The organism is Microbacterium hatanonis, from assembly GCF_008017415.1.
GTDB lineage: Bacteria > Actinomycetota > Actinomycetes > Actinomycetales > Microbacteriaceae > Microbacterium > Microbacterium hatanonis.
Window position 1 is genome coordinate 852370 of the sequence record NZ_VRSV01000001.1, and the last position, 55188, is coordinate 907557.

Consider the following 55188-nt stretch of genomic DNA (forward strand, 5'->3'; position numbering starts at 1 on the left):
GAGCTGCCGCGCATCGCGCCGCTGCTCGACGACGGTTCGGCAGGATTCGACGCGGAGGTCGTGAGATGACGGAGATGGACACCGAGGGCGTTCGCTTGCAGAAGGTGCTGGCCAATGCGGGAGTCGCCTCGCGGCGGGTGAGCGAAGACCTGATCGTGGCGGGACGGGTGCGCGTGAACGGCGTCGTCGTCACCGAGCTCGGCAGTCGTATCGACCCCGAAACCGACCTCGTCGACGTCGACGGGGTGGCCGTGCAGCTCGACATGTCGAAGAGGTACGTCATCCTCAACAAGCCCACCGGGGTGGTGAGCTCGATGCGCGACGACCGCGGTCGCCCCGATCTGCGCCAGTACACCGACGAATGGCCCGAGCGGCTCTACAACGTCGGTCGACTCGACGCCGACACGAGCGGTCTGCTGATCCTGACGAACGACGGCGACCTCGCTCACGTGCTCGCCCACCCCTCGTTCGGGGTCACCAAGATGTACATCGCGAAGGTCGAGGGGCGCGTCTCGCCGCAGACGATCGCCACCCTCACCAAGGGCGTCGAGCTCGAGGACGGGCCGATCGCCGCCGACAAGGCGCGTCTGCTGGATGCCTCGGAGGACTTCAGCATCGTCGAGCTGACGCTGCACTCGGGGCGCAATCGGATCGTGCGCCGCATGATGGCCGAGGTGGGTCACCCCGTCGTCGACCTGGTCCGGCGGCGTTTCGGTCCGCTCTCCCTGGGTCCGCTCCCGGTCGGACGCGCGCGCGAATTGACTACGATAGAGCGCGGCGCACTGCTCACTCTGTCGCGTCGTGACGGTGGCACCGAACCCGCCGCCGACGACGCCCCTCCCCGCACGGACGATCCGTCGGCCGAAGAGTGAGCATTCCACCCGCGCCGTGCCCCGCCCCGAAGGCGGGTGACCAGGAGAGACCGTGAGCGATTCGACCGCGTCGTCCGTACGCCCGCCGGTGGCGTTGGCCCCGCGTGTGCGCGGCACCGTTCGCGTCGTCGGCGCCGGCCTCCTCGGCGCGAGCGTCGGTCACGCCCTCACCGCTCTCGGTGTCGACGTCGCCCTCGACGACACGTCTCCCGCGCAGCTGCGCCTCGCCGTCGACTACGGCGCGGGCCGACTTCCTCGTCCCGATGACGCGCCGTCGCTGGTGGTCGTCGCGGTGCCCCCCGACGTGACGGCCGACGTGATCGAGCGCGAGCTCGCCGCCCACCCCGGCGCCGTCGTGACCGACGTCGCGAGCGTGAAGCTCGAGCCGCTCCGCGCACTCCAGGCGCGCGGTGTCGACCTGTCCCGCTACATCGGGTCGCATCCCCTCGCCGGTCGCGAACGAGGCGGCGCCATCTCGGCGCGGGCCGACATCTTCATCGGGCGGCCGTGGGTGGTCTGCCGCGACGGTGAGACGACGGCGGCCGACCTCGCGCTGGTCGAGGCCCTGGCGCTCGACCTCGGCGCGACCCCGATCGAGATGACGCCCGAGGAGCACGACCGCTCGGTGGCCGTCGTCTCGCACGTGCCCCAGTTGGTCGCGAGCCTGCTCGCCGGACGCTTCGTCGACGCTCCCGACGGGTCGCTGCGTCTCGCCGGTCAGGGCGTGCGCGACACGACCCGTATCGCCGCCTCGGCGCCTGAGCTGTGGGTGCAGATCCTCGGAGCCAACGCGGCCCTCGTCGTGGATGTGCTCGACGATCTCGCCGGCGACCTCTCCCGCGTCGCCGAGGCGCTGCGCCACCCCGACGCACCGGGTGCGCGTCGCGCCGTCGCCGACACCATCCGTCGCGGCAACGACGGCGTCGAGCGTCTGCCCGGCAAGCACGGCCAGAACCGCCGCTTCGAAAACATCGTCGTCATGGTCGACGACACCCCCGGTCAGCTCGGTCGTCTCTTCGGCGAGCTCGGCGAGCTCTCCGTCAACGTCGAAGACCTCCGACTCGAGCACTCTCCGGGCGCGCCGTTCGGCCTCGCCGAGATCAGCGTCGTCCCCGATGCCGTCCACCGCGCCTCGGAGGGACTCCAGGCGCGCGGGTGGCGGATTGCGAACAACACCCATGACTGATTCCCGCCCGTTCGACGAGAGCGTCGTCGTCGCCATCGACGGTCCGGCCGGCAGTGGCAAATCGAGCGTCTCGAAGGGCGTCGCGGCACGACTCGGGTACGGCTACCTTGACACCGGCGCCGTCTATCGCGCGCTGGCGTGGTCGATGGTCGAGGCCGGCCGCGACACCGACGACGCCGCTTCGGCGCTCGAGGCCTTCGAGTCGCTCGACGTGCACATCTCGCTCGAGCCCCACGACTTCGCGATCACCGTGGGCGGCACCGACGTCGCCGCCGCGATCCGCGAGCCCCGCGTGACCGCCGCCGTCAGCGGCGTGGCCCGCGTCGCGGGTGTGCGCGAAGGCCTCAACGGCCTGTTCCGCTCGCTCGTCGCGCAGTCGGCCCGGCCCGGCGTGGTCGTCGAGGGTCGCGACATCACCACCGTCGTCGCGCCCGACGCGCCCGTCCGCATCCTCCTCACCGCCGACCCGGAGGTGCGTGCCGCGAGGCGCAGCGCCGAGCTGGAGGGCCAGGATGCGGCGACCGTGGCCGACGCGATCCGGCGGCGCGACGCATCCGACTCCGCGGTCGTCGATTTCCAGACGGCCGCCGACGGCGTGACCGTCGTCGATTCCACACACTTGGACTTCGAGCAGACGGTCTCGGCCGTGCTCGAGGTCGTCGATCAGAAGATGGGAGCCCACCATGGGCGATGAAGAAGAGTACGAGGGCGGTCCCGACCAGCTCGAAGAGAAGCTCGCCGACCTCGACGAGGAACTCGCCGAACAGCGCGCGGCGGCCCTGCGCGCGACGCTGGACGATTTCGATCTCGACGCGGAGGATGCCGAGCTGCTCGCCGGCATCACGGCCAGCGGCGATGCGATCGAGTACCTGCCGGCGCTGCCGGTCGTCGCGATCGTCGGTCGCCCGAACGTCGGCAAGTCGGCGCTCGTGAACCGCATCATCGGGCGTCGTGAGGCGGTCGTCGAAGACACCCCCGGCGTGACGCGCGACCGCGTCACGTACAAGGCCGAGTGGGCCGACCGCCGCTACTCGCTGGTCGACACCGGCGGGTGGGAGCCCGACGCCCGCGGCATCGACAAGTCGGTCGCCCTGCAGGCCGAGGTCGCCATCGAGCTGTGCGACGTCGTGCTGTTCGTCGTCGACGCCATGGTGGGCGCCACGTCCACCGACGAGCAGGTCGTGCGCCTCCTCCGTCGCAGCGGCAAGCCCGTCTTCCTCGTCGCCAACAAGGTCGACGACGCGCGCCACGAGTCGGAGGCCGCCGCGCTCTGGAGCCTGGGTCTCGGCGAGCCGTACCCCGTCTCGGCGATCCACGGTCGCGGTGTCGCCGACCTGCTCGATGCGGTCATGAAGGTGCTGCCCGAGGTCTCGGCCGTCGCCGGCCACGAGATCGGCGGACCCCGTCGCGTCGCGATCCTCGGTCGCCCGAACGTCGGCAAGTCGTCGCTGCTGAACAAGGCCGCCGGTGAGGAGCGGGTCGTCGTCAACGAGCTCGCGGGCACGACTCGCGACCCGGTCGACGAGATCGTCGAGCTCGGCGGTAAGGTCTGGCGCCTGGTCGACACCGCCGGCATCCGTCGTCGGGTGCACCTGCAGCAGGGTGCCGACTTCTACGCATCGCTTCGCACCTCGGCCGCGCTCGAGAAAGCGGAGGTGGCCGTCGTCGTGCTCGACGTCTCGCAGACGCTGAGCGAGCAGGACGTGCGCATCATCGATCTCGTTCTCGAGTCGGGTCGTGCTCTGGTTCTCGCTTTCAACAAGTGGGACCTCATGAACACCCCGGAGATGGAGAACCAGGATCGTCGCCGCTACCTGGAGCGCGAGATCGAGCAGGACCTTGCGCACGTCGCCTGGGCGCCGCGCGTGAACATCTCGGCGCGCACCGGGCGTCACCTCGACAAGCTCGTTCCGGCGCTCGAGACGGCGCTGGAGTCGTGGGATCTGCGTATCCCGACCGGCAAGTTCAACGCGTTCCTCGCCGAGCTGGTCGCCGAGCACCCGCATCCGCTCCGCGGCGGCAAGCAGCCCCGCATTCTGTTCGGCACCCAGGCGTCGACGCGTCCGCCGACCTTCGTGCTGTTCACGACGGGCTTCCTCGACCCGGGCTACCGTCGCTTCATCCAGCGTCGCCTGCGCGAGATCTACGGCTTCGAGGGAAGCCCGATCGTGCTCAACATGCGCGTGCGCGAGCGTCGCCAGCGCTGAGTCGCGTCTCGAGACGGCATCGCCTCGCTGAGATCGCCCCGAATTCGGGGCGGTTTCGCCGAGACGGTGCCGTTTCGTCGTGCGGGTGTTGTGACAGGCTGGTGCGATGACGATCGTGCCGCCCGCTCCCGGTGAGCCGCGTCGCCCGCACGGGCCGCGCGATCCCGGAGATGCGTGGGTCGAGACGCCCGAGGGCGAGCGCTACTGGGGGCGGTTCGGTGCCGCGGGGCTGCTCGCCCTCGACCCGGATCGCGGGGTGCTGCTGCAGCATCGCGTCTCGTGGAGTCACCACGGCGACACCTGGGCACTCCCGGGCGGGGCACGGCATCAGGGCGAGTCGGCTCACGATGCGGCCCTGCGCGAATCGGCGGAGGAGGCCGGGGTTCCGGCCGGGTCGGTCGCACCGCGGTTCGTGAACGTCTTCGATCTGGGCGTCTGGAGCTACACGACCCTCGTCGGCGATGTCGTCGAACCCTTCGAGCCGGTGATCAGTGATCCCGAGAGTCGCGCGCTCGCGTGGGTGCCGGTCGGTGAGGTCGATCAGAGGCCCCTTCACCCGTCGTTCGCCGACGCGTGGGCGATCTTGCGTCCCCTGCTGGAGGTGCGCCCGACGGTCGTCGTCGACGTCGCGAACGTCATGGGTTCGGTGCCCGACGGCTGGTGGCGCGATCGGGCCGGCGCCGCCGACCGGCTCATCCAGCGGATGGGTGCGCTCGCCGCGTCGGGCGTACCCGCGTCCGCGCTGGGTCTCGGGGCGACCGGGTGGTTCGCCCCGATCGTCGCGGTCGTCGAGGGTCAGGCGAAGGCGGTGGATGCTGCGCCCGAGGGTGTCGTGATCGTTCGAGCCGAAGCATCCGGCGACGACGAGATCGTCGCGCAGACCGCGGCGCTCGCCGACCCCACGGCCGCGGTCGTCGTCACGAGCGACCGCGAGCTCGCCGATCGCGTGCGCGCCCTCGGCGCCACGGTGCACGGCGCGGGATGGCTGCTCGACCTGCTGGCCTAGTTCGTCGGCACTGCCGCCCCCGGTGGCTTACGGAACCGGGGAAGCGGCGGGGAGACGTCGGCCCACGCGAAGGCGAGCGCGAGCCGTGGGGCGAGCGTGACGGGTGCGCCTTTTCCGGCGGGCGGGTGCAGGACGAATTCCTCCCCATCTTCCCGGGTGATGCGCCATCGGTGGTGGTGGAGCTGCATGTGGTGGAACCGGCAGAGGAGGACGCCGCGGTCGACGTCGGTTCGGCCGCCCTCGGAGTAGGGGTCGATGTGATGGGCCTCGCACATCGAGGCGGGGCGGTCGCAGCTGGGCCAGCGGCATCCACCGTCGCGGATGGCGAGGGTGACGCGCTGCCCGGAGCTGTAGAGGCGCTGCTCGCGTCCGAGGTGGAGCGGTTCGCCGGTGCCGTCGATCCAGATGGTGCGGGTGCCGCCGTCGCACGCGCGTTGCGCGGCGGCCCAGGCGGGGAGGGCTGTGAGCCCGTCCTCAAGGTGTGCGATCGCCGGGACTCCGGCGTGACTCTTCTCCCACGCGTTATCGGTGACGACGATGCGCACCCCGGCTTGGCGGGCGCCGTGCACGGCTTTGGCGTCGGCGAGGACGCCGGCGCGCAGGATGTCGAGGAGCAGATCGAACTCGAGTTGGGTGTTGGTGCGCGGGTCGTCCTGCAGCTCGGCGGCGGCGGCCTTCTCGTCGTCGGCGACGAAGCGGGGTCCGCCGCGGCGAGGACGCAGGGCGGAGTCGAACACGCTCTGCAGGAACACCGCCGACTCGTCGTCGAAGGTGAGGTGCCCGTGCGCGACGCCGTGCGCGTCTTTCCACATGCGGAACGACCGGCCGTCGAACCGTGCAGCGAACCGCTCCTCCGCCCCGACAGGGTCGAGCCGGTCGCGGATGGTCCGCGCCGCGGCCGCGAGCTCCTCGACCGTACGGTGGGCGGCCTCCGCCGACAGCTGGGACGCCGCCAGCGACCACGCTTCGGCGAACTCGGCGTCGACGGCGGGGTCGCCCGGCGCGGGCGGGTCGCCGAGACCATGGAGGATCGCGTGGTGCTGCGCCGCACTCAGCGTTCCGGCCAACTGCGCGCGCCCGAGCGGAGCATGCCACGGCTCGCGCACGGCACTCGCCGGGCCTGCGCCGCCTCCGGCGTCCGCAGCATCCGGCTCGCCCTCGGCCGACCGCGCCCGTGTCGTACCGAGCAGTTTCGCGCCGTCGAGCAGCGACTCGCCCAGCCTCACCTGTTTCGCGGCTTCGGTGCGGGTCGTGCCGGTGATCTCCTGCACCAGACTCACTGCGCTTCGATGACCCTCGCCGGCGGCCACGCCGCCGTGGCCCTGCTCGCGCCGGGACCGCGCGGCGAGCACTCCTGAGGCAGCGATGCGCAGCGCAGCGAGTGCCTCGATGACCGTCGTCGATTCGCGAATCACCCGCAGCACGTCGGCATCGCGCGACCCGGCGACCGTCGACGGCAGCGCGCCGGCATCGACCTCGCCGACGACGTCACGCAGCACGTCGAGGTGCTGGTCGATGTCGTCGAAGAAGCTCATGCATACATTATCGAACATACATACGACATTCGACGTGCGAGCGCCACGAATGGTGGATAACTTCCGCGGCGGTCGTCCCGGGGAGGAGAGGCGTCAGTGCTCGAGGTCGCGCCCGCGGAGCTTCTCGATGTCTCGTCGATCGCGTTTGGTGGGGCGACCGGCTCCCCGGTCGCGCACCGGCACGAAGGGCGTGCTCTCGCGCGGGGGCGGCGGGGGAGTGCGGTCTTCCGCGGCGGCCGCGGCCTGCACGGCGCCGACCCGCTTCACGATCGTATCGCGCACGACGAGGATGCGGTCGAACCCGGCGATGCGCACGCGCAGCTCGTCGCCGGGCCGCACCTGCTGGGCGGCCTTCGCCTTCTCGCCGTTGACGCGCACGTGGCCGGCGCGGCAGGCGGCCGTCGCCAGTGACCGGGTCTTGTAGACACGCACGGCCCACAGCCAGGCGTCGACGCGCGCGGATGCCCCCGTCATCGGGCGGTCGTCCGTTCCCGCAGCCGCACGGCGATCACGACGCCCGCCGCGATCAGGCCCTGACCGACGGTATACGTCAGCATGACGAGCGGGCTGGTCACCGGCGGCATCGCCTCGGGGGTGAAGAGGCGGAACGCGAGCAACGTGTCGGAGGCGAGGAAGAACGCCGCCCCGATCGTGATGATCCGGTTGGTGCTAGCGGCGGTGGCGGCCGTTCCCGCGAGCACCACTCCGTAGATCGCGACGGCGACCGTCAGCGCTCCCAGGCGCGGCCACAGCACCGCGAGCAGGATGCCCCACCACAGCGCGTACACCACGGTCCAGGCGGGGAGCGAGCGTGTGGGGAGCACGCGCGCGAAGAGCCAGATGTATGCCAGGTGGGCGAGCCCGAAGCATCCGAGCATCACCGGCAGCTCGGGCGCGAACGGGAAGAACGTCGCCGCGCCGTCACCGAGCCACGACAGCGCGATCGCGACGAAGAGCAGCGAGAACGGCGAGCCCCAGGCCGTACCTCGACCGGCCCACAGCACCGCGATCGCCAGCGCCGGCATCAGGAGGAGCTTGGTCGGACCGGCCAAGGAATCGGCGCCGAGTCCGAGAGCGACGACGTGGACGACCGACAGCACCACGTAGGGCGCGAAGCCCCACGTCCACGTCGGCAGCGTCGCCGTTCGTTGCTCGTGCATGGTGTCCTCCGGGTTCGCTCCATCGTAGGCGGGCGGCACGCCCCATACTCATGAGGTGAACGGAGTGCTGTCTCGGATGGGCCTGCGGCGGATGAGTGCGCGCGATGCCGATGCGCCGGGTCGCGTGGCGAGTCCGCTCGAGCTGCTGTTCGACCTCGTCTTCGTCGTCGCGATCTCGCAGGCCTCCAGCAATCTGCACCACCTCATCAGCGCTGGCGAGGTCGGCCAGGGCGTGTTGTCGTACCTGATGGTGTTCTTCGCCGTGTGGTGGGCGTGGATGAACTTCACCTGGTTCGCGTCCGCCTTCGACACCGACGACTGGCTCTATCGCGTGATGACGATCGTGCAGATGGGCGGTGTGCTCGTGCTCGCCGCCGGCGTGCACGACGCGATGGTCGAGTTCGACTACACGGTGGTGACCTTCGGCTACGTGATCATGCGGCTGGCGATGGTCGGCCAGTGGGCGCGGCTCGCCGCATCCGATCCCGCGTCGCGGGGCACCGCGGTGCGCTTCGCCGTCGGCATCGCCGGCGTGCAGGTGCTCTGGGTCGCGCGCCTCGCCCTCCCCGAGACCTGGCAGCTCTGGACTTTCTTCCTGCTGATGGCGCTCGAGATCTGCGTGCCGATCGTCGCCGAGGCTCGGGGGCGCACGCCCTGGCACCCCCATCACATCGCCGAGCGGTTCGGTCTGTTCACGCTGCTGCTGCTCGGCGAGAGTCTGCTGGCGTCGTCGAACGCTCTGATCGATGCGCTCGCCGCGGGTGAGCATCTGGCAGATCTGCTGTGGCTCGCCGCATCCGGCCTCGTCATCACCGCGGCCATCTGGTGGATCTACTACGCCCGCGAGCAGCACGAGGCCCTGTCGAATGCCCGCCGCGGTTTCGCGTTCGGGTATCCGCACTACGCGATCTTCGCCGCGGTGGGCGCCGTCTCGGCCGGGGTGGAGGTCGAGATCGACAAGGTCACGGGGCAGACGGAGGTGTCGGATGCTGTCGCCGGACTCGCCCTGACGTTGCCGGTCGCCGTGTTTCTTCTGGTCGTCTGGGCGGTGCTGCTGCGTCGGCAGATCGCGAGGTCGGTGTCGGCGGTGGTGGTCGCCGCGGTGCTCGTCGCCGTGGCCGCGGGCCTTCTTCCGGCGGGCGAGTACGTCGTCGCTGCGCTCGTCTTGACGGCTGTCGTCGTGGCTCTCGAGGTCGATGGGGCGAGACGCGTTCGCGGCGGGGTTGGGGACCGGGTAGGATAGTGGAGTTGTCCGCGTGCGGGCAGTTCCGGGATGTGGCGCAGCTTGGTAGCGCACTTGACTGGGGGTCAAGGGGTCGCAGGTTCAAATCCTGTCATCCCGACGGAACACGAAAAGGGTCGGCCGAAAGGCCGGCCCTTTCGCATTTCGCCACGGGGCGCAGCGGGCCCTCTCGGATGGTCCGCTGAGGCGGGAGAACGCGGAAGGCCCCTGCTGGTCGCAGGGGCCTTGCCTCCGTCGGGTGAATCGAAGTCGGGCCGGTGGCGAGACCTCGACCGGAGACCTACTGGTACATGAGCCGCCATCGAACGGGGGTGCCGTTCACGTACGCATCGGCCGTGCAGCCCTGGATGATCGTGTATCCCTGCTGGGCGAGGCGGTCCATCCGGAGCGAGCAGGTGTTCCAGCTGCTGTAGTACGAAACCTGTTGCGCGGCCTGCGCCGGCGCGGGGGCTGCGAACGCGAGAATTCCGATCGCAAGGGCAGTCGCCGGGATGCCGGCAAGGACTCGACGTCGAATTTTCATCATCACGGCACCCTAGGCGCGTTCGCGTGCGAATGCACGGGGTCGCAAGAGTGGGCACGCTCAGTGGTGCGTCCCGCCATGAGCCGGCCCGGCCGCGTGTTCGCCGTCGGTGAGAACGTATTGGGCCATCATTCCCTGGTCTTCGTGCCAGAGCAGGTGGCAGTGGTACATGTACGGGGTGGCGGGGTCGACGAACGATCCGAACGGGACGATCAGCTCGACGGTCTCTCCCCGCGGGATGAAGACGGTGTCTTTCGGCCCACGCAGGGGGCCGGTCGGACCGGCGCCGTTCGCGGTATGGACGGCGAACTGCGTGCCGTGGATGTGGAAGTTGTGCGCACGGTTCGAGGAGTTCTCGATCGTCCACATCTCCGTACTGCCCGCGGCGACCACGGTGTCGATGCGGGCCATGTCCATCTTCTCGCCGTTGATCGTGGTGTCGCCCAGCGTGAAACGCCTCTCGATCAGGGCGTCTGCTCGCTGAGGGAGGGCAGCGGACGGCAGCGCGATCGGCACATTCCGCGCCGGGGCGGTGCGTGGCCCGGTGATGCGCAGGATGCCCAGCGTGTCTTCGGCGCCGGAGGCGATGTTGTCTCCACGGCTCATCCCGAGTTCGTGGGGGACCGAGCGGAGCACCAGATCGGCGTCCGGGCCGAGCTTCACGACGATCTCAGCGCGCTCTGCGGGGGACAGTAGGAGCCGGGTGAGCGGCTCCGGCGAAGGAAGGAGACCGCCATCGGTGCCGACGAGGTGGAAAGCATCCTTCGTCGACAGCTCGAGGTTGTAGCACCGGGCTGCGGAGGCGTTCAGGATGCGGAGGCGCACGAGGTTCGTCGAGGCCTCGAAGCGAGGCTCGTAGGTGCCGTTGACGATCACGGTGTTGCCGATCCGGCCGATCGGACTGGTGACGGGTGTGCCGGGGGAGCCCCCGCCGGAAGAGACCGCGACGTCCTGGATGATCAGAGGGATGTCGTCGACGCCGTAGTGGGAGGGAAGATCGGGCTGCGAGTCGTCGTCGACGAGGAACAGGCCCACCATGCCCCGGCTGACCTGCAGCTCGGTCTGTCCATGGGGGGTGCGGGTGGTACCAGAGCGTCGCTGCCGGTTGGTCGATCTGCCAGGCGGCGGTCCAGGTGTCCGAGGGGATGATGCTCTGGTGGGGTGTGCCGTCCTGTGTCGCTGGAAGCACCATGCCGTGCCAGTGCGCGGTGGTCGGCATCTTGAGGTCGTTCGTCACGTGGATGCGTACGCGTTCGCCCCGCCTGCCCCGGATCGTCGGACCCAGGTAGGTGCCGTTGAACCCCATGGTCGCGAACCTCGTGCCCGGCACGAGCTCGGTATCACCGGCTTGCGCCAGGAGGCGGAACACCCTCTCGCCGTCGATCATCTCCGACTCCAGGAGCGGCGGAATCCGCAGGGGCGTCGCGAAGGAAGCGCCCGGGTTCCGGGGCTGTCCCTCGGTGAGCCAGTAGCTCGTCGCCCCGATCGCGGTGAGGGCGCCGGCGCCGAGAAGGAGCGTCCGGCGGCTGATGCGGATCGCGGGCGGGCCCTGTCGTGGCGGGAGAGGGGCGTCGCCGCTGTCGGTGCTCATCCTCTCGCCGCGGTTCGGCTGATATGGGATCGGGCGTGAGCGATCGCAGCATCCACTTCGACGAAGAGATGGCGAGGGTGCCGAAGGGAGCTGATGACACCCAGTCGCTCGAGCACGCTCAGGTGTTCGGGTCTGATTCCCTTGATGAGCACCGTGATGCCGCGCCGCTCCAGCGCGGTCACGAGCTGCGTGAGGGTGCGTGCGCCCGTGGCGTCGATGAGCTGCAGTTGGGACAGACGAAGGATGACGACCTCGATGCCCGCGTGGGCGCTGATGCGGTCGAGGATCCGCTCGGCCGCTCCGAAGAACAGCGAACCATCGATGCGGAAGAGGGCGATGCGCTCGTCCCCGACGACGGGCGGCCCCGGCAGTTCCTCCCGGTGCACACCGCTCGCCGCGCTGAGCGCGCGCAGCGCGAAGAACCCGGCGACGGCGATGCCGATACCGACCGCGACGATCAGGTCGAAGCTCAGGGTGACGAGCGCCGTGACGACGAAGACGATCGCGTCGGAACGGGTGGACCGCAGCACCTGCCTGACGACGGTGGGGGAGATCATCCTGGCCGCCGTCACCATGAGCACCCCGGAGAGCGCGGCCAGAGGAATCACCGCGACGACGTGAGCGGCCAGATAGACCACCGCGAGAAGCGCCAGGGAGTGCACGATCGCGGATGCTCGTGTTCGGGCGCCGGACCGTACGTTGACGGCAGTTCGAGCGATCGCGCCGGTGGCGGGCATCCCCCCGAAGAAGCCCGACGCGATAGACGCGAGTCCTTGACCGAACAGTTCGCGGTCGGCGTCGACCGGATCGGTGTCCGACATCGATGCGGCGACCCTGGCCGAGAGCAGCGACTCGATCGCCGCCAGCGCGGCCACGGCGAATGCCGGCGCGAGCAGGCTCGGTAGGGTGCCGACATCGACGACGGGCAGCGATGGCGCGGGGAGGGACTGCGGCAACTCGCCGATCGCATCGATCGGAAGGCTGAGAAGAGACGCACCCATCGTGACGACGGCGATGGCGATGAAGGATGCGGGGAGCCGCCCGCTGATCCGCCCCAGCGCCAGCATCAGGACGGCGACCGATGCGACGACGCCGAGCGGGAGGAGTGCGGCGGGCCAGCTCGCGCTCATCACCGACTGCACGGCGGCGACGAGCGCGTTGGTGCTGTGTGCGGCCCCGCTGACCCCCACAGCGCCGGGCACCTGCTGGAGGAAGATGATCACACCGATGCCGACCGTGAATCCCTCGATCACGGGCCAGGGGATGTAGCTCACCGTGCGCCCGAGGCGCATCACCCCGGCGAGCAGCACGATGACGCCGGCCAGGATGCTGATGACCACCACGGAGCCGACACCGTGGGCGACCACGATGGGGCCGAGGATCACTACCATCGCGCCGGTCGGTCCCGACACCTGCACGGGGGAGCCGCCGAAGACGGCGGCGACGAGACCGGCGACGATCGCCGTGACGAGACCGGCTTCCGCCCCCATGCCGGAGCTGACCCCGAACGCCAATGCCAGGGGAAGGGCGACGATGGCGACGGTGACGCCGGCGACCAGATCTCGCCGCCAGCTGCGACGGAACGCGGTGTAGTCCTGTCGGCGAGGCAGCAACGATCGAAGCGACCCCGACGGGACGTTCATCGACGGGATGCGATGGCCGGCAGAGTCAGAGCGGAGGCCTGGTGTCGCTGCGAGTCCTGCAGCAGTTCGCCCAGGAGCAGGCGGGCAACCCGCAACAGGTCGGCCACCTGTGGGAACGCCAAGCGGTAGTACACGACGTTCGCCCGACGCTCGGACACGACCAGTCCGTAGCGCCGCAGAACGGAGAGGTGCTGCGAGAGATGCGACGCCTCGAGCCCCGTCTCGATGATGAGATCCGACACCGGTGCTTCCTCCACGCCCGCGAGGATCTCGAGCACCCGGATGCGGTAGGGATGGGCTAGTCCTTTGAACAGGTTCGCCTTGATCTCGTAGAGGGGGCGCTCGCCGCTGTCCAGACCCATGGGGACTCTCCTCGAGATGCATGATCGCCGTTGTATAACGACTTGATGAATTCATCATACGGTGTCGAGGCTCATGGAAGGGCGAGAGCAGCGGGACGGGCGTCAGGCCACGTGTCGTTGACTTCGGAGTGGTGGCGACTGCCGCGCATGGCCCAGATGGATCCCGATGTGCCCGACTCCGAGGATGAGAGCGGCGACGATGAGCGCCGGGGCGGGTCCGTAGATCCCGAGGAGCACGAACGCCGCGATCGGCAGCACCGCGAGAGGTACGGGGACGCCGAGAAGGGGTCGAGTGAAGTCCTGCATGGATCGGTCGCTGACGAAGTACCGCACCCAGGTCAGCTCGTAGGCGACCATGAGCCCGGTGGCGGCGATCAGCCACCACGACCACGGCGTCCACGGTCTCGTGTTGGTGTCGGCGAAAAGAAGCGCGGCCGCCGTGGTCGCGACCTGTCCGACACGTTCCAGTACTCCGAGCGTGCGATTCTCCGTCGCGGGGTCGTAGCCCGTCGGCCTCGCCGTGCGCGCCTAGATCAGATTCGGCACGAACAGCGCGAGAAGGAAGGCCAAGCCCACCCAGGAGAACCCGAACTCACCCACACGCACCTCTTCCCATCCGATCATTGCTCCCCGCGGTCGATCGCCGCCCGGGTGGGAGCGACCTATCCGTGTCAGCCTGTCGCGGCGATAGCGAAATTGTCGCGGAACACGTTCTCCGGGTCGACTCGCGACTTGATCGCGCGGAGGCGTTCGAGGGTGGCCGGCGGGAAGGCTTCGGCGATGCGCTCGGGGCGCAGCGACGTCTCGAAGCTCAGATAGAGGCCGCGCGAGTGGGCGGCGATCTCCCGCCAGGCCGCTTCCAGCCGCGCTTCGTTCGCCCCGAATGTCGCGACCGAGAAAGCCGCAGACCGATGCGCGTATGCGGTGGCGTCTTCGGGGACGTCGGCGACCGCGCCGCCTACGGCGCGCAGGGAGAAGAAGTGCGTCGCACCGCTGTCGAGCAGTCGTGCCATCGACGCCGAGAGCTCGGGCGTGAGGGCGTCGACCAGGGCCGAGCGGGTGATGGGTTCTCCCGCACCCTGCTGCGGACCGAGGTCGGCGTTCGCCATCACCTGTGCGTAGGTCGTCACCTGCACCGATTGCTGGAGAAGGGGGCCGAGCTGTGCGAAGGGCTGCAGGCGCTCGATGATGGTGTCGGGGTCGGCGGAGTCGATCATCGCCATCACGAAAGCCGTCTGCGGTTGCCCCTGCCGGGCGGCCTGCATGATGAGGAAGCTCGTGAGATCTCGCGGCGAAGCCTGCACCGCAGCGCCCCAGCCCTCGAGGAATCCGGCCGCGTCGCTCGCCTCGAACACGAGTTGCGCCCAGCCGACCTCGCCGACCTCGTCGACCTCGAAGTCGAACGAGGTCGCGATGCCCATGTTGGCGCCCGCTCCCCGCATCCCCCAGAACAGATCGGGATCGTTCTCCGTGTCCGCGCGCACGATCGAGCCGTCGGCCAGCACCACCTCTACGGCTCGCACATGGTCGATCGTGAGCCCGTGCTCGCGCACGAGCCACCCGATGCCGCCCGCCGTCGCGAGCCCGCCCACCCCGACGCCGCCGTAGTCGCCCGAGCTCAGGGCCCAGCCGTGCTCGCCCAGTGCGGCGGCGACCTCGGCCCAGCGCGCGCCGGCCCCGATGCGCACCAGGCGCCGCTCGGCATCGAGCACCTCGATGGTGTTCATCCGTCGCAGATCGATGACGATGCCGCCGTCGTTCGTGCTGCGTCCCGAGATGCCGTGACCGCCGCTTCGCACCGAGAGGGCGATGTCCGGATGCTGCCGGGCGAAGGTGACAGCGCGTGACACCTGCGCCGCGTCGGAGGGCTGGAGCACGATGCCCGGCCGACCTCCGCGCATGTAGGTGTTGGCGACGTCGGGGTAGTCGAAGTCGCCCGGCTCGACGGTGTGGACGCCCGCAGGGGCGGCGTCGTAGTCGATGCCGGCCCGGCGCCGCGAGAGCGCTGCGACCGATCGGGTCGGCGCGGGAGCGACCCCGCGCACGGCGCGCTCGCGAGCCACGAGCTCGCGCACCGCCGGGGCGACCTCTTCTCCGAAACGCTGCAGAGCGCGCGGATCATCGGCCATCGCGATGAAGGTCGATACGCCATCGGCGAGCGTGTATCCCGCGAGTTCCTCGGCCCAGGCTCGCGGGTCGGCGCCCGATGGTCCGACGTTCAGCAGGCGCCGGATCGCCCGCGGATCCCGACCCGCCGCGCGTGCGGCCTCGTCGATCCGGGTGTTGCCGCGGGCGTAGTCGCCGGGCTCGAGCCACGGGAGCGATGGCAGCCACCCGTCAGCGGCGCGGCCGACGAGTGCCAGCATCCGTGGCTTTCTCGCCCCGAGCCAGATCGGGATGTCGTGGGCCGGACGGGGGCCGCGTTTGGCCCCGTGCACCGCATGCGTCGTGCCGTGGGTGAACAGTCCGCCGCGTTGCGAGGTGTCCCAGCGGCCTCTGATGATCTCGATCGCCTCCTCGAGGGCGTCGACAGCCTGCCCCGGGGTGAGCTTCGGTGTTCCCATCGCCTCGATGGCGTCCCAGAACCCTCCCGCGCCGAGGCCCAGGTCGAGACGCCCGCCGGAGAGGAGGTCGAGACTGGCCGCGGCTCCCGCCAGGACCGCCGGCGGTCGCAGCGGCACGTTGAGCACGTTGGGGGCGATGCGGATGCGTTCGGTGGCGGCTGCGACGTAGGACATGAGGGTCCAGGTATCGAGGAACGACGGTTGGTAGGGATGGTCTTGGAAGGTGACGAGGTCGAGCTCCGACGCCTCGGCGAGCTGGGCGAGCGCGACCGGCGCCTGCGGGTCGCCGGCCGTCGGAGTGAGGAAGGCTCCGAAGAGCAGGTCGTGTCCGTAGTCCATGGGCAGTCCTTTCAGGCGCGAATGCCGGCGATGAGAATGTCGAGGAGCAGCTGCTGATCGGCCGGCGACCCGAGCCTTACGGCGTGCTCCACACCGCACACGAGCCGCTGCAACTGCGCGGCGGAGAGATCGGCGCGCACGGCGCCCGTCGCCTGGGCGCGGACGAGGACGGCGCCGAAGCCGGCGGAGACCTGCGCTCGTGCGGCGGTGCACTCGCTGTGCACGATCGGGTCGGAGCGCTCGAGGTCGACGAGCACCGCCTGCAGGCCGGAGTCGGACAGCTGCAGGGCGAGAGCGTCGGCGAGAAACCGGCGGAGCGCCACGACGGCATCTGCTTCGCGCGTCGCAGCCTCCGCCGCCTCGTTGAGTCGGCGGAGCGACTCGACGCTCAACGCTTCGACCAGGGCTCGAACGTTCGGGAAGTGGCGGTAGACCGTGCCGACTCCGACGCCCGCATCGCGCGCGATGTCGTTGAGCCGCAGCTCCGCCGCATCCCGCCCCTTCGCGACCGCCAGGATGCGCTCGCGGCTACGCGCGGCGTCGGCACGAACGGTGCTGCTCATTCCTCCACTCTACGCCCGAAACGGATACTTCATCCGTTTTGGGCGAATACCCCGCGGGGGACGCCCGCAGGCGGCGGGTGGGGGAGCGGTCAGAGCCCCTACCCGAGGCGGATGCTGCCCGTCGCCGGGTGCTCTCGCGGCATCCGATCGCGGTCGTAGGTGATCTCGCGGTAGCCGTGCGGCTTCGGCTGACCGTCCTCGTCGACGCTCACGAAGACGAGCCGCTCGATGGTGAGGATGCGCTTGCGCGTGATCATGTTGCGCACGACCGCGCGCATCGTGAGCGACGTGCGCCCGAATCGCGTGGCCGTCAGCCCCATCTCGATCAGGTCGCCCTGCAACGCAGACGCTTCGAAGTTGATCTCCGAGATCAGCTTCGTGACCACCCGGTAGTTGCCGAGCTGGATGATCGCGTAGATCGCCGCTTCCTCGTCTATCCAGCGCAGCAGACTGCCGCCGAACAGCGTGCCGTTCGCGTTGAGGTCTTCGGGCTTGACCCATTTGCGGGTGTGGAAATTGATGCCGTCTTCGGAGGGGTGCCACTGCGATTCCGTCATCCCGACAACGCTACTCGCGCGATCGATCGGCGGCGGGCTCGGTGGGATCCTGCGGGACTTTGGTCCCGTGGATCCAGTGCGCACCGAGGCACCATGACCGCGAGGCAAGTTTTGGGACTCGTCTCCTTCCGCCACACCTGCGTGGTGACGAGGGGCGATCGCGGTTTCTCGATCGGGCATCGATCGCGATCGCCCCTCGAGTTCGGCCTACACGATGTACATCGACGATGCGGTCGACCCGCCCGAGCTCGTCTGCCAGGTAGGCGCGACCACGCTCCGCTACCGTGCGCGTGCGATAGACGATCTCCACACGTGGCTTCTCGACCGCGACGAGTGGGTGCCGCTGGGGGCGGCGGACGAGAAGAAGGTCGCTCAGCGGGGAACGGTCGAGCATTTCGGGCGGGCGGACGACAACCCCATCGGCGGGTGGTACGGGCTCCGCAGCGGGTACCGAGGCCGGTTCGGGATGTACCTCCCGCCTCTTCTCGAAGCCCTGGGCATGGCCGAAATCTCGCACGAGCCTCGGAACAACAGCATCCGGGCACCTCCTCGGCAGTAAACCGACGTTTCCTTCCGTCGTGGGGGTATCCGGCGCTGCGGGTCACTTCTCCGGATGACGTGAGTGGGAGGCCGCAGTGAGGCAGAGTCGATGAGAAGAGCTGCTCCGCGGGCGCGGGACGTCAGGGTGACCGGCGGGTTTGTCCGGGGTGTCCGCGAGGGCGACTCGATCGCGTGGCGCGGCATCCCCTACGCAGACGCTCCGATCGGTCCGCTCAGATTCCGTTCCCCTCGACCGGTGCGGCCATGGGCGGGGATGCGCGACGCGTCGACGTTCGGACCGGTCGCCACCCAGCTGCAGAACGGGCAGTTCGCCGGTGTCGCTCCGGGAATCCCCCAGGGCGAGGACTGCCTGACGATCAACGTCGTCTCTCCCGCCGAACCGACCGTGCGGCGGATGCCCGTGATGGTGTTCATCCACGGCGGGGGCTACAGTGCCGGGTCATCGCGCGACTTCAGCGGGGAGGGGCGGAGCTTCGTGCGCACCGGAGAGGTGCTCTACGTCAGCTTCAGCTATCGACTCGGCGCCCTCGGCTACCTCGACTTCAGCCGTTACTCGAGTCGATATCGGCGTATCGACTCCAATCTCGGGCTCCGCGACCAGGTCGCCGCGCTGCGATGGGTCCATCGCAACATCGCCGCATTCGGTGGGGATCCCGGAAACGTCACGGTCTTCGGGGAGTCAGCCGGCGGCAACGCGATCACGACTCTGATGACGATCCCTTCCGCGGGCGGTTTGTTCGCCCGGGCGATCGCTCAGAGCTCGCCGGCGAACGCGGCGTACGACCGCGCACTCGCCGCGGCATGGGCGGCAGACTTCGTCGACGCTCTCCGTCGAAGCGAGCACGACGAGCGGCCTCGGCCCTTGACCACCGAAGAGACCGTCGCGCTTCTGACCACGACGACGGCGACCGCTCTGGTGACCGCTGCCCTGGCCGTGCAGGCCTGCACTCCGCAGTCCTATCCGGGCACGTTCTGCTTCGCCCCCGTCATCGATGGGCGGCTGCTCCCGCAGCATCCTCTGCACGCCTTCCGAACCGGCCACGCGCATCGTGTTCCACTCATCATCGGGACCAACGACCGCGAGGGCAGCGTCTTCCGGGGGCGGATCGATATCCTGCCGCGTTCGACGAGCCGCGTGGAGGCGCTCTTCGCGGCGGCGCCATCCGCTGCGCGTGCCGGAATGGGCGACGCGTACCCGGGGCTGCGATCGGGGAGGAGCACCGCCGATTTCGCGGGTGACTACGCGTTCTGGTACCCGAGCGTCAAGGTCGCCGACTATCACTCGCGATTCGCTCGGGTGCACAGCTACCGATTCGACGTCGCTCCACGATTGCTGAGGTGGGCGGGACTCGACGCCACGCACGGTCTGGAGATGTACGCCCTGTTCGACCAGGCGGATGCACCCTTCGCGCGGATGATCACCGCGTTCGGCGGGCGGAAGCCCTTCACGGACGCGGGAGATCGCATGCGCGATGCATGGCTGCACTTCGCCACGAGAGGCACCGCTCCCGATGTGTGGCCGCCGTACGACGAGGTCACCCGCTTCACGAGGATCTTCGCTGAATCAGACCGTGTCGAAGGCGATCCGCGCTCGAACCGCCGCGCCGCCTGGGAGGCCTTCCTTCCCCTGATCTGAGAAGTCGGCGCGGCGGCCGGATCGTGATCGAGGGGACCTTCGTCCCTCTGCTCGGCCGGGGTTGTGACCACAGTCGGATGAACGTGGGGGTCGCCGGCTCCCATCGTCGAGCGGGGCATTCCCGCGATTGTCCGAAGGAGCAGCTGTGAAAGCCGCCGTCGTCACCTCGTTCACCGAGCCCCTGCAGATTCAGCAGCGTGCGATCCCCGAGCCGGGACCGGGTCAGGTCCTGGTGCGATTGGAGACGTGCGGTCTCTGCCACACCGACATCCACGCCGCCCGCGGCGACTGGCCGGTCAAGCCCAGCCCGCCGTTCGTTCCCGGACATGAGGGCGTCGGAATCGTCGAGGCGCTCGGCGACGGGGTGACCGGCCGGGTCGTCGGGGAGCGGGTCGCGCTGCCCTGGCTCGGGTACGCGTGCGGCGAGTGCAGGTACTGCATCGACGGTCGGGAGACGCTGTGCGAGTCGCAGCAGAACACGGGGTACTCCATGGACGGCGCCTTCGCCGAATATGCGATCGCCAGTGCGCGCTTCGCCGTTCCCGTCCCGGACGGGATCTCGTCGGTGGATGCCGCTCCGCTGACGTGCGCGGGTGTCACCACCTACAAGGCGCTCAAAGTCGCGCACATCGTGCCCACGGAGAAGGTCGCGGTGTTCGGCGTGGGCGGGCTCGGACACCTCGCCGTGCAGTACGGGCGCATCATGGGCGGATCGGTCGTCGCCATCGATGTCGATGACGGCAAGCTGGATCTCGCCCACGAACTCGGTGCCGAGCACGTCGTGAACGCGGCGAGAGTCGACCCCGTCGCCGCCCTTCAGCAGCTCGGCGGCGCCGATGTGGCGGTCGTTCTCGCAGCGTCCCCGAGGGTGTTCGAGCAGGCGTTCGCCTCGCTCAGTCGTGGCGGGCGTCTGATCTGCGTGGCGCTTCCCGCCGATCAGGAGATGACGGTGTCGATCTTCGAGACCGTGCTGAAGGGTATCTCGATCATCGGGTCGATCGTGGGTACCCGGCAGGACCTCGCCGAGGTGTTCGCCCTGCACGCGGCGGGACACACCAGGATCATCGCGGAGCCCCGCAGCCTCGACCAGGTCAACGACGCGATCTCGGAAGTCCTCTCCGGCAAGGTGCTCGCTCGACTCGTCTTCGAGTACTGACCTCTCCAGGGCGCGGCTCCACCCCACGATCGATGAGGAAGTTCCCACCATGCATGCACGCCTGCGATCCGTCGGTCTGTGGACATTGATCGCCCTCGCTCTGTTCCAAGCGCTGACGGCGATCGTCGGCGGAATCGTCATCCTCGCGACGGACGGAATGGGCATGCCCGGTTCGTTCCTCGTCGACGGCCCTTTCCGCTCCTTCGTGTGGCCGGGGCTCATCCTGTTGGTCGTCGTCGGTGGAACCCAGGCTGTCGCGGCCACGCTGCTGCTGATGCGTCGGGAGTCGGGATTGTTGTGGTCGGCGGTAGCCGGCTTCGGGATGCTCATCTGGATCTTCGTGGAGACAGGGGTGATCCGTGGCACGTCCTGGTTGCAGTTCCTTTATTTCACGACCGGCACGGTGCAGCTGGTGCTGGTTCTCGCGCTGCTCGGCGTCGTCGGCTGGCTTCCGCGGCGAGATCTGGTCGATGCGGGGCGGGCACGCGACGGAGCGATGCATGACGCCGATCGCTGAGATGGCCATGCGGTTCCGGCAGGACCAACGACTCTACGAAGGGCGTGTGGCGCGCACGAGGGTGGGGAGAGCACGTCGCGCGTCGACATCGCGGTTCTTCACTGATTCATCGAAGGAGCAATCATGTTCAACTGGAACGACCTGTGGAGCGCGATGTGGAGTTTCTTCTGGATCTTCGCCTTCGTTGCCTACCTGTTCGCGCTCTTCGCGGTGGTCGCCGACCTGTTCCGCGACCACAAGCTCAGCGGGTGGTGGAAGGCGGTCTGGGTCTTCTTCCTCGTGTTCGTGCCTTTCCTCACCGTGCTCGTCTACCTCATCGCGAGAGGCCCGGGCATGCAGGAACGCACCGAACGCGACTCCCGGCGGGCTCAGCAGGCCGCTGAGGAGTACATCCGCGGAGTTGCGGATACGGCCAGTCCCGCCGACGAGATCACGAAGGCGAAATCCCTGATGGACAGCGGGGCGATCTCGGCGCAGGAGTTCGAACACCTGAAGGCCCGCGCCCTCAGCCATGGCGCGTAGCCCCTCGCGGACTCGCCGAGCTGGAGAGCGATGATGACTCGCGACATCGATGAACCGGGTGCGACACGCCCTCTCTCGGAGGAGGAGTGCTGGCGGGTCCTCGCCGCAGCACCATATGGGCGCATTGCCGCGAGTGTTGCGCAAGAGATCGACATCTATCCGATCAACCACTTCGTCGTGGAGCGAGCCATCGTCTTCCGCACGTCGCCGGGCACGAAACTGCTGGAGCTGACGATCCACCGGTCGGTGGCTTTCGAGGTGGACGGCTTCGACCGCGACGAGGCGTTCAGCGTGGTCGTGAAGGGAGACGCCACCGAGGTCGAGAGGTCCGCGGAGATCGAGGCGTTCGAGCGACGTGGGCTGGAGTCGTGGGCGCCCGAGGCCAAGGACCGGTGGGTGCGCATCACGCCCCGCACGGTGTCGGGTCGGGTGTTCTCACTGGCGCACGCGCCGTGACCAGGCCTGGACGCTTCCTCCTCCTGACGCTGGCGGCCACCGCCGTGGTACTCGGCGGTGTCATCGTCCTGTCGGTGATGGGAAGCGAAGACACCGCGCGTTGGTCGGCCACGGTGTGGGTGGCAGCGTTCATCACCTGGACGCTCGTGGGCATGGTCGGAGATGTCCTCGCCGGTCATGTGGGCCTCGACGTGCTCGCCGTCGTCGCGATGGTGGCGACGCTCGCCGTGGGGGAGTACATCGCGTCGTTGATCGTGGTGCTCATGCTCTCGGGCGGGGAGGCTCTCGAGCAGTACGCCACACGCCGGGCGAAACGGGACCTTACGACGCTGCTCGACCGCTCCCCGCGGCTCGCTCACGTGTTGACACGACCGGATGATGCGGGCTCGGCCGAGACCCGCGATGTGGCGGTCGCCGACGTGCGGGTGGGCGACATCCTGCTCATCCGCCCGTCGGAGATCATCCCGGTCGACGGTGTTCTCGTGAGCTCCGCGGGAACGTTCGACGAATCCTCGCTGACCGGTGAGAGCCTTCCGGTTTCCCGGGTGAGCGGGGACCACGTGCTGTCGGGCGTCGTCAATGGAACCGGGGCGGTGCGTGTGCGAGCGGAGCGGACGAGCGACCGGAGCCAATACCAGCAGATCGTCGCTCTCGTGGAGAGCGCGCAAGCCTCTCGGGCGCCGGTCGTGCGCCTTGCGGACCGGTTCGCCGTTCCGTTCACGGCGGTGGCGCTCGTCTTGGCTGGTGGAGCGTGGATCGTCTCCGGACTACCGGAGCGGTTCGCCGAGGTTCTCGTTCTCGCAACGCCGTGCCCGCTGCTGATCGCCGCTCCGGTGGCGTTCCTCGGTGGGCTGTCCCGATCGGCCAAGGCGGGCGTCATCTTGAAAGGAGGCGGAGTCATCGAGCAGCTGGCCCGGGTGCGGTCGGCCGCTTTCGACAAGACCGGCACATTGACCCAGGGCCGTCCCCGGTTGACGGAGGTGCGGCCCGCGTCGCCGTTCGACGCCGATGAGTTCCTCCGTCTCGCCGCCTCAGCGGAGCAGTACTCCACGCACGTCTTCGCAGACACGATCCGCCGCGCGGCCACGGAGCGGGGGTTGACGCTGAGGGCGGCCGAACATGCCGACGAAGTGGCCACCCTGGGCGTGTCTGCGGTGATCGATGGACGGGAGGTGGTCGTCGGCAAGCCCGGCTATGTGGCGGAAGTCGCGCCGGAGACGATGCCGATCACCCTCCACGGCGGGGAGGCAGCCGCGTACGTCGCCGTCGACGGGCGCTTCGCCGGCGCGCTCGTGCTCGCCGATCCGGCCCGCCTGGAATCGGCGCAGGTGGTTCGGTGGTTGCGCGACCACGGGGTGGAGAACATCGTCATGCTCACGGGCGACGGGCCATCGACGGCCGCGGCGATCGCCGATCAGGTGGGAATCGATGTCGTGCGCTCCGACCTTCTCCCGGCCCAGAAGGTGGAGTACGCCGCACGAATGGTTCCACGCCCGCTGATGATGGTGGGGGACGGGATCAACGATGCGCCGGTGCTGGCCGCCGCGGACATCGGGGTCGCGATGGGAGCGCGCGGGGCGACAGCCGCCGGTGACGCTGCCGACGTCGTGGTGCTGGTGGACTCCTTGACGAAGGTCGTCGAGGCCGTCGCGATCGGGCGGCACACCCTGCGGGTCGCCATGACGGCGATCTGGATAGGGATCGGGCTCAGCACCGCGCTGATGATCATCGCGACATCCGGCGCCATCCCCGCGGTGGCAGGGGCGCTCATCCAGGAACTCGTCGACGTCGCCACCATCCTCTACTCCCTCCGCGCATTGGGCGGCCCGGGGGCACGGACCGTGGGACTTTCGACCCGAGAACGCGTCGCCGCCGGCGAGACGATCGATGCGGGGGATCCCTCCCGCACGACGAGATGACAGGAGAAACGACGTGGATCGACGCAGCTTCACGATTCCGGCACCTATCGGCCCGGCGGATCTCGCCCTCCCTCCGACCCAACCCGTCAACATCACCGGTGCTCTCACCGCCGCCATCTCTCCCGTTCCCCCGGATGCCCGATCGCGCGCGTCCGAGATCACGGAGCCGCTCGGGCGTGTGACGTCGTGAACGAGACGATCGTCGTCGGCGTCGCCGACCGCGTTGCCGACAGCGACGCGGGGCGGCGAGCTGTCACCTGGGCGATCGACCGCGCCGTGAGAAGCGGGAGCGCGCTTCGTCTCGTGACCGTGGTGGGTGGCACTCTCGGCGTCATCGGGGAGGGGGAGGTTCTCGAAAGAGCCATGGAGCAGGCGGGCGCGCGGTTGGAGCGGTACGCGAACGAAGCCCACGCGCAGGGGGCGGCGGCGAGCGCGCTCGTCTACCAGGGGAGGCCGGTCGAGCGTCTGGTCGAAGCATCCGTCTCCGCCCGCCTTCTCGTCATCGCCAGCGACTACCGGGGTCCGACGAGCAGCGTTCGGCGAGGACCCCACGGCGTGCGCATCGCGGCCGGGGCCCACTGCCCGGTCGTCGTCGTTCCCGACATCGATCTTTCGGAACGGGAGGGCGTCGTTGTCGGGGCCGATGGCTCCGACCTCTCGGAAGCTGCCATCGCGTTCGCCGCGGCCGAGGCGGACCGCGACGGCCACACGCTCACCGCGGTCACGACGTGGACACCGGTGCCGCTGAGCGTGGAGTTCGACGGGTACCCCGACGGATACTTCGACAATCTTCAGGCGCTGGCCGAAGAGGCTCAAGCCATCTCTCTCGCCGGAATCCCCGAGGACTACCCCGACCTTCGCGTCGTGCGTGTGGTTGAACGCGGAGATGCCGCCGACGTCCTCAACCGTTTCGCTCTCCACGCGCGACTCGTGGTGGTCGGAACGCACGGGCGCGGGGCGATCGCTCGCTTTCTCCTCGGATCCACGAGCCACGAGATGCTCGCGGCCCCTGCGACCGTCACAGCGGTGATCAGGTGACGGTCACCGAGGGAACGGTGGCAGGTGCGGAATGGGTTGGGGTCGTACGGGCTCCGGTCGGCGGGGGCGAGAATCCCGCAGGGCGGGCGCGCCGCGGGTCAGACGACCCGGTTCGCGAAATCTCCGGCCAGCGACGGCCGTAGGTTCGACACGGATGACGTAGCGCTTGAGTGTCGGCGTCGAGGTCTGCAATGAGGCGGCGCCGCTCTCGCGGAGCTCTTCGTCCGTCGTCACCTGCTGGGCGATGCCGCGGAGGAGGACGCTCCAGTGAAGCGTGCCGTCGGCTCCGTCGATCTCGAGGGCGACAGCGGGATGGGAGCGGATGTGACGCAGCTTGCTGTCGTTCGCGGTGCGGATGTAGACGATGCGCTTGCGGCTGAGATAGTTCACCGGGAACACTTCGGGGTCGCCCGTGGGGTCGACCAGAGCGATCCGACCCATGTCGCCCTGCTCGATCAATGCCCAGCATTCGGCTGCAGACAGCGTTGTGACGAGCGGTGGGGTGGACTCGGGGGTCGATGGTGGAGGGGAAGGCATGGTGGGCATGGGTACTCCTCTGTGTGGGTTCCATCGCACTGGAGACCGCGTGCAGACGTAAGGGCCGAAGGTCCCCTCGGTCGTGCAACGTCGTCCCCCCTAGCGGTGGGCGGCGACGGACCTTAGATTGAGCGCAGACCAGGGGGTGAGATGCACAGCGATCCACCGCTTTCGTTCCCCGACGAACCCCGTGAGGAGTTGGACCGAGCGATCGCCGTGCTGATGACGACGGCGGAGCGGGTCATGACCACGCAGAGTCGCCTGCGCGCGCTGCTTCACGCCGTACAGACGGTCGTTGGCGACATCGATCTCCCCACGGTGCTCACCAGGGTCGTCGAGGCAGCCGTGCAACTGGTCGACGCCGAGTACGGAGCGATCGGCGTCGTCTCACCGGACGGGAAGTCGCTGGACGAGTTCATCCACGTCGGCGTGGATGAGGGTGCCGCGGTGCTCATCGGACATCTGCCGAGGGGACGCGGTGTGCTGGGGGCTCTGCTCGCCGATCCGCGGCCTATCAGGATGCCGCACATCGCCGACGACGTCCGCGCGGTCGGCTTTCCTGTTCACCACCCGCCGATGGACTCCTTCCTGGGCGTGCCCGTGCGGGTCCGCGAGGAGGTGTTCGGAAACCTCTACCTCACGAATCGGCGCGGCGGCGTCTTCTCCGCGGAGGACGAGGAGCTGTTGGACGCCATGGCGACCACCGCGGGTTTCGCGATCCAGAACGCCCGGCTCTTCGAGGAAGCCCGACTGCGGGAGCGGTGGATGTCGGCCGCCTCTCAGCTCTCGTCGGCGCTGCTGAGCACGCCCCCGCAAGGTGCCCTGGACCTCATCGCGGGGCGAGTCAGTGATGTCTCGCGCGCGGCGGCGGTCGCCGTCGTGACGGCGGCCGACTCGGAACCAGTGGTACGAGTGGCCGCCTGGCGGGGCCCGGAAGAGATCACCATCCATCCCCGGATACAGACGGCGCAGACGTTCGCGGCCCCCGCTCTGGTCGACGGCGATCGGGTGACGGTGCGTGCGGCTGAGGGCACGACCGACGATCCGCTCCGGGTGAACGGGGCCGACGGCGCCGGACCGTCCATGGCCGTTCCGCTTCGCTCTCGTCTTCGATCGTGGGGAGCGATCATTGTCTCCCGATCTCCCGGGGAGAAAGCATTCTCGGAGGTGGATGCGGAGGTCCTCGCGAATCTCGCCTCGCAGGCGAGCATCGCGCTGGAGCTTGCGGACGCCCGCGCCGAACAGCAGCGCACCATTCTCGCGGAAGACCGTGCGCGGATCGCTCGCGACCTCCACGACCACGTCATCCAACAGCTCTTCGGTGCGGAGATGACCCTGTTGTCTGTCGCCGCCGGCCTGCCGGACGGCTCTCGCCGTCATCAGCTGCAGCAGGCGACGGACCACGTCGATCTCGCGATCTCGCAGATCCGCACCATCGTCTTCGCGCTGTCGTCGAAAGACGCCACGTCGGTTCGCCACCGCATCATCGACAGTGTCGCCGCAGCCTCCGGCACTCTCCTGCGCACCCCCTCCATTCGGTTCGGCGGGCCGGTCGATCACATCGTCGGAGGGCAGCTCGCCGATGATCTCGTCGCCGCTGTCAGCGAGTTGCTCTCCAACAGCATCCGGCATGCGGATGCCGACAACATCTCCCTGGAGGTGACCGCCCGCGACGACGCCCTCTCGCTCGTCGTGGTCGATGACGGCAAGGGGATGGGTGCGGCCCGTCGTCGCAGCGGGCTCAAGAATCTCGAGGATCGCGCGGTCGCCCACGGCGGGGTGCTCGAGATCCTCAGTGGACCGACCGGCACGCGCGCGCACTGGTCGGCGATCATCCGCTCCGAGGGCGAGGGAGTTCCATGATCCGCGTCTTCGTCGTGGACGATCATGAGATCGTGCGGCGCGGTGTGGTGGACCTGGTGGAGACCGCTCGCGACATGGAAGTGGTGGGAGAGGCGGGAACGCTTCGACAGGCGGCCGCCCGGATCCCTGCCGCCGCTCCCGATGTCGCCGTTCTTGACGTCCGGTTACCCGATGGCAGTGGCGTCGACCTGTGCCGGGATCTGCGATCGATGATGCCGGGGCTCGCCTGCCTGATGCTCACCGCCCACGATGACGACGATGCCACCTTCGACGCGGTGCTGGCCGGCGCCGCGGGGTACCTCCTGAAGAGCGTCGGAGCGAAGACTCTTCTCGACGACATCCGAGCCGTGGCCGGCGGCAAGATCCTGTTGAGCGCGGCGGCTTCGCAACGAGCTTCCGCGCAGATGCGCGAGCAGCCTCGGGACGACCCCCGCATGGGGTCGCTCGGGTTGCGCGAGCGACAGGTGCTCGCGCTCATTGCGGACGGCTTGACGAACCGGCAGATCGGCGAACGGCTCGGCCTGGCGGAGAAGACGGTGAAGAACTACGTGTCGTCACTTCTTAGCAAGCTGGGTGTGGGCTCGCGCACCCAGGCGGCCCTCCTTCGGGTCGAGTACGACGACACCCGCTAGCCCGGCGGGGGACCTTCGACCCGCTCCGCATCCCGCGCACGGCCTACCGTCGCAGTGATAGGCGGGGAGTCAGAGCATGGGGCACATCGTTCTCGGTTACGACGGCAGTACCGCAGCCGATTCGGCGCTCGATTGGGTGGCCGAACGGATATCGACGCGCCCAGCGGGCGTCGTGCTGGTCGTCGTGGCGAACATGTTCAACGCAGAGCGACCGGTGATCTCACGCTTCGCGCACGAGGCGTCGGAGCGATTGCGGGCGATGGTGCCGGATGCCGCGGTCGACATCGACATCGTCGATGGGCGGATGCCGGGCACGCTGTCCCAGTCGGCGCAGGGCGCGGATCTGCTCGTGGTGGGCATGCACACGAACACGCGTTCGCGCTCGTTGCTCGCCGGTGCGGTTCCGTTGCGGTTGACCGCTCTCGCCTCGGTCCCGGTCGTCCTCGTGCCTGCGGGATGGGCGCCGCGCATGGCACCGGTGACGGTGGGGCTCGCGGCGGACGGTTCCTCCGATGCCGCAGTGCGGTTCGCAGCCGTCGAGGCGCTCGAACAGGGGCAACCCCTGCGGATCGCCCATTCCTGGCTGATGGACTCCCCCCTACCGTCGGGGCCGGCCGGAGGAGCACGTGCTGCGAGAGAAGCGCGCGTCCGCCACCGGGCGATCCTCGACGGCGCCGTCATGGCTATGACGCAGGAGCATCCCGGGCTCGCGATCGAATCCACGCTTGTGCGGGACAACCCGGCAGCAGCCCTCACATCGCAGGCCTCCCGCAGCTCGCTCGTCGTGATCGGCACTCATCGACGGGGGCTGCTCTCGGGGTGGCTCCTGGGATCGGTCGCATGGGATCTGGTGGGGGAGTTGCGCGACCCTATCTGCGTCGTACCCCCGCGGCTCTCATAGACGATCAGGGCGAGAGCTGATCCGTGGTCGACGTCTTCTCGGGAACGATGAGCACGGCACAGCGCGCACGCCACAGCAGATCTTGAGCAACGGCACCCGTCAGTCCTCCGGCGAGAACTCCCTGGTGGTGCGTGCCGATGACGATCAGGGCAGCATGCTCCGCATAACCGAGCAGCGCGTTGACGGGCGAGGAGCGAACGACGTCGCTCTCGATGTCGACCTCGCCGAATCGTCGACGCAGGGAGCGGACCGCAGCATCCAGAAGCGCTCGGTGCTCCTCGACGATGCGGTCTGGTCTCTCCTCCATCGCCGAGGACTCCACCACCACGCCCGGAAGCCCCCAGGCATGCACGACGTGCAACTTCCTCTTCATCGCGGACGCCTCATGCGCGGCGAGGTCGAGGGCCGCGGCAGAGGAGGTGTCGTCTGCCAGACCGACCACGATGTCTCCGTCGGTCTCTGTCCATCCGGCCGGTATGACGCAGACGGGAACGGTCGCATGCGCGGTGATCCGCACCGGAATCCACCCTCCGATGGCTGCCCGCAGGGGATGATCGGGGTCGACGCCGATCACCAGCAGGTCGGCACCGGAACTCACCCTCGCGAGCGCGCGAGAGACAGCACCGTCAGCTCGGTGCAACTCGACGGCCTGACCGGGAACCCGGTCGCGCAGCACACGTTCGACGTTCTCGAGCAGCTCCAGCGAGGCATGACGATCGGCGGTCAGGTTGCTGACGACATTCACGACCCGCACTCGAGACGGCTCGCGCGCGCATCGCTCGGCGACCCAGTGCGTGGCTGATGCGGAGGCCGGTGTGCCGTCCACTCCCAGAACGATGTCTTCCATCGGACTCACCCTCCAGGCTGTGTGTCGGTAGGTGAAGGCTATGGACCGGTCGACCCCGGCCAGAGGACGAAAGTCCCGCCGGCGGTCCCCATCGAGCCGCCCGCGGGTAATCGCCACGGGCCACCACGAGGAAGCGGCACGATGGGGCGGTTGCCGCGCGTGCGCAGCGCTGACAGGCTCGAAGCATGTTCAGCGGACTCACCGGGTGGCACCTGATGATCCTCGCGGTCGTCTTCCTGATCCCCTTCGTGCTGGCTGCGGTCAGCATCGCGCGCAATCGAGCGTCGTCGGGGCTGGAGAAGGCCGTATGGGTTCTCGTGATCCTCGCGTTCCCGTTGCTGGGACCCATCCTCTGGTTCGTGATCGGACGCCGAGGAGGCCGCGAAAGTCCTCGCCCGTCCCCGTGACGCGAGAGGTGCACGGGAAGCCGTCATCCGGTTCCCGCGCCGAACATGACGCTGCGAGGTGGGCCCCGCATCCGGGGCATTCATGTCGCCCGCGTCGAGCGATACCGTCGACCCGTGAGCGAGCGCGCATACGACATCGACGAGATGAGCGGGTTGGATCCGGCGGCGTGGTCGGCGTACCTCGCCCGGCGATCCGGTCTTCCCGGCCCCCGGGCGAACCTGGCGCTCGTCCTCGCGGCTGCGAGAACAGCCGGACCCGACGCGATCCGCTCCCTCCTCGACGACGGCGGCGAGTACCAGGTGATGTGCGCGGCCGCGGCGGCAGCGCGACGTGCCGGCGACCCGTCGTTCGAGGCGGAGGCGCGCGCGTTGGCTGCAGACCAACGGTGGCGTGTGCGGGAGGGCGTCGCCATGGGGCTGCAGCTCTGGGGCGATGACGACCCCGCCGCGATGATCGAGAAGGTCCGCGCATGGGCGGACGATCCGGATCCCCTGGTGGTGCGCGCCGCGCTCGCCGCGATCTGCGAGCCCCGGTTGCTCCGCACGCGGGACGCGGCGGCCGTGGCCCTCGAGATATGCGACCGCGCCACGGACCATGTCGCCGCACTGCCCGCCGCCGAGCGCCGCCGGCCCGAGGTGCGCACGCTGCGGCAGGCCCTGGGGTACTGCTGGAGCGTCGCCGTGGCGGCCGACCCTCCATCGGGCGTGGAGGCGTTCACCCGCATCGACACCGGCGATCCCGATCTCGCGTGGATCGCGAACGAGAACCGGAAGAAGAAGCGCTTGTCGTCTCTTCTGTGATGCGGACGCGGCGCAGCGCCCGTGACGACCGCTCTGTTCTCGGAAAGAACTGTCAGCGCAGACATAGCTGCAGCGGGCTAACGTCGGTCGTGCAAGGGGAGTACTCCCATCACGATGGATTCGTCAATACGGATGTGCCGCAGCATCCCGGGTCCATCGGCCCCGTTCGCGGGGTGGAGGAGACCTTGAATGCCCGACCGGTCACGGCCGGGGCGTTCGAGGTGACTCGGAGCTCCGACGCACCGGTCCGACCCCCTCAGGAGGACCCCGTGAGCAAGCTCTCCCGTCTCATCGGCATGGCGTCGAAGGCGCTGGACAAGAACGGATCGTCGCAGACCGCGAATCCCGGTACGGGATCCGACTGGCGATCGATCGTTCGATCGGCCGCCGATTCGCTGACCGGTGAGGCGCGTCAGGCACCGCCCGCCGGCCGCGATCCGTACGCGGCGCCGGCGAACCGGTACACCCCGCCGCCCTCCGGCGGATACGCGCCGCCGGCCGCGAACGGTGGTGCGGCGATGAGCGCCGCCGACCGGCAGGCGATCGCCCGCTACGACTACCTGCTCCAGACCGCCGATCCGCACCAGATCGAGCAGATCCACCGCGATGCGTTCGCGCGGCTGAGTCCCGAGCAGCGTGCCCACGTCGAGACCCGGATGCGGGCGGAGCTGCCGCCGCACGAGGCCCCGCGTTCGTCGGATCCGTCCGACCTCGCGCGCACCGCGGCGCGAGCCGAGGCATCGCGACCGGGGATGCTGCGCGGCCTCCTGGCTCGCGCCGGTGGCGGATCCCGCGGCGGCGGTCGCGGTGGTGCGCTCGCCGGTGCCGGCCTCGGAATGGCCGGGGGTGTGCTCGCCGGTGTCGCAGGCGGCGCGATCCTCAGCGGCATCGCCGGTCCGCTGCTCGCTCAGGCCGCCGGGTTCGGCGTCGACTTCGACGCCCTCGCCGGGTCGCTCGACGTGGAGGGTCTCGCGGGCGGGGTCGAGGGTCTCGCCGGAGGGGTCGAGGGGATCGCGGGGGATGCGACCTCGGCCCTCGGCGAGCAGGTCAGCGGCTTCGGCGATCAGCTGGGCGGGTTCGATCTCGGCGGCTTCTTCGACCGCTGAGCCCGGCGTCAGTCGATCGGTCGCCGGCGCAGCTGTTTCACGTCCGTCCGCCGCTGTTTGGCTTTGAGCCGCCTCTCCCTCGCACCGCGGCTCGGTTTCGTCGCACGCCGGGCCGGCGCCGGAGGGCGGAGGGCGTCGGCGACCACTCCGGCCAGGCGTTCGCGCGCAGCATCCCGGTTGCGAAGCTGCGCGCGATGCTCGGACGCGGCGATCGTGAGCACTCCGTCGACAAGGCGACCGGTCAGCCGCTCGAGCAGTCGATCGCGCTGAACGGTCGAGAGAGCGCTCGAACCGGCGGCGTCCCAGGAGAGTTCGACCCGGGAGTCGGCCGTGTTGACGCCCTGTCCGCCCGGACCCGACGATCGCGAGAATCGCCACGACAGCTCGGCTTCGGGGATCGTGACGCCCTCCGTGACCCGGAGGCCCGAACGGTGGGGGACAGGCATACGTCCATCCTCGTACAGCGGGGGCATCGACCCGGTGTCGTGTCTGTGACAATGTCGACGTGCCCGAAGCGAACGCCCGAACGAGTCCGCCCCGTCCTGTCCTCCTCGTCGTCGACGTCGGTGACGGGGGGCGCGTCGACCCGGCATTCGAAGGCCGGCTGCAGAAGCTCACCGCGGGCGTGATCGCCGCAGCCGACCTGGTCGGCTTCACGGTCGACCGCGTGCCGGCTGCCCAGACCTCGGTCGACGAGATGGTCCGGCGCCTGGATGCGGCGGCCGCCGTGATCGTCACGGGTGGGGAGGATGTCGATCCGTCGTTCTACGGCGGTCGTGCGGATCACCCGCACCTCGGTCAGACCTTCCCCGATGCCGACCGGTCGCAGATCGCCGTCGTACGACGAGCAGTCGAGACCCGGGTGCCGCTCGTCGGCATCTGCCGAGGCATGCAGTTGGTGAACGTCGCGCTGGGGGGAGACCTCGTGCAGCACCTGCACGACGGCGGGCACTCGAACGCTGCCGACCCGGCCGACAGCATGATCGACCACCGTGTCGAACTCGACGCCGACAGCGGCTTGGCGCGCCTGCTGGGTGCGACCGAGCTCGAGGTCCGCAGCTCGCATCACCAGTCCGTGAACCGGCCGGGCGAGGGTCTGCGGGTGGTCGCCCATGCCGATGACGGCACGATCGAGGCGATCGAGCACGAAGATGCTCCCCTCTGGTGCGTCCAGTGGCATCCGGAGGAGGCCGGCTCGCGCGGCACCGTGCTCGCCGACCTGCTGGAGGCCGCGATGGCTGCCCGCCGTCGGCACTGACCCGGCGCCCCGGATGCTGCGCACGTACTCGTCGACCGAACTCAGGATGGATGCGGGAGGCGACGGGCAAGCTGCGGAAATGCGCGGGTGATCGAGCCCCGCTCAACGTTCATCCCGAGTACGGGCTCACGGGTGCGGGGCACACGGGAGGAGATGGTGGGGCGGCGCCCGCTCCGCGCTAGGGTGCGGATGACGCCGACACCCGTGGCGCCGCGGAGAAGAGAGGTGCCGCGTGAGCGATCAGACCCGAGACTTCGATGACCCCTGGCATCGGGCCTGGGTGCGCGTCGGTGTGCTGTTCCTCATCCTGATCGCGGTCACCGTCGCCGTCGGCGCAGCGGGATCGTGGGCGTACGCTCCCGCGGTGGGGTGGATCGCCGCATCCGCCACCTTCATCTCGTGGGAGTGGGGCACCGTCCTCCGCCTCGGGCCCGCCGACACGGCCAGCCACGCGACCCGTGAAGACCCCACGAGAGCGACGGCCCAAGGGCTTCTGCTGCTGGCGAGCCTCGCCAGCTTCGGGGCGATCGCACTCGTGCTCTACGAGTCGGGCTCAGTGACCGGGCCGGAGAAGTTCGCGCTCGTGGCCATCGCGCTGTTCACCGTCGCCGCCTCGTGGTGTCTGGTGCACGTGCTCTTCACGCTGCGCTACGCCGCGATCTACTACCGCGACGGCGGGACCGGTGTGGACTTCAACCAGACCGAGCCCCCGCAGTACCGCGACTTCGCCTACCTCGCCTTCACGCTGGGCATGACCTACCAGGTGTCGGATACGAATCTGACGAGCAGCACCATCCGACGTGAGGCACTGCGCCACGCCCTCATCTCGTTCGTGCTCGGAGTGGTCGTGCTCGCCGCGACCATCAACCTCGTGGCGACGCTGATCGCCTGAGCGCCTCGGCGCCTGATCAGCCGCTGCGCTCGACGCCCGTCGCGTCGGGCAGCATGTCGAAGAACACCGATGTGTACTCGTCGCGGGCCGAGAACACGACCCGCAGGGCGCCGGCCTGCTGGCCGAACGACTCGCTGTCGATGTCGGAGTCGACGCCGCGGCGCACCGACAGGGTCATATCCTCGGTGTTCGCGTAGCCGGCGTCGGTCGCCGCGCCCTCGGCCACGGGCCACAGGGCTCCCCACGACACCTCGTCGGCTCCGAACTCCTCCGCGACGGAGCGGGGCTGGCTGGATGCTGCGCCGGCGTGATCCACCTGGCCGGCCCGGTACATCCACGAGTCCGACGCCAGCTCGCCGGGTCGCACGGGTGCGGTGACGCTGACGAAGTCGGCGGCGACCGTGACCGAGATCAGACGCCGGTGACCGACCTCGGCGGAGATCGCGTCCACAGCCGTGGCCAGATGTTCGGGCGATCGCAGGTCGGCGTGCAGGCGTCCCTCCTGCAGGGCGCTGATGCTCTGACCGACCGCGACGTGGTACGGGGCGACCACTGCGGCGGCTGCGATCAGGGCGGTCGCGACGAACAGCACGAAGCGCGCCGGCCGACCCCGTCGCCCGACGCCGAGGAACGGGCGCCGTCGTCGTCCGCCCATCGGGATGGTGCCCGGTTCGGGTCGCAGGATCGGCCCCGCCTGCGCAGCGTGCGGAATCCTCGACGCGTCGGCGGGGGGATTGCCCTCTGGCTCGTCGACGAGCGCGATCTCAGGACCGTCGGGCACGAGCAGGACGGCCGAGTGCACGCTTCCCGCCTGAAAGCGCGGCACGTCGACGATCTGCACGATCCGACGAACCGTGGTGCGGAACGCCGCGCCGGTTCGCGGAAGCACCGTGACGTCGAGCTCGCAGAGAGGCTGGTCGTTGATCAGCGTGCCCGTCTGCCGGATCGCATCCACTCGCGCCACCGCCGAGCGACCGGCGGCGCGGGCAGCGGCGATGTCGGCGTCGGAGGCCAGCGAGATTCCTCGCGCCGTTCGCAGGACGGCCATGAGGATGCCCGTGCCGACGATGAGCGTCAACGACACCGCGATCGTCCAGACGCCCGCGCCGGGTGGACCGACGAGCTGAACCACCACCCCTCCCGCACCGATACCGACACCGATGAAGAAGAGCAGGCGAAGCATGCTCTCAGGCTATCGAGCCGCCCGAACGGCCCTGGCCCGGCGTCGATAGCGGGGCCGCGGTCTCTTCGGACGCCGCTTCATGCGGCCGGGCAGCTCGGAATGCCGTCTGCGCGATCATCTCCGATCGGCGCGCCCGACACCGCGGCGACGGCACGTACGGCGGCGTCCCAGTAGCGCGCGTAATGAGACGGATCGGCGTTGACCTGCGTGGTGTGCGCAACGATCGTCGGCTCGAGTGCGGTGCGGTCGGGGACACGCGCCGCCATCGCCCGGTAGAACATGGTCGCCGCGGTGTACGGATCGAGGCGCTCTTCGCGCGTGCCCCAGTTGTCCTGCTGCTGGAACAGCCCGATCGACGTCGTCCGCGACCCATCGGGGTTGGTGACTCCGCTCGTCTCCCAGTCGCCGTAGTCGATGTTGCGCAGAGACGATTCGCCCATCGCGGTCATCACGGCGATCGTCTGGTCGCGGCTGTCGAAGCCGAGGTCGCGCCCCGCGATCAGGATCGTGCAGGCGTTGCCGAGCTGCGCGACCCCGTACCCGGCGACATGGGGTGCGGCGGGCATCAGGGGTTCGGGCGATGCCGGGCGGTCCGTGCCGAAGACGGGCGAGCCGAGCGCATCGTCCCACGCTGCGGAGAGGGAGGTCAGAGCGTAACCGCCGCCCCAGATGACCGTGACGCCGAGAAGAAGCGGCAGGGCGATGCCGGAGGCGATCAGCCAGGCGCGTCGGGTGCGCTGCCGCTTCGCGCGCCGTGCTCGAGCGCGCCGAGCGGCGGACGCGGTGGGCCTCTTCGCGCCGCGCCGCGCTGGTGCTGACCGCGCTTTCGACCGGCGAACGGGAGGACGTGCGGGCACGTGTTCCCCTCCGGTCTCTCTGTGGGCGGCGCGAAGCCATCGTAGAGGGAGCGGCCGTCGCTGCGGCACTCGGCGACATCGGCGAACGGATGACGAGCCCGTCACCCGGGCGTACCGTGGAACCCATGACCGAGCTCGCGCCCCTCATCGCCCTGAACGACGGCCACCAGATCCCCGCCCTCGGATTCGGCACGTACCCGTTGCGCGGAGAAGACGGTGCCGAGGCCGTCGCCTCCGCGATCCGCACCGGCTACCGGTCGCTCGACACCGCTTTCAACTATGACAACGAGGGGGCGGTCGGAGAGGGCATCCGCCGTTCCGGGCTCGCGCGCGAGGAGCTGTTCGTCACCTCGAAGCTTCCGGGGCGTTATCAGGGCGAGCCGACGGTGGCCACCGTTCGCGAGTCGCTCTGGCGTCTGGGGCTGGAGTACCTCGACCTCTACTTGATCCACTGGCCCAATCCCAGCGTGGGGGAGTACGTGCGCTCGTGGGAGAACCTCGTCACCGCCCGTGATCTGGGCCTCGTACGCTCGATCGGAGTGAGCAACTTCACCGAGCGGCATCTCGCCGACGTCATCGACGCGACCGGCGTGACCCCTGCCGTGAACCAGATCGAGATGCACCCGTACTTCCCGCAGATGGAGCAGCGGGCCGTCAACGCGCGTCTCGGCATCGTGACCGAAGCGTGGAGCCCCCTCGGCAAGGGCAGCGCCCCCTACCGAGAAGCTCCCGTCGTGGCCGCCGCGGCGGCACACCGGGTGACTCCGGCGCAGGTCATTCTGCGGTGGCACGTGCAACTCGGCAGCGTCCCCATCCCGAAGAGTGCCACGCCGTCACGCCAGGCTGAGAATCTCGACGTCTTCGGTTTCGAGCTCGACGACTCCGAGATGGCGGCCGTCACCGCGCTGGGCCGACGGGACGGCCGGCTCTTCGACGGCGACCCCGACACGCACGAGGAGCAGTAGGCCTCAGGCGCCCGCGAGCCGTCGCGCGAGGTAGGGGGCCGTGCGACTGGCGTCGTCATGGGCCACGTCGTGCGGGGTTCCCGCGGCGACGATGCGCCCGCCCGCGTCGCCTCCCGCCGGGCCCAGATCGATGACCCAGTCGGCGGCGGCGACGACGTCCATATCGTGCTCGACGACGACGACGGAATTGCCCGCGTCGACCAGCGCCTGCAGCTGCGCCAGCAGCAGCCGCACGTCGGCGGGGTGCAGCCCCGTGGTCGGCTCGTCGAGCAGGTAGAGCGTGTGGCCGCGGCCCGCACGCTGCAGCTCGGTCGCGAGCTTGATGCGCTGCGCCTCCCCACCCGACAGCTCGGTCGCCGGCTGCCCGAGCCTCAGATACCCCAGCCCCACGTCGCGCAGGGTGCGAAGACTCCGGGATGCTGCCGGCACGGCCTCGAGGAACTCCGCCGCCTGATCGACGGTGAGCGCGAGCACGTCGGCGACGTTCTTGCCGTCGTAGGTCACTTCGAGCGTCTCGGTGTTGTAGCGCGAGCCGTCGCACGTCGGGCACCGCCCGTAGCTTCCGGGCAGGAACAGCAGCTCGACCGAGACGTAGCCTTCGCCGAGGCACGTCTCGCAGCGGCCGCCGGCGACGTTGAACGAGAAGCGACCGGCGGAGTACCCGCGCTCACGGGCGAGGTCGGTGTCGGCGAACAGCGCCCGCACCGCGTCGAACAGCCCGGTGTAGGTCGCCAGATTCGAGCGCGGCGTTCGCCCGATCGGCTTCTGATCCACACGAACCATCCGGTCGATGTGCTCCAGGCCCGATACCCGTCGGACGGCGAGGGCGTCGGCAGCGGGCAGGATCGCATCGGCCAGCTCCGCGGGTGCGGCGTCGGCCTCAGCATCCGCTCCCTCCTCCGCGCCGATACCGGTTCCTCGGAGATACCCGTCGACGACCTCGCGCAGCACGCGACCGACCAGCGTCGACTTGCCGGAGCCGGAGACGCCCGTGACGGCCACCAAGGTTCCGAGCGGAACGGCTGCGTCGACGTCGGCCAGGTTATGCAGCGAGACGCCCTCCAGCGACAACCAGTCCGAGGGGGAGCGCCGTTCGCGCTCCGCCGTCGGTGCCTCACCCGACTCGGGGAAGAGGAAGGGGCGGGTCCGAGACCCCGCGACCTCGGCGAGACCGTCGACGGGGCCGCTGTACAGCACGTCGCCGCCCCCTTCGCCGGCACCCGGGCCCACGTCGACGATCCAGGCGGCGCCGCGCACGACGTCCATGTTGTGCTCGACGACGAAGACCGAGTTGCCCGAGGATGCGAGTTGCGCCAGCACGTCGAGCAGGGGCTCGGCGTCCGCGGGATGGAGGCCCGCCGACGGCTCGTCGAGCACATAGACCACCCCGAACAGGCCCGAGCGCAGCTGGGTCGCCAGCCGCAGACGCTGCATCTCGCCCGGCGAGAGCGTCGTCGTCACGCGGCCGAGGCCGAGGTAGCCGAGTCCGAGATCGGTGAGCACCCGGATCCGTGCCAGCAGGTCGGTGGCCAGCGCGACGGCGACGTCGGTGCGCTCGCCGGAGGTCGTGGACGACACCGCAGGCGCAGGATTCTCCAGCATCGTCGTCGGTCGGAGGATCTCGGCGAGCTCGCTCATCGGCAGCGCGTTCAGTTCGGCGATCGTGCGGCCGGCGAACGTGACGGCGAGTGCCTCGCGTCGCAGCCCCGAGCCCCCGCACAACGGGCAGACGCCCGTGCGCACGAACCGCAGCACGCGCTCGCGCATCGTGGCGCTCTTCGAATCGGCCAGCGTGTGGAAGACGTACTTCTTCGCGCTCCAGAACATGCCCTTGTAGGGCTTCGCGACGCGGTCGCGCTGCGGAGTGATCTCCACGACGGGCTGCTCGTCGGTGTAGAGGAGCCAGTCGCGGTCTGCGGGATCGAGGTCGCGCCAGGGACGGTCGACGTCGTACCCGAGGGCGATCGTGATGTCGCGCAGGTTCTTCGCCTGCCAGGCGCCGGGCCACGCGGCGATGGCGCCGTCGCGGATGCTCAGCGAGGTGTCGGGCACCAGCGTCTCTTCGGTGACGGTGTGCGCGACGCCGACGCCGTGGCACTCGGGGCACGCTCCCGCTGCGGTGTTGGGCGAGAACGCATCCGAGTCGAGCCGGGTGTCGAAGCCCTCGGGGAACGTGCCGGCGCGAGAGAACAGCATCCGCAGCGTATTGGAGAGCGTGGTGACGGTTCCGACGCTCGACCGCGAGCTGGGTGCGCCGCGTCGCTGCTGCAGCGCCACTGCCGGCGGGAGCCCCGTGATGGAGTCGACGTGCGGGTTGTGGCCCTGCTGGATGAGCCGCCGCGCGTAGGGCGCGACGGATTCGAGATAGCGGCGCTGAGCCTCGGTGAAGATGGTGCCGAACGCGAGCGACGACTTCCCCGACCCCGATACGCCGGTGAAGGCGACGATCACATCGCGCGGCACGTCGACGTCGATGTTGCGGAGATTGTTCTCGCTGGCTCCGCGTACGCGAACGAACGCGTCGGGTGTCGTGTGCTCATATCCGGGCATCGGGCCACCCTATGCGGCAACCGCCGCCTTCGCCGCCGACGCGTCGGTGGCGGGGACGTCAGTAGCGGGGCTTGCGGTCGGGGCGTCCGCCCGGGCCGCCGCGGTCGACGCGCATCTCGATGAGCTTGCCGCCGATGCGCGTGCCGCTCAGACGGTTGAGCGCATCGTCGGGGAGGTCGGCCGGCAGCTCGACGAGCGAGAAGTCGGGGCGGATGTCGATCTTGCCGAAGTCCTCCCGCCGAAGGCCCCCCTCGTTGGCGAGGGCGCCGACGATCTGGCGCGGCTCGACCTTGTGGCGCTTTCCCACCGCGAGCCGGTACATGACCAGGTTCGCCTGCGACGGGCGTCCGCGACGCTCGGGGCGACCCTCCTCGTCGCGATCGTCGCGGGGCGTGCGCGTGCGATCGTCGCGGTCGAACCGCTCCGTGCGCTCCTGCGCGGGATCGAGGAGGAGGGGCGTCTCGCCCTGCGAGACCACGGCGAGCGCGGCCGCGACGTCGGCCTCGGGCACGTCGTGGTGCTCGACGTAGTGCGCGATGATGTCGCGGAAGCGGTCGATCCGCGCGGTCTGCTCGAGCGCGGCGGTGATCGCCTCGTCGAAGCGGGTCAGACGGGTCGCATTCACGTCCTCGACGCTGGGCAGCTGCATCTGGGTGAGGGGCTGGCGCGTCGCGCGCTCGATGTTCGCCAGCATCCGGCGCTCGCGCGGCGTGACGAAGCTGATCGCGTCGCCGGTGCGTCCGGCGCGACCGGTGCGGCCGATGCGGTGCACGTACGACTCGGTGTCGATCGGCAGGTCGAAGTTCACGACGTGGCTGATGCGGTCGACGTCGAGGCCGCGGGCGGCGACATCGGTCGCGACGAGGATGTCGAGCTTGCCCGACTTGAGCTGGTTGACCGTCTTCTCGCGCTGCGCCTGAGCGACGTCGCCGCTGATCGCGGAGGCCGTGTAGCCGCGGGCGCGGAGCTTCTCGGCGAGCGTCTCGGTCTCGTTCTTCGTACGGACGAACACGATCATGCCCTCGAAGTTCTCGACCTCGAGGATGCGCGTGAGCGCGTCGACCTTCTGGGGGTAGGAGACGTTGAGGTAGCGCTGGGTGATGTTCGACGAGGTCGCGGTCTTGTTCTTGACCGTGATCTCCTGCGGGTCGCGCAGGTACTGCTGCGAGATGCGGCGGATCTGAGCGGGCATGGTGGCTGAGAAGAGTGCCACCTGCTTGTCGGCGGGGGTGTCGGCGAGGATCGTCTCGACGTCTTCGGCGAAGCCCATCTTGAGCATCTCGTCTGCTTCGTCGAGCACGAGGAACTTCAGCTCCGACAGGTCGAGCGTGCCCTTGACGAGGTGGTCCATGATGCGTCCGGGCGTTCCGACGACGACGTGCACGCCGCGCCGCAGCGCCGACAGCTGCGTGCCGTAGCCCTGTCCGCCGTAGATCGGCAGCACGTTGACGCCCCGCAGGTGCGACGCGTAGCGCTCGAACGCCTCGCACACCTGCAGCGCGAGTTCACGGGTGGGGGCGAGCACGAGCGCCTGCGGCTTCTGCTGCGAGGCGTCGAGCTGCGAGAGGATCGGCAGTGCGAACGCCGCGGTCTTGCCGGTGCCCGTCTGCGCCATGCCGATCACGTCGCGGCCGGCCAGCAGAGGCGGGATGGTCGCCGCCTGGATGGCCGACGGGGTCTCGTAGCCGACGTCCTTCAACGCCTTGAGCACCGAAGCGTCGAGTCCCAGGTCGGAGAAGGACTGCTGCTCGACGACCACGTCGGGGGTTGCGGACGTGTCGGACTCGGATGCTGTCATTACTCCACGGTAGCGCGTGCGAGCCCCGGGACCACGGTCGAGCGGATGCCGCGGATCAGTACGCCTGCTCGATCCAGGCGTCGCCCGACACGTCTTCGCCCAGGAATGTGCCCGCCGGATCGGCCGTGCCCTCGTAGATCGGCGCTCCGCCGACCGAGAACTCCTGATCCTCCAGACGCGTCGTGACGGTGATGTCGGCCTGGAACGAGGGGATCTCGACACGGAACTGCCGGGCGTAGGCGTTGCCGGTGCGGGGGCTCGTCCAGAGCTCACCCACGGCAGTCACGGTGCTCGAGACGTAGTACAGCTCGCCGTCCGCGTCCTGCAGGGTGGCGAACGCGTCGACCGGTACTCCGATCTCCGGTTTGTACCCCTCGCCGATCATTCCGGCGTTGGAGATCGTGTAGCCGTTGGAGAGCTGCATGTCCTGCAGGAGCCAGCGCACGCGCGTATCGGAGGTGCCGCCGCCGAAGAACCCGTACTCGTGGTCCATCCAGGTCGTCCCGGTGACCGGGTGCTCCTGTCCGGCGACCGTGATGGTGCCGGAGGCCGCGAGGCGCGTGTAGGAGAAGTAGTAGTTGTCCTTCTCGAGACTCTGCTCGGTCGCGCTCGGCTCGATGCCGGTGCCCCACACGAAGAACGGCCGCCCCTGCTGCGAGAACACCAGGTCGAAGACCACCTCGTCGAGCGTCTCCTCGTCGACCAGCACGGAGTGCACGGCGATGTCTTTCGTCGGGTCGGCTCGGGGCGCGGTCATCGTGACGGAGTTGCGGACGGCGACGGCCGTCGCCCCGCTCCCGCCGCCGCCGGTCAGCGTCACGGTGGGCGTCTGGGTGAAGCCCGTCCCCGGCTTCAGCAGCACGATCTGAGTGACGCCCCCGTGATCGTCGAGCACCGCGATCCCGCTCGCCCCCGACCCGTCGCCGTCGATCGACACCGTGGGCGCCGAGGTGTAGCCGGAGCCTCCCGAGGTCACGCTGAACCCTCCGACGAGCCAGCCCGGGTCGCCGAGACGCGCGTACCAGTCCTTCGCGGGATCGCCCTCGGCCCACTGGCGCACGTCGAAGACGCCGAAGGGAGCCGGCCCGTACACCTGCGTGCGCTCGTAGTGGCGTGCGGCGGAGACGTCGCTCAGCGAGACCTGGGTCATCGCGAAGTGCTGCCCGGTGAAGGATGCGGCGTTGATCTCGAATCCGAACACGCGGTCGCCGGCGCGCAGCGTCCCGGTGTGCCACCACCACTCCGTGGGTGCTCCGTCGTGCCGGTACATGTCGTCCGGAAGCCGGAGGACGACATCCTCCCGGGGCACGGGCGGGGGCTTCGTCGTGCCCGACCACCGCGGATTGGGCTTCACCGGCACGGTCGGCGCGGGTACGCCGCCCGGCGAGTGGTGCACCAGATCCCTCAGTGCCGAAGCGATCGCACCGATGACCGGCATCCGGGAAGCCCACGCACGTCGTGACATGTTCCGGAGCCTAGGGGGTCGGTACCGCTCCGCACGAGCGCTCGTTTGTGCGTCGCAGCATCCGATCAACACGTTTCTGCACGAATCCGCATCCCCGCGCCGCTCCGGGGTGTCGATCGGAGTGATGGAGTGTGGAGCGGATGCTGCGCTGAGGGCCGCACTACCGCTACGGTGCGACGAGACGCGCGCCGCCGCGCGATCGCGACGAAGCAGCCGGGGGGCTCCTGTGGACCGAGGTCGAATGCACCGAACCACGTCGGCGCTCGCCGTCGCGACGACGATCCTCCTGCTGGGCGGGTGCGGTGTCCCCGCGTCCTCCGTGCCCGACTCGTCGAGCCCCTCACCCTCGGTGTCCGACGCGCCGGTGCGCGCGGTCGACATCGCCGAGGGCGAGCAGGCAGACCCGGTGGAGGTGCTCGTCGACGGGGGAGCGGCAGGGGTCGGGGTGACCTTCCGCGAGATCACGATCGAACCCGGCGCGAGCACGGGCGAGCACTGTCACTACGGTCAGCTCATCGCCGTCGTGGAGAGCGGCACCCTCACCCACTACTCCGACACGCATCCCGGAGGAGTGGCCGTATACGAGACGGGGGATTCGATCATCGAGGGTGCCGGTTACCCGCACGAGGGGCGCAACGAGGGCACCGACGACGTCGTGCTGTGGGTCACCTACGTGATTCCGGAGGGGAAGCCGCTCGCCGAGACCGATCTCAGCCACTGCTCGGGATGAGCCGTGCTCCGGTGGTTACGGTGAGGCGTATGAGCCTGCCTCCGCGCACCGTCCGGCGTCGCCGGATGGCCGCCGTGATCGCGCTGGCGGTCGTCGTGGCCGCGGGTCTCGTCGTGCACCGGCTGGCGCCGAGCTCCGTGGCGACCGATGTCGCCGGAGACGCGCTCTACGCGGTCGCCGTCTACACGGGCCTCGTGATGCTCTTCGCATCGGCTCGACCGGCGCTTCTCGGTGCGCTCGCCGTCGCCTGGTGCGTCGCGGTCGAACTCTTCCAGCTCACCGGTGCTCCCGTGGCGCTCGCCGCGGCTTTCCCGCCGGCCGCACTGGTGCTCGGCACCGGGTTCGATGCCCGTGATCTCGTGGTGTACCCGCTCGCCGTCGTCGTCGCCGCGGCCGTCGACACCACGGTCGAGCGCCGCCGCGGAATGACCGCGGGCGAGCGGGGGTTGGAGTCGGCATGACCTCGATCGTGTACTCGCAGCGTGGCCCCTCGTCCGTCCTCTCGGCCGTGGAGCGACCGGTCCCGAAGCCGGGTCGCGGCGAGGTGAGGGTGAAGGTGGCCGTCTCGGGCGTGAACCCGACCGACTGGAAGGCCCGCGCCGCCGAGCGGCCGATGGAGTTCCCCGAGATCGTGCCGAACCAGGACGGCGCGGGGACGGTGGACGCCGTCGGAGAGGGCGTCGACGACCTGTCGGTGGGCGACCGCGTCTGGATCTACCTCGCGCAGCACGGTCAGGCGGGTGGGACGGCCCAGGAGTACGCGGTGGTTCCGTCGATGCGCGCGGTTCGCCTCCCCGACGACATCGGCTTCGACGTCGCTGCGAGCCTGGGTGTGCCGGCGATGACGGCGCACCGCGCGCTCACGGTGCACGAGTCGGGTCCCGCGCGCCTGGGCCCGGGAGCGCTTGAGGGCCGCACGGTGCTCGTCGCGGGCGGCGCGGGGGCTGTCGGTCACGCCGCGATCCAGCTCGCGGTGTGGGCGGGAGCCACGGTGCTCACGACGATCAGCTCGCCCGAGAAGGCGGCGCTCGCGCGGGCGGCCGGCGCGCATCACATCATCGACTACCGCACCCAGGACGTCGCGACCGAGGTCGGGAAGATCGCTCCCGGCGGCGTCGACCACATCGTGGAGGTGTCGCTCGCGACGAACCTCGGTCTCGACCTCGAGGTCGTCGCCAATCACGGCTCGATCGCGTACTACGCCGACAATGGCGGCGACCAGTTCGCCGGGCCGATCCGCGCCTCGTTCGCCAAGAACGTGCGGCTGCAGGGACTGCTCCTGTACACGGTCGGCGATCACGCGCTCTACGCGGCGGCGGACGACATCACCCGGGCGCTCGAGGACGGAGCGCTGCCGGTCGGTGAGGGCGCCGGGCTCCCGCTCGTGTGGTTCCCCCTCGCCGAGACCGCCGCCGCTCACGACGCCGTCGAGGCGGGTACGACCGGCAAGGTGCTCATCCGGGTCTCCGACGACGCGTAACGGGTGATCGGTGCGCCCTAGGGGAGCGAGATCACGACACCGGTGACGCCGAGCCTGATACTGGCGAAACCTGCCGACATAGCTTCGCCCGCTCTCTCGGGGGTCGCAGCGGAAGGATCGGCATCCGACTCGGGGGTGATGCCCGTTCCGCGGAAGCCGGCGCCGGGCCACACCACCGACGTCACGTTCTCGGTAGGTTCGGCGAGCTTGGCGCCTATGACGAGGAACTCCTGATCGAGCAGCTGCGACGTCGAGAGGGCGAAAACGTCGACGACGCCCGCGCCGAGGCCGATGACGAGATCCGGTCGGGCGTCGGCCGCCGCGACGAGCTGCTCTTCGATGCCGTCGGCGTCGGCCCCCACGCGCAGCTCGAACGCCGCGCCGTTCTCGTCGGCCCATTGCGCGGCGGCGTCCGCGATCACGTCGGCCGTCGGGTCGCCGGCCGAGCTGACCGCGATCACGCGGTAGTCGACGGGCACGGCGACGGCGTCGTACGCCTCCGGGAGAGGAACGATCGTCGCCTCGGAGCTCGGCGCGGGCCGGCCGCCGAGGAACGCCGACCGTTGCGCGTCGAGATCATCGCCGGGCGGGCTGCAGGAGGCGAGGATCCCCGCAGCGAGCACGAGGGCGACGAGCTTCGTCATCTTCGATTCCACGAGCACCTCCGGCCGCCGAGGCTCCCACGGCGCAGCGCCGCATCCGTTTCGCTTCACCGCCGCACGGATGAACGGAAGGCGAACATTCGGATCGAGGAGCCGGAGCGGACGTCGAGCCCGGCGCCGAGGTGAACGATTCGTCGCCGAGATAGGGGTACGGAGTCAACTATTCACCTACCGGTCATCAACGCTGACGAGCCTCATCGGGTGCCCGTTCGGGCGACTGCCATCGATGTGTCTATCCGAAAGAAGCTGATGCTGGAAAACACCCCTCGGACCCGCTCGGGCCGACGGACGACCCGTGCGGCGATCGCCGCGCTGGGCGTCGCGTCGGTGATCGCGGGCTCCTTCGCGGCGACCACCGTCGCCGCGACCGCCGCTGACCTCCCGGCCTCGGTTCTCGACTCCACCGCGACGTGGAAGTACTCCGAGAACAACACCGACCCCGCCGCGGGCAGCCCCGACCGGCTCGTCTGGACGAAGGCCGGATTCGACGACAGCGCCTGGAAGAACGGCACCACCGCGTTCGGCGCGAAGAACGGTGCGGCCACGCCCAACCTGGGAACGAACTTCCCCGTGGCGACGGTGCTGAACCAGTACATCGACCCGACGGCGACCTCAAAGGTCGACGTGCCCACCTTCCACTTCCGCTCGAGCTTCTCGGTCACCGCCGACACGCTCTCGCAGATCTCGGGGCTCTCGGGCAGCGTGCGCTACGACGACGGAGCCCAGATCTTCGTCAACGGTGTCAAGGTCGCCGGTCTCTCCGACGATCGCGTCGAGGCCGCACCCGAGTCGCAGCGCAACCTCATGTACGCCGGTTCAGGGTCGTCCGACCCGATCACGTCGACCTACACGGTGCCCGCCTCGGTGCTCACCGCCGGGGTCAACACGATCGCCGTGGCGCTCTACCAGGACCGCGCCACGTCGAGCGACATCTACCTCGACATGCAGAAGCTCGCCCCCGTCGCCAAGACCTCCGGTGCGGCGTCCATCAGCGACATCATCATGAACGTCGGCGCCGACGAGTCCTCGCGCAACCTCACGTGGTACTCCTCGAGCGACACCGCCCAGGTCGCTCAGTTCGCGCCGTCCTCGCAGCTGGTGAACGGGGCGTTCCCCGCGGGCGCGACCACCGTCACCGCGACCGGCGGCGTCACCACCAGCGGCGAGTTCAACCGCAAGGCGACCCTGTCGGGCCTGGCCGAGAACACGGTCTACTCTTACCGCGTCGGGGCCGAGGGCGCCTGGTCGGCGACGCAGTCGTTCGTGACCCGTTCGTTCGACGGCGACTTCGAGTTCTTCTTCGTCGGAGATCCGCAGATCGGTGCCTCCGGCAACGTCGCGAACGATCGTGCCGGCTGGATCGACACCATGAACGTCGCCGCCCAGACCTACCCCGACGCCGAGATGATCTTCTCGGCCGGCGACCAGGTCGACCACGCCGCCAACGAGACCGAGTACGACGCGTTCCACGCGCCCGACCAGATGCGGTCGCTCCCCGTCGCCGTCACCAACGGCAACCACGACGTCGGCTCGAAGGCCTACCTCCAGCACAACAACATCCCGAACCTCGACGAGACGTCGGGCGCGGCGACCTCGGGCTCGAGCTCGGGCGGGGACTACTGGTTCTTCTACAAGGACGTGCTGTTCGTCAACATCAACTCCAACAGCCGTGACTACGCCTCGCACAACGCCTTCATGGAGAAGGTCGTCGCCGAGCAGGGCGCGAAGGCGAAATGGAAGGTGCTGGGCTTCCACCACTCCATCTACTCGGTCGCCGCGCACCAGAACGACAGCGACATCAAGGACCGCCGCGCGAACATGCCGGCGAAGATCTCGGAGCTCGGCTTCGACCTCGTCCTGCAGGGCCACGACCACAACTACACGCGCAGCTACCTCGTGAAGAACGGCGAGCTCGCGGACAAGACCGAGGTCAAGGGCGCGTCCGAGGTCACCGCAGCGGAGGGTGAGGTTCTCTACGTCACCGCGAACTCCGCGAGCGGCTCGAAGTACTACCAGTTCGACGACCGCAACGCCTGGTACGCCTCGGTGACCAACCAGGAGAACGTGCGCAACTACTCGGTCGTCGACGTCACCGACGGCTCGCTGAAGATCACGACTCTCCGCAGCCAGGCCAACGGCACCTCGGCACCGGTCAACAGCATCGTCGACGAGGTCACCCTGACGAGCGAGGCGAAGGCCAACGAGCAGCAGCTCCAGGTCACCGTGCCCGAGGGCGTCCCCGGTGAGTTCTCGTGGAACATCGACGGCACGAACTCGCTGGTCGACCTCGGAACGGCCACCGAAGAGGGCGACCACTTCGGCGCGACGGGTTCGATCAACCCCATCAAGGTCACCGACACCCGCTCCGGCGGTCCGGTGTGGTCGGTGTCGGCTCAGGTCGGCGACTTCCGCGCGGGCGATGCGACCTTCTCGGGGAAGTACCTCGGTTGGACCCCGCGCGTGGTCGAGGAGGGGGCGGGAGCCGTCGCCGGCACCAAGGTCGCGTCGGGCTTCGACGGCGGCGACGGCCTGTCGACCTCCGCGACCCTCGGTAGCGCGGCCGTCGCCCACCCGCGCGGCACGGCCAAGCTCGGCGCCGACCTCGAGCTGAAGCTGCCGGTCGATGTGACCGACGGCACCTACAAGGCGACGCTGACGCTCACCGCGTTGAGCTGACCCTCGTCGCGATCGGGGTGGGGGCCTTCGGGCTCCCACCCCGATTCCGGCGTTTCCCCCCACTCCAGAGGACCCCGCACATGATCCGAACCGCCCGACGTCCCTCCCGCGTCCTCGCCGGCCTCGCGCTGGTCGCCGCCCTCCTGCACGCGCCCCTGGCGTCTGCCGGTGCGGCATTCGCAGCGAGCGCCGAGACCGGAACCGACGTCACCTGGGGGGTGCGCACCGCCGAGAACGCTCAGGGCGCCGGTCGGCAGAACTTCGCCTACACGGTCGCTTCCGGAAGCCGTTTCGACGACGCGCTCGTCATCTCCAACCACGACGACGCGCCCCTCGACCTCGACATCTACGGCGCGGACGGCTTCACCACGCAGAGCGGTCAGCTCGACGTACTGCCGCGCGCCGAGGAATCGGTCTTCCTCGGCACCTGGATCTCGGTCGCGCAGGATCGGGTGACGATCCCGGCCGGCGAGTCGGTCGAGGTGCCGTTCTCCGTGGAGGTTCCGGGCAACGCGACGCCGGGCGACTACGCCGGCGGCATCGTGTCGTCACTGCCGCAGCCCGAGCAGGCGGACGGCATCGCGGTCGACCGTCGTCTCGGCATCAGGCTGCAGCTCCGCGTCGAGGGAGACCTTCTGCCCGGCATGGTGGTCGAGAATCTGACGGTCGACTATGCCCCCACCTTCAATCCTCTCGGCCCGGGCTCCGCGACGGTGCAGTACACGGTGCGCAACAGCGGCAACACGCGCCTGACGGGGATGCAGTCGGTCGCGCTCAGCGGTCCGTTCGGTCTCCTCCGCACCGACATCGACGGTGTGGAGCCGGTGCCCGATCTCCTGCCGGGCGAGTCGTGGAGCGTCACAGCGCACACCGATGCCCTCGTTCCGCTGTTCTGGACGAACGTCGACGTGACCGTCGCGCCGGCGGGTCCCGCCGGATTCGAGGGCGCCGCCGATCCAGGGATGTTCGTCACCAGTACCGGTGCGATCACGGTGCCGTGGGCGCAGCTGGTGCTCCTCGTCGTGATCGCCGGCCTCGTCGTGCTCCTCATCCTCGGAGTGCGCCGATCCCGCCGCCGTCGCCGCGAGGCGGAGGCCGCGCGCGTGGAGGCCGCGGTCGAGGCGGCGCTCAGAGAGCGGGTCTGACGGCACCGCGCGACTTGCGCTGTCGTTCGGGCATACCGACGATGAGAACATGACCTCTGATACGCGCCCCGACCGTCTTCGCACGGCCTTGTGGATCGCCGTGGTGGTCGCACTCCTCGCGGTCGCCGGGGTATCGGTGTGGTGGGCGTCCACGGGGTCGCAGACGTCTGCCGCACCGGCGCCCTCCACAGCGTCCGGCTCCGTCACCTCGACGCCCACGCCCACCCCGACACCGACTCCCACCCCCACCCCGACGGGGTTCGCCGCGAACACCGCGGTCTACGCGCTCGACGCCCTTCCTCAAGTCGACGTCTACGCCGTGATCCCCGCCCTCCCCGTCGACGACGACCCCCAGGGCGCGATGACGGGCGACACCGTTCGGGCCGCGACCGAGCGCATCCCGGTCTTCGCCGACCCGACCGCCGAACCGGTCGCCTTCCTGCCCCGCGACTACCAGTTCGACGGCACGACGGTCCCGGTCGTCGAACGACAGGACCACTGGGTGCGCGTACTGCTCACCGGCCGCGAGGCGGTGCCCTCGGCCGGCAATCCGGCGCAGCTGAGCGGCTGGCTGCGCACCCAGGACGTGGAGTTCACCCGCGCCGAGGCGACGGTCGAGGTGGGACTGACGACCCGCACGATCGACATCGTGCACGCCGACGGCACGAGGGAGCGCGTCGCCGACGACTTCGGATCGGGAACCGCGTCGACCCCAACCCCGATCGGTCGCACCTTCGTGATGATGGTGCGCGTCGAGCCGTCGTTCGGCTACACCCGCGGCCACCCGCTGGTCTACCTCGGTGTGCAGTCGCCGACGCTCGACGGCTTCGGCGGCGCAGCCGTCGCCGTGACCGCCTTCCACTACCACGACGCCCGGTCGGGGGCGATCTCGAACGGGTGCCTGCGGCTCGGGCCGGAGGCGATCGACCGCTTGGCGCAGCTGCCGCTGGGCACCGCCGTGTACGTGACCGCATGATCGTCGAATTCACCGACGAGATGTACCGCTGGGAGGCCCGCTCCGACGCGGACTGGTACTTCGTCGCAATGCCGGAAGACCTGAGCTCCGAAGTGGCAGAGCTGCAGGGCCCCTATCGTCGTGGTTTCGGCGCGGTGCGGGTGCAGGCCACGATCGGTTCGTCGAACTGGCGCACATCCATCTTCCCCGGCGGTGACGGGCGCTACGTGCTCCCGCTCAAGCGCGCCGTCCGCGATGCCGAGCACCTGCGCGAGGGTGCGCCGGTGACGGTGATCCTCGAGATCGCGGGCGTATGAGCGCTGCGTTCGCGCTCGCCGTCGAGCTCACCGCCTACGGGGCGTTCGCCGTGCTGAGCGTGGTGCTGACGGTCATCGACCTCCGCACCCACCGTCTGCCCGACCGTCTGGTGCTCCCGGCCTATCCCGCGGCCGCGGTTCTGCTCGCGCTCGCCGCGTTCCTTCGTGCGGATCCGGCTCGACTCCTCGCGGTGGCCGGCGGGGCGATCGTGCTGTTCGCGTTCTACCTCCTGCTGCGGATGCTGCGCCCCGGCGCGATGGGCGGAGGCGACGTCAAACTGGCGGGCCTCATCGGCGCGTTCCTCGGTTACCTGGGCTGGGACGCGGTGCTCGGCGGCGCGATCGCGGGGTTCGTCTTCGGCGGCGTCTTCGCCGCGGTGCTGCTCCTCGCCCGACGGGCACGGGCCGCGAACCGGCTCGCTTTCGGACCGTGGATGCTTCTGGGCGCCTGGGCGGCGATCCTCGCGGTGGCCGCGTCGGCCTTTTCCTGACGTCGCACGGCGTCAAGCCCCGGGTCGGGTCGGGCGGCGCCGATAGCCTGACGGAATGACCGACACCGTGATCTCCCGCGCCACCGCGTGGGCGCTGGCTCGCCGGCCCGTGCGCGCCTACCTGCGCTATGCCGGAGCCCGAGGCCCGGTCCTCGCCGACAGCGTCACGTACCGCACCCTGTTCAGCCTCTTCGCCGGTGTGCTCCTCGGATTCTCGTTCGCGGGCATCTGGCTGGCGGGTAACCCCGATGCTGTCGCCGCGCTCACCCGCTCGCTGAATTCCGCCATTCCCGGGCTGGTCGGAAAGGACGGGCTGATCGACGTCTCCGAGATCGAGGCGCCCGGGGCGTTCACGATCGCCGGCATCGTCTCCCTCCTCGGTCTGGTCGGGGCGGCGATCGGCGCCATCGGCACCCTCCGCACCGCCCTGCGTCAGATCGCCTCCCAGACGACCGACGACACCTTGATCGTCTGGGTGCTGCTGCGCAACCTCGCCCTCGCGATCGGCATCGGGGGAGCCCTCGCTGCTGCGGCCGCCGCCACCTTCCTCGCCACCGCCGGCCTCGATGTGCTGCGGGGCTGGCTCGGGATCGCCACCGATGCCGGGTGGGCCGGCTTCCTCGCCTGGTTCGTCTCGGTCGTGGTGGTTCTCGCCCTCGACACCGCGGTCGTCGCCGCGCTGTTCGCCTTCCTGTCCGGGCTCCGCGTCCGCCGCCGCACCCTGTGGACGGGCGCGCTCCTCGGCGGCATCGGGCTCACCGTGCTGCAGCAGCTGTCGGGCCTGTTCGTCGGCGGTGCGAGCTCCAACCCGCTCCTGGGCACCTTCGCATCGCTGATCGCGCTGCTGCTGTGGCTCAATCTCTCGAGCCAGGTCATCCTCATCGCGTCGGCGTACATCGTCACCGGCCACGAGGAGGACGAAGATCGGGTGCACGCCCGATACGGGGCGGCGACGATGGTGCAGTTCCGCGTGCGACAGGCCGAGCGCGCCGTGCAGGCGGCGGCGTCCGAACTCACGGCGGCCCGCGACGCCGAAGCGACCGAGCGCGAGAAGAGCGCAGCATCCGGAAACCCCGCCGACGCATCCCGCCAGTAGCATCTGCTCCAGGAGGGATCATGATCGGTGTGCGCACAGGATCGCGGGGGAGTCGCTGGCTCGGACTCCTCCTCTCGGTCGCCTTCGTCGTCTCGGCCGGGGTCATGACGTCTGTCGTCCCGGCTCGGGCCGCGACCACGGCCGGCTGGCTGCACACCGACGGCGCCCGCATCGTCACCGAGTCGGGTCAGACGCACACGATCCGCGCGGTGTCGTGGTTCGGGATGGAGACCAGCAATTGCGCCCCGCACGGTCTCTGGACGATCCCCCTCGACGAGGGGATGCGGCGTATCGCCGAGATGGGGTTCAATACCGTCCGGCTGCCGTTCTCGAACGAATGCCTCGCGGCGTCGTCCACCAACTCGATCGACGCGAATGCCAACCCGACGTTGGTGGGCCTGACGCCGCTCCAGCTCATGGACACGGTCATCGCCCGCGCCAAGGCCGTCGGTCTGAGCGTGATCCTCGACCGGCACCGACCGGGGTCGGACGCCCAGTCGGAGCTCTGGTACACCTCCGGCTACTCGGAGCAGCGCTGGATCGATGACTGGAAGATGCTGGCGCAGCGGTACAAGAACGAGCCGGCCGTCGTCGCCGTCGATCTGCACAACGAGCCGCACGGCGCCGCGTGCTGGGGGTGCGGCGACGCCGCCACCGACTGGCGTGCAGCGGCGACGCGTGCGGGCAACGCCGTGCTGTCGGTGAATCCGAAGCTCCTGATCGTCGTGGAGGGCGTCGAACGTCAACCGGACGGCAGCTCGACGTGGTGGGGAGGCGGTCTTGCGGGCGTTGCGACGAAGCCCGTCACGCTGAACGTCGCGAACCGGGTGGTGTATTCGCCCCATGACTACCCGGCGAGCGTCTACAACCAGGCGTGGTTCGGCGCGGGCGACTACCCCGCGAACCTCCCCGCGGTCTGGGAGAAGAACTGGGGGTTCATCGCCACGCGAGCAATTGCGCCCGTGCTGTTGGGCGAGTTCGGCACCAAGCTCGAGACGGCGAGCGACAAGGCCTGGCTGAAGACCCTCGTCGACTACCTCGGGAAGACCGGCATCAGCTTCGCCTACTGGTCTTTCAACCCCAACAGCGGCGACACCGGCGGCCTCGTGCAAGACGACTGGCGCACGCCGCAGACGGCGAAGCTCGCCGCTCTGGCGCCGCTGCTGAAGCCGACGACCCTGCCGCCCGTCACGCCCGCGCCGACCGCGACGCCGAAGCCGAGCAGCACGCCCACCCCGACGCCCAAGCCGACCGCGACGCCGAAGCCGACGGCGACGCCGAAGCCGACGGCGACGCCGAAGCCCACCGCGACGCCCACACCGACAGCGTCGGCCACTCCGTCTCCGAGCGTTCCCTCGACCGGCGGAATCGCGGCCGCCTGGAGCCTGCAGAGCGCCTGGGGCGAAGGATATGTGGCCGATCTCACGGTGACCGCCGCGCGGAAGGTCGATCGCTGGACGGTCAGCTGGTCGTCGCCCGGAGCCACGGCGATCGTGAGCGCGTGGGGCATGGACTGCACGCTCGCCGGCTCGACGATCACCTGCACGGGCGCTGGATGGGCCGCGGCCCTCGCCCCGGGGCAGACCGTGAAGGTCGGGCTGCAGGTCGCCGCCACCCGTGCCCCCGCTGCACCCTCGCTGAGCTCTACCTCGTCCTGACCGAGACGGCAACCGCCGGCCTCCGGCGCGCGGGCGGGACTACCGTGACCTCATGAGCTCGTCAGAAGTGCTCGGCGCCTATACCGCCGCCGCCGTGCGTGCCGCCGAGGCCCCGCTGCTGGCCGCGGGCGAACCTCTCATGCTCGAAGCCGCCGCAGCGCTCGCGGAGATCGCTCGTGAGGTGCTGGCCGAGCGCCCCGGGCGTGTGCTCGTGCTGGCCGGTGCCGGCGACAACGGCGGCGACGCGCTCTTCGCCGCCGCGGAACTCGCACCGCTCGTTCCCGTCGAGATCGTGCTCACCTCCGACCGGGTGCACCGCGAGGCGCTGAGCACCGCGCTGGGCGCCGGGGCGGCCCTGCGCCACACGGCCGACGTCTGCTCTCGTCCGGGGGAGTATGCCGTCATCCTCGACGGCATCCTCGGCATCGGTGCCGCCCCCGACCCCCGACTGCGCGGTGCCGCGCGTGCGGTGGTCGAGTCGCTGGCGCCCGTCAGCGCCGCATCCGGCACCGTCGTCATCGCCGTCGATCTGCCGAGCGGCCTGCACCCCGACGACGGCACCGCCGACTCGGCGGTGCTGCCCGCGGCGATCACCGTCACGTTCGGAGCGGTGAAGGCGGGTCTCGTGAGGGGTCGTGGCCCCGAGCTGGTCGGCGAGATCCGAGTCGTCGATCTCGGACTCGCGCCCGCGCTCGCGCGCGTCCGCCCCGCGGTGACCGGCGCCCTCGACGTCGTGCGGGTCCCTCGCCGCGCCCGCGTC

Annotated in this window: 56 protein-coding genes, 1 tRNA gene and 1 pseudogene (2 of these 58 cut by a window edge); 37 read left to right on the forward strand and 21 right to left on the reverse strand. The window is 69.7% G+C overall.

From position 1 onward, the window contains the following. From scpB to FVP77_RS04015, 6 genes are all read left to right on the forward strand, one after another. Positions 1-69, forward strand: the end of a protein-coding gene (gene scpB, locus FVP77_RS03990; protein WP_147893345.1) for an SMC-Scp complex subunit ScpB. It extends 534 nt beyond the left edge of the window; only the last 69 of its 603 coding nucleotides appear in the window; its start codon lies off the left edge, out of view; the stop codon is at positions 67-69. Then, positions 66-872 (forward strand): pseudouridine synthase, encoded by an 807-nt coding sequence (locus tag FVP77_RS03995; protein WP_147893346.1) that lies wholly within the window; start codon positions 66-68, stop codon positions 870-872. Before scpB ends, FVP77_RS03995 begins: the two co-directional genes overlap by 4 nt. 52 nt (positions 873-924) lie before the next feature. Beyond that, positions 925-2058, forward strand: coding sequence for a prephenate dehydrogenase (locus tag FVP77_RS04000; RefSeq protein WP_187266809.1), 1134 nt, complete (start codon positions 925-927; stop codon positions 2056-2058). Beyond that, positions 2051-2752, forward strand: a complete 702-nt coding sequence (gene cmk / locus FVP77_RS04005; protein ID WP_147893347.1) for a (d)CMP kinase — start codon at positions 2051-2053, stop codon at positions 2750-2752. Before FVP77_RS04000 ends, cmk begins: the two co-directional genes overlap by 8 nt. Further along, positions 2742-4265: a ribosome biogenesis GTPase Der gene (der, locus tag FVP77_RS04010; RefSeq protein ID WP_147893348.1), complete on the forward strand. Its 1524-nt coding sequence runs from the start codon at positions 2742-2744 to the stop codon at positions 4263-4265. The genes cmk and der overlap by 11 nt, the downstream gene beginning before the upstream one ends. A gap of 106 nt (positions 4266-4371) precedes the next feature. Continuing rightward, entirely contained in the window at positions 4372-5271 is a 900-nt protein-coding gene (locus FVP77_RS04015; RefSeq protein ID WP_147893349.1) for an NUDIX hydrolase, read from the forward strand. Here FVP77_RS04015 and FVP77_RS04020 read toward each other — a convergent pair. The 3 genes from FVP77_RS04020 to FVP77_RS04030 form a co-directional block, all read right to left on the reverse strand. Then, positions 5268-6806, reverse strand: a complete 1539-nt coding sequence (locus FVP77_RS04020) for an HNH endonuclease signature motif containing protein (protein WP_147893350.1) — start codon at positions 6804-6806, stop codon at positions 5268-5270. The genes FVP77_RS04015 and FVP77_RS04020 overlap by 4 nt on opposite strands. Before the next feature lie 93 nt (positions 6807-6899). Then, positions 6900-7280, reverse strand: a complete 381-nt coding sequence (locus FVP77_RS04025) for an RNA-binding S4 domain-containing protein (protein ID WP_147893351.1) — start codon at positions 7278-7280, stop codon at positions 6900-6902. After that, on the reverse strand, positions 7277-7966 hold the full coding sequence (locus FVP77_RS04030) for a lysoplasmalogenase family protein (protein WP_147893352.1): 690 nt from the start codon (positions 7964-7966) through the stop codon (positions 7277-7279). Before FVP77_RS04030 ends, FVP77_RS04025 begins: the two co-directional genes overlap by 4 nt. Positions 7967-8021: 55 nt before the next feature. Here FVP77_RS04030 and FVP77_RS04035 point away from each other — a divergent pair, with 55 nt between their 5' ends. Both FVP77_RS04035 and FVP77_RS04040 read left to right on the forward strand, forming a co-directional pair. Next, on the forward strand, positions 8022-9209 hold the full coding sequence (locus FVP77_RS04035; RefSeq protein WP_147893353.1) for a low temperature requirement protein A: 1188 nt from the start codon (positions 8022-8024) through the stop codon (positions 9207-9209). A 26-nt stretch (positions 9210-9235) separates the two neighbouring features. Beyond that, positions 9236-9309 (forward strand) — tRNA-Pro (locus tag FVP77_RS04040). A gap of 180 nt (positions 9310-9489) precedes the next feature. On the opposite strand, the gene FVP77_RS04045 is transcribed toward FVP77_RS04040, so the two are convergent. From FVP77_RS04045 to FVP77_RS04085, 9 genes and pseudogenes are all read right to left on the reverse strand, one after another. Next, positions 9490-9735, reverse strand: coding sequence for a hypothetical protein (locus tag FVP77_RS04045; RefSeq protein ID WP_147893354.1), 246 nt, complete (start codon positions 9733-9735; stop codon positions 9490-9492). Positions 9736-9792: 57 nt separating this feature from the next. Beyond that, the gene (locus FVP77_RS17010) at positions 9793-10770 is read right to left on the reverse strand and encodes a multicopper oxidase family protein (RefSeq protein ID WP_147893355.1); all 978 of its coding nucleotides are present in this window, start codon (positions 10768-10770) and stop codon (positions 9793-9795) included. A gap of 13 nt (positions 10771-10783) precedes the next feature. Further along, a pseudogene (locus FVP77_RS17225) lies at positions 10784-11323 on the reverse strand (multicopper oxidase domain-containing protein); the annotation flags it as partial. Further along, the gene (locus FVP77_RS04060; RefSeq protein WP_147893356.1) at positions 11320-12966 is read right to left on the reverse strand and encodes a SulP family inorganic anion transporter; all 1647 of its coding nucleotides are present in this window, start codon (positions 12964-12966) and stop codon (positions 11320-11322) included. The pseudogene FVP77_RS17225 and the gene FVP77_RS04060, both read right to left, overlap by 4 nt. Further along, positions 12963-13328 carry an ArsR/SmtB family transcription factor gene (locus FVP77_RS04065; RefSeq protein ID WP_147893357.1) on the reverse strand — a complete coding sequence of 122 codons (366 nt, stop codon included), beginning with the start codon at positions 13326-13328 and terminating at the stop codon, positions 12963-12965. The genes FVP77_RS04060 and FVP77_RS04065 overlap by 4 nt, the downstream gene beginning before the upstream one ends. Positions 13329-13430: 102 nt before the next feature. Further along, positions 13431-13685, reverse strand: coding sequence for a hypothetical protein (locus tag FVP77_RS16920; RefSeq protein WP_222707690.1), 255 nt, complete (start codon positions 13683-13685; stop codon positions 13431-13433). 314 nt (positions 13686-13999) lie between these two features. After that, a complete protein-coding gene (locus tag FVP77_RS04075; protein ID WP_147893358.1) occupies positions 14000-16231 on the reverse strand; it encodes an LLM class flavin-dependent oxidoreductase in 2232 nt (743 codons plus the stop codon). Between the two features lie 11 nt (positions 16232-16242). Continuing rightward, positions 16243-16794 (reverse strand): TetR/AcrR family transcriptional regulator, encoded by a 552-nt coding sequence (locus FVP77_RS04080; protein WP_147893359.1) that lies wholly within the window; start codon positions 16792-16794, stop codon positions 16243-16245. Between the two features lie 98 nt (positions 16795-16892). Next, the gene (locus FVP77_RS04085) at positions 16893-17351 is read right to left on the reverse strand and encodes an acyl-CoA thioesterase (RefSeq protein ID WP_147893360.1); all 459 of its coding nucleotides are present in this window, start codon (positions 17349-17351) and stop codon (positions 16893-16895) included. A 178-nt stretch (positions 17352-17529) separates the two neighbouring features. On the opposite strand from FVP77_RS04085, the gene FVP77_RS04090 reads away from it, so the two are divergent. From FVP77_RS04090 to FVP77_RS04125, 9 genes are all read left to right on the forward strand, one after another. Beyond that, complete coding sequence (locus FVP77_RS04090; protein WP_342779745.1) at positions 17530-17910, forward strand: DUF6855 family protein; 381 nt, start codon at positions 17530-17532, stop codon at positions 17908-17910. Between the two features lie 90 nt (positions 17911-18000). Next, positions 18001-19548, forward strand: coding sequence for a carboxylesterase/lipase family protein (locus FVP77_RS04095; RefSeq protein WP_147893362.1), 1548 nt, complete (start codon positions 18001-18003; stop codon positions 19546-19548). Positions 19549-19693: 145 nt separating this feature from the next. Then, complete coding sequence (adhP, locus tag FVP77_RS04100; RefSeq protein ID WP_147893363.1) at positions 19694-20704, forward strand: alcohol dehydrogenase AdhP; 1011 nt, start codon at positions 19694-19696, stop codon at positions 20702-20704. Positions 20705-20753: 49 nt separating this feature from the next. Further along, positions 20754-21221, forward strand: coding sequence for a hypothetical protein (locus FVP77_RS04105; protein ID WP_147893364.1), 468 nt, complete (start codon positions 20754-20756; stop codon positions 21219-21221). A 123-nt stretch (positions 21222-21344) separates the two neighbouring features. Continuing rightward, positions 21345-21743: an SHOCT domain-containing protein gene (locus FVP77_RS04110; RefSeq protein ID WP_147893365.1), complete on the forward strand. Its 399-nt coding sequence runs from the start codon at positions 21345-21347 to the stop codon at positions 21741-21743. Between the two features lie 30 nt (positions 21744-21773). Further along, positions 21774-22199: a pyridoxamine 5'-phosphate oxidase family protein gene (locus FVP77_RS04115; protein WP_147893366.1), complete on the forward strand. Its 426-nt coding sequence runs from the start codon at positions 21774-21776 to the stop codon at positions 22197-22199. Further along, positions 22196-24118, forward strand: a complete 1923-nt coding sequence (locus tag FVP77_RS04120) for a heavy metal translocating P-type ATPase (RefSeq protein ID WP_246133961.1) — start codon at positions 22196-22198, stop codon at positions 24116-24118. The genes FVP77_RS04115 and FVP77_RS04120 overlap by 4 nt, the downstream gene beginning before the upstream one ends. A 13-nt stretch (positions 24119-24131) precedes the next feature. Beyond that, on the forward strand, positions 24132-24308 hold the full coding sequence (locus tag FVP77_RS16740; protein WP_187266812.1) for a hypothetical protein: 177 nt from the start codon (positions 24132-24134) through the stop codon (positions 24306-24308). Continuing rightward, positions 24305-25156, forward strand: coding sequence for a universal stress protein (locus FVP77_RS04125; protein WP_147893367.1), 852 nt, complete (start codon positions 24305-24307; stop codon positions 25154-25156). Before FVP77_RS16740 ends, FVP77_RS04125 begins: the two co-directional genes overlap by 4 nt. Positions 25157-25159: 3 nt before the next feature. On the opposite strand, the gene FVP77_RS04130 is transcribed toward FVP77_RS04125, so the two are convergent. Then, positions 25160-25702 (reverse strand): pyridoxamine 5'-phosphate oxidase family protein, encoded by a 543-nt coding sequence (locus FVP77_RS04130; protein WP_147893368.1) that lies wholly within the window; start codon positions 25700-25702, stop codon positions 25160-25162. 234 nt (positions 25703-25936) lie between these two features. Between FVP77_RS04130 and FVP77_RS04135 the strand changes: the two genes are divergently transcribed. From FVP77_RS04135 to FVP77_RS04145, 3 genes are all read left to right on the forward strand, one after another. After that, positions 25937-27556 (forward strand): sensor histidine kinase, encoded by a 1620-nt coding sequence (locus tag FVP77_RS04135; RefSeq protein ID WP_187266813.1) that lies wholly within the window; start codon positions 25937-25939, stop codon positions 27554-27556. Further along, positions 27553-28188, forward strand: a complete 636-nt coding sequence (locus FVP77_RS04140) for a response regulator (RefSeq protein WP_147893370.1) — start codon at positions 27553-27555, stop codon at positions 28186-28188. Before FVP77_RS04135 ends, FVP77_RS04140 begins: the two co-directional genes overlap by 4 nt. Positions 28189-28264: 76 nt before the next feature. Beyond that, positions 28265-29089, forward strand: coding sequence for a universal stress protein (locus FVP77_RS04145; protein ID WP_147893371.1), 825 nt, complete (start codon positions 28265-28267; stop codon positions 29087-29089). Positions 29090-29093: 4 nt separating this feature from the next. On the opposite strand, the gene FVP77_RS04150 is transcribed toward FVP77_RS04145, so the two are convergent. Continuing rightward, on the reverse strand, positions 29094-29936 hold the full coding sequence (locus FVP77_RS04150) for a universal stress protein (RefSeq protein ID WP_147893372.1): 843 nt from the start codon (positions 29934-29936) through the stop codon (positions 29094-29096). A gap of 185 nt (positions 29937-30121) precedes the next feature. On the opposite strand from FVP77_RS04150, the gene FVP77_RS04155 reads away from it, so the two are divergent. The 3 genes from FVP77_RS04155 to FVP77_RS04165 all read left to right on the forward strand — a co-directional run bounded on the left by FVP77_RS04155 (position 30122) and on the right by FVP77_RS04165 (position 32250). After that, the gene (locus tag FVP77_RS04155; RefSeq protein ID WP_147893373.1) at positions 30122-30343 is read left to right on the forward strand and encodes a PLDc N-terminal domain-containing protein; all 222 of its coding nucleotides are present in this window, start codon (positions 30122-30124) and stop codon (positions 30341-30343) included. Positions 30344-30457: 114 nt separating this feature from the next. After that, positions 30458-31144: a HEAT repeat domain-containing protein gene (locus tag FVP77_RS04160; protein ID WP_246133962.1), complete on the forward strand. Its 687-nt coding sequence runs from the start codon at positions 30458-30460 to the stop codon at positions 31142-31144. 269 nt (positions 31145-31413) lie between these two features. Beyond that, positions 31414-32250 (forward strand): cation-transporting ATPase, encoded by an 837-nt coding sequence (locus tag FVP77_RS04165; protein ID WP_147893374.1) that lies wholly within the window; start codon positions 31414-31416, stop codon positions 32248-32250. Positions 32251-32258: 8 nt separating this feature from the next. Here the strand turns inward: FVP77_RS04165 and arfB are convergent, their stop codons facing one another. Then, entirely contained in the window at positions 32259-32696 is a 438-nt protein-coding gene (arfB, locus tag FVP77_RS04170; protein WP_147893375.1) for an alternative ribosome rescue aminoacyl-tRNA hydrolase ArfB, read from the reverse strand. Between the two features lie 59 nt (positions 32697-32755). On the opposite strand from arfB, the gene FVP77_RS04175 reads away from it, so the two are divergent. Continuing rightward, on the forward strand, positions 32756-33508 hold the full coding sequence (locus FVP77_RS04175) for a gamma-glutamyl-gamma-aminobutyrate hydrolase family protein (RefSeq protein WP_147893376.1): 753 nt from the start codon (positions 32756-32758) through the stop codon (positions 33506-33508). Positions 33509-33740: 232 nt separating this feature from the next. Continuing rightward, complete coding sequence (locus FVP77_RS04180) at positions 33741-34400, forward strand: DUF1345 domain-containing protein (RefSeq protein ID WP_147893377.1); 660 nt, start codon at positions 33741-33743, stop codon at positions 34398-34400. 16 nt (positions 34401-34416) lie between these two features. On the opposite strand, the gene FVP77_RS04185 is transcribed toward FVP77_RS04180, so the two are convergent. Together FVP77_RS04185 and FVP77_RS17015 are read right to left on the reverse strand one after the other, a co-directional pair. Further along, complete coding sequence (locus FVP77_RS04185; protein WP_147893378.1) at positions 34417-35583, reverse strand: hypothetical protein; 1167 nt, start codon at positions 35581-35583, stop codon at positions 34417-34419. A 77-nt stretch (positions 35584-35660) separates the two neighbouring features. Beyond that, positions 35661-36440 carry a peptidase M23 gene (locus tag FVP77_RS17015; RefSeq protein ID WP_246133963.1) on the reverse strand — a complete coding sequence of 260 codons (780 nt, stop codon included), beginning with the start codon at positions 36438-36440 and terminating at the stop codon, positions 35661-35663. Between the two features lie 125 nt (positions 36441-36565). On the opposite strand from FVP77_RS17015, the gene FVP77_RS04195 reads away from it, so the two are divergent. Further along, positions 36566-37405: an aldo/keto reductase gene (locus FVP77_RS04195; RefSeq protein ID WP_147893379.1), complete on the forward strand. Its 840-nt coding sequence runs from the start codon at positions 36566-36568 to the stop codon at positions 37403-37405. Positions 37406-37408: 3 nt separating this feature from the next. Here FVP77_RS04195 and FVP77_RS04200 read toward each other — a convergent pair whose 3' ends face one another. Genes FVP77_RS04200 through FVP77_RS04210 form a run of 3 tightly spaced genes read right to left on the reverse strand, consistent with a single transcriptional unit; the run spans position 37409 to position 43218 of the window. Next, on the reverse strand, positions 37409-39955 hold the full coding sequence (locus tag FVP77_RS04200; protein ID WP_147893380.1) for an excinuclease ABC subunit UvrA: 2547 nt from the start codon (positions 39953-39955) through the stop codon (positions 37409-37411). Between the two features lie 58 nt (positions 39956-40013). After that, the gene (locus FVP77_RS04205; protein ID WP_147893381.1) at positions 40014-41753 is read right to left on the reverse strand and encodes a DEAD/DEAH box helicase; all 1740 of its coding nucleotides are present in this window, start codon (positions 41751-41753) and stop codon (positions 40014-40016) included. Between the two features lie 55 nt (positions 41754-41808). Next, the gene (locus FVP77_RS04210; protein ID WP_147893382.1) at positions 41809-43218 is read right to left on the reverse strand and encodes a lipocalin-like domain-containing protein; all 1410 of its coding nucleotides are present in this window, start codon (positions 43216-43218) and stop codon (positions 41809-41811) included. Between the two features lie 241 nt (positions 43219-43459). On the opposite strand from FVP77_RS04210, the gene FVP77_RS04215 reads away from it, so the two are divergent. From FVP77_RS04215 to FVP77_RS04225, 3 genes are read left to right on the forward strand one after another with little or no spacing between them, the layout of a single operon-like run. Next, positions 43460-43948, forward strand: coding sequence for a cupin domain-containing protein (locus tag FVP77_RS04215; RefSeq protein WP_147893383.1), 489 nt, complete (start codon positions 43460-43462; stop codon positions 43946-43948). A 29-nt stretch (positions 43949-43977) separates the two neighbouring features. Continuing rightward, positions 43978-44409, forward strand: a complete 432-nt coding sequence (locus FVP77_RS04220) for a ribosomal maturation YjgA family protein (protein WP_147893384.1) — start codon at positions 43978-43980, stop codon at positions 44407-44409. After that, positions 44406-45428 (forward strand): NADPH:quinone reductase, encoded by a 1023-nt coding sequence (locus FVP77_RS04225; protein WP_147893385.1) that lies wholly within the window; start codon positions 44406-44408, stop codon positions 45426-45428. Before FVP77_RS04220 ends, FVP77_RS04225 begins: the two co-directional genes overlap by 4 nt. Positions 45429-45445: 17 nt before the next feature. Here the strand turns inward: FVP77_RS04225 and FVP77_RS04230 are convergent, their stop codons facing one another. Beyond that, entirely contained in the window at positions 45446-46072 is a 627-nt protein-coding gene (locus FVP77_RS04230; protein ID WP_147893386.1) for a type 1 periplasmic-binding domain-containing protein, read from the reverse strand. A gap of 267 nt (positions 46073-46339) precedes the next feature. On the opposite strand from FVP77_RS04230, the gene FVP77_RS04235 reads away from it, so the two are divergent. The 8 genes from FVP77_RS04235 to FVP77_RS04270 all read left to right on the forward strand — a co-directional run. Then, complete coding sequence (locus tag FVP77_RS04235) at positions 46340-48766, forward strand: purple acid phosphatase family protein (RefSeq protein ID WP_147893387.1); 2427 nt, start codon at positions 46340-46342, stop codon at positions 48764-48766. Positions 48767-48846: 80 nt separating this feature from the next. Next, a complete protein-coding gene (locus FVP77_RS04240; RefSeq protein ID WP_147893388.1) occupies positions 48847-49911 on the forward strand; it encodes a WxL protein peptidoglycan domain-containing protein in 1065 nt (354 codons plus the stop codon). A gap of 49 nt (positions 49912-49960) precedes the next feature. Then, the gene (locus tag FVP77_RS04245) at positions 49961-50887 is read left to right on the forward strand and encodes a L,D-transpeptidase (protein ID WP_147893389.1); all 927 of its coding nucleotides are present in this window, start codon (positions 49961-49963) and stop codon (positions 50885-50887) included. Beyond that, positions 50884-51183, forward strand: a complete 300-nt coding sequence (locus FVP77_RS04250) for a DUF1905 domain-containing protein (protein ID WP_147893390.1) — start codon at positions 50884-50886, stop codon at positions 51181-51183. The genes FVP77_RS04245 and FVP77_RS04250 overlap by 4 nt, the downstream gene beginning before the upstream one ends. Further along, positions 51180-51674: a prepilin peptidase gene (locus FVP77_RS04255; protein WP_147893391.1), complete on the forward strand. Its 495-nt coding sequence runs from the start codon at positions 51180-51182 to the stop codon at positions 51672-51674. The genes FVP77_RS04250 and FVP77_RS04255 overlap by 4 nt, the downstream gene beginning before the upstream one ends. A 55-nt stretch (positions 51675-51729) precedes the next feature. Continuing rightward, complete coding sequence (locus FVP77_RS04260) at positions 51730-52770, forward strand: YihY/virulence factor BrkB family protein (protein ID WP_147893392.1); 1041 nt, start codon at positions 51730-51732, stop codon at positions 52768-52770. A 20-nt stretch (positions 52771-52790) separates the two neighbouring features. Next, a complete protein-coding gene (locus tag FVP77_RS04265) occupies positions 52791-54428 on the forward strand; it encodes a cellulase family glycosylhydrolase (protein ID WP_187266814.1) in 1638 nt (545 codons plus the stop codon). A gap of 52 nt (positions 54429-54480) precedes the next feature. Then, positions 54481-55188 carry the 5' portion of an NAD(P)H-hydrate epimerase gene (locus tag FVP77_RS04270; RefSeq protein ID WP_147893393.1) on the forward strand. 3 nt of this gene lie beyond the right edge of the window, so 708 of the gene's 711 nt are visible here — the first part of the coding sequence; it begins with the start codon at positions 54481-54483; its stop codon lies beyond the right edge, outside the window.

What these genes read in the sequence shown, in the direction of transcription:
- FVP77_RS03995 (WP_147893346.1), top strand. Translation starts at nt 66, where the DNA reads ATGACGGAGATGGACACCGAGGGCGTTCGCTTGCAGAAGGTGCTGGCC.
- cmk (WP_147893347.1), top strand. Translation starts at nt 2,051, where the DNA reads ATGACTGATTCCCGCCCGTTCGACGAGAGCGTCGTCGTCGCCATCGAC.
- der (WP_147893348.1), top strand. Translation starts at nt 2,742, where the DNA reads ATGGGCGATGAAGAAGAGTACGAGGGCGGTCCCGACCAGCTCGAAGAG.
- FVP77_RS04015 (WP_147893349.1), top strand. Translation starts at nt 4,372, where the DNA reads ATGACGATCGTGCCGCCCGCTCCCGGTGAGCCGCGTCGCCCGCACGGG.
- FVP77_RS04020 (WP_147893350.1), bottom strand. Translation starts at nt 6,806, where the DNA reads ATGAGCTTCTTCGACGACATCGACCAGCACCTCGACGTGCTGCGTGAC.
- FVP77_RS04025 (WP_147893351.1), bottom strand. Translation starts at nt 7,280, where the DNA reads ATGACGGGGGCATCCGCGCGCGTCGACGCCTGGCTGTGGGCCGTGCGT.
- FVP77_RS04030 (WP_147893352.1), bottom strand. Translation starts at nt 7,966, where the DNA reads ATGCACGAGCAACGAACGGCGACGCTGCCGACGTGGACGTGGGGCTTC.
- FVP77_RS04045 (WP_147893354.1), bottom strand. Translation starts at nt 9,735, where the DNA reads ATGATGAAAATTCGACGTCGAGTCCTTGCCGGCATCCCGGCGACTGCC.
- FVP77_RS17010 (WP_147893355.1), bottom strand. Translation starts at nt 10,770, where the DNA reads ATGGTGGGCCTGTTCCTCGTCGACGACGACTCGCAGCCCGATCTTCCC.
- FVP77_RS04060 (WP_147893356.1), bottom strand. Translation starts at nt 12,966, where the DNA reads ATGAACGTCCCGTCGGGGTCGCTTCGATCGTTGCTGCCTCGCCGACAG.
- FVP77_RS04065 (WP_147893357.1), bottom strand. Translation starts at nt 13,328, where the DNA reads ATGGGTCTGGACAGCGGCGAGCGCCCCCTCTACGAGATCAAGGCGAAC.
- FVP77_RS16920 (WP_222707690.1), bottom strand. Translation starts at nt 13,685, where the DNA reads ATGGTCGCCTACGAGCTGACCTGGGTGCGGTACTTCGTCAGCGACCGA.
- FVP77_RS04075 (WP_147893358.1), bottom strand. Translation starts at nt 16,231, where the DNA reads ATGGACTACGGACACGACCTGCTCTTCGGAGCCTTCCTCACTCCGACG.
- FVP77_RS04080 (WP_147893359.1), bottom strand. Translation starts at nt 16,794, where the DNA reads ATGAGCAGCACCGTTCGTGCCGACGCCGCGCGTAGCCGCGAGCGCATC.
- FVP77_RS04085 (WP_147893360.1), bottom strand. Translation starts at nt 17,351, where the DNA reads ATGACGGAATCGCAGTGGCACCCCTCCGAAGACGGCATCAATTTCCAC.
- FVP77_RS04095 (WP_147893362.1), top strand. Translation starts at nt 18,001, where the DNA reads ATGAGAAGAGCTGCTCCGCGGGCGCGGGACGTCAGGGTGACCGGCGGG.
- FVP77_RS04105 (WP_147893364.1), top strand. Translation starts at nt 20,754, where the DNA reads ATGCATGCACGCCTGCGATCCGTCGGTCTGTGGACATTGATCGCCCTC.
- FVP77_RS04110 (WP_147893365.1), top strand. Translation starts at nt 21,345, where the DNA reads ATGTTCAACTGGAACGACCTGTGGAGCGCGATGTGGAGTTTCTTCTGG.
- FVP77_RS04115 (WP_147893366.1), top strand. Translation starts at nt 21,774, where the DNA reads ATGATGACTCGCGACATCGATGAACCGGGTGCGACACGCCCTCTCTCG.
- FVP77_RS04130 (WP_147893368.1), bottom strand. Translation starts at nt 25,702, where the DNA reads ATGCCCACCATGCCTTCCCCTCCACCATCGACCCCCGAGTCCACCCCA.
- FVP77_RS04135 (WP_187266813.1), top strand. Translation starts at nt 25,937, where the DNA reads ATGACCACGCAGAGTCGCCTGCGCGCGCTGCTTCACGCCGTACAGACG.
- FVP77_RS04140 (WP_147893370.1), top strand. Translation starts at nt 27,553, where the DNA reads ATGATCCGCGTCTTCGTCGTGGACGATCATGAGATCGTGCGGCGCGGT.
- FVP77_RS04145 (WP_147893371.1), top strand. Translation starts at nt 28,265, where the DNA reads ATGGGGCACATCGTTCTCGGTTACGACGGCAGTACCGCAGCCGATTCG.
- FVP77_RS04150 (WP_147893372.1), bottom strand. Translation starts at nt 29,936, where the DNA reads ATGGAAGACATCGTTCTGGGAGTGGACGGCACACCGGCCTCCGCATCA.
- FVP77_RS04155 (WP_147893373.1), top strand. Translation starts at nt 30,122, where the DNA reads ATGTTCAGCGGACTCACCGGGTGGCACCTGATGATCCTCGCGGTCGTC.
- arfB (WP_147893375.1), bottom strand. Translation starts at nt 32,696, where the DNA reads ATGCCTGTCCCCCACCGTTCGGGCCTCCGGGTCACGGAGGGCGTCACG.
- FVP77_RS04185 (WP_147893378.1), bottom strand. Translation starts at nt 35,583, where the DNA reads ATGCTTCGCCTGCTCTTCTTCATCGGTGTCGGTATCGGTGCGGGAGGG.
- FVP77_RS04195 (WP_147893379.1), top strand. Translation starts at nt 36,566, where the DNA reads ATGACCGAGCTCGCGCCCCTCATCGCCCTGAACGACGGCCACCAGATC.
- FVP77_RS04200 (WP_147893380.1), bottom strand. Translation starts at nt 39,955, where the DNA reads ATGCCCGGATATGAGCACACGACACCCGACGCGTTCGTTCGCGTACGC.
- FVP77_RS04205 (WP_147893381.1), bottom strand. Translation starts at nt 41,753, where the DNA reads ATGACAGCATCCGAGTCCGACACGTCCGCAACCCCCGACGTGGTCGTC.
- FVP77_RS04210 (WP_147893382.1), bottom strand. Translation starts at nt 43,218, where the DNA reads ATGTCACGACGTGCGTGGGCTTCCCGGATGCCGGTCATCGGTGCGATC.
- FVP77_RS04215 (WP_147893383.1), top strand. Translation starts at nt 43,460, where the DNA reads ATGCACCGAACCACGTCGGCGCTCGCCGTCGCGACGACGATCCTCCTG.
- FVP77_RS04220 (WP_147893384.1), top strand. Translation starts at nt 43,978, where the DNA reads ATGAGCCTGCCTCCGCGCACCGTCCGGCGTCGCCGGATGGCCGCCGTG.
- FVP77_RS04225 (WP_147893385.1), top strand. Translation starts at nt 44,406, where the DNA reads ATGACCTCGATCGTGTACTCGCAGCGTGGCCCCTCGTCCGTCCTCTCG.
- FVP77_RS04230 (WP_147893386.1), bottom strand. Translation starts at nt 46,072, where the DNA reads ATGACGAAGCTCGTCGCCCTCGTGCTCGCTGCGGGGATCCTCGCCTCC.
- FVP77_RS04235 (WP_147893387.1), top strand. Translation starts at nt 46,340, where the DNA reads ATGCTGGAAAACACCCCTCGGACCCGCTCGGGCCGACGGACGACCCGT.
- FVP77_RS04240 (WP_147893388.1), top strand. Translation starts at nt 48,847, where the DNA reads ATGATCCGAACCGCCCGACGTCCCTCCCGCGTCCTCGCCGGCCTCGCG.
- FVP77_RS04245 (WP_147893389.1), top strand. Translation starts at nt 49,961, where the DNA reads ATGACCTCTGATACGCGCCCCGACCGTCTTCGCACGGCCTTGTGGATC.
- FVP77_RS04250 (WP_147893390.1), top strand. Translation starts at nt 50,884, where the DNA reads ATGATCGTCGAATTCACCGACGAGATGTACCGCTGGGAGGCCCGCTCC.
- FVP77_RS04255 (WP_147893391.1), top strand. Translation starts at nt 51,180, where the DNA reads ATGAGCGCTGCGTTCGCGCTCGCCGTCGAGCTCACCGCCTACGGGGCG.
- FVP77_RS04260 (WP_147893392.1), top strand. Translation starts at nt 51,730, where the DNA reads ATGACCGACACCGTGATCTCCCGCGCCACCGCGTGGGCGCTGGCTCGC.
- FVP77_RS04265 (WP_187266814.1), top strand. Translation starts at nt 52,791, where the DNA reads ATGATCGGTGTGCGCACAGGATCGCGGGGGAGTCGCTGGCTCGGACTC.